This is a genomic window from Eikenella exigua, assembly GCF_008805035.1.
Classification (GTDB): domain Bacteria; phylum Pseudomonadota; class Gammaproteobacteria; order Burkholderiales; family Neisseriaceae; genus Eikenella; species Eikenella exigua.
The window spans coordinates 560919-617429 of record NZ_CP038018.1 but is presented as its reverse complement, the minus strand read 5'-3'; the positions used below and the strand labels follow the sequence as shown (position 1 = coordinate 617429).

Annotated in this window: 54 protein-coding genes and 7 pseudogenes (2 of these 61 running past the window's edge); 28 read left to right on the top strand and 33 right to left on the bottom strand. The window is 55.9% G+C overall.

Going from position 1 to position 56511, the window contains the following annotated elements; genetic code table 11:
• On the bottom strand, positions 1-388 hold the start of the coding sequence (locus tag EZJ17_RS03275) for an anhydro-N-acetylmuramic acid kinase (RefSeq protein WP_067439611.1). The gene continues 743 nt to the left of window position 1, outside the view; 388 of the gene's 1131 nt are visible here — the first part of the coding sequence; its start codon is at positions 386-388; its stop codon lies off the left edge, out of view.
• Between the two features lie 170 nt (positions 389-558).
• On the opposite strand from EZJ17_RS03275, the gene EZJ17_RS03270 reads away from it, so the two are divergent.
• The 7 genes and pseudogenes from EZJ17_RS03270 (at position 559) to EZJ17_RS03240 (ending at position 7172) form a co-directional block, all read left to right on the top strand.
• Positions 559-1341, top strand: coding sequence for a hypothetical protein (locus tag EZJ17_RS03270; protein WP_067439614.1), 783 nt, complete (start codon positions 559-561; stop codon positions 1339-1341).
• 31 nt (positions 1342-1372) lie between these two features.
• Positions 1373-2761: an argininosuccinate lyase gene (argH, locus tag EZJ17_RS03265; RefSeq protein WP_067444593.1), complete on the top strand. Its 1389-nt coding sequence runs from the start codon at positions 1373-1375 to the stop codon at positions 2759-2761.
• Positions 2762-2892: 131 nt separating this feature from the next.
• Positions 2893-3073: pseudogene (locus EZJ17_RS03260) on the top strand (DUF2788 domain-containing protein).
• A 273-nt stretch (positions 3074-3346) separates the two neighbouring features.
• A complete protein-coding gene (gene trxA, locus EZJ17_RS03255; RefSeq protein ID WP_003823052.1) occupies positions 3347-3673 on the top strand; it encodes a thioredoxin TrxA in 327 nt (108 codons plus the stop codon).
• Positions 3674-3925: 252 nt separating this feature from the next.
• Positions 3926-5185 carry a transcription termination factor Rho gene (gene rho, locus EZJ17_RS03250; RefSeq protein WP_067439618.1) on the top strand — a complete coding sequence of 420 codons (1260 nt, stop codon included), beginning with the start codon at positions 3926-3928 and terminating at the stop codon, positions 5183-5185.
• A gap of 168 nt (positions 5186-5353) precedes the next feature.
• Positions 5354-6148 carry a serine O-acetyltransferase gene (gene cysE / locus EZJ17_RS03245; RefSeq protein ID WP_151086108.1) on the top strand — a complete coding sequence of 265 codons (795 nt, stop codon included), beginning with the start codon at positions 5354-5356 and terminating at the stop codon, positions 6146-6148.
• 136 nt (positions 6149-6284) lie between these two features.
• Positions 6285-7172, top strand: coding sequence for a lipid A biosynthesis lauroyl acyltransferase (locus tag EZJ17_RS03240; protein WP_151086106.1), 888 nt, complete (start codon positions 6285-6287; stop codon positions 7170-7172).
• A gap of 112 nt (positions 7173-7284) precedes the next feature.
• On the opposite strand, the gene EZJ17_RS03235 is transcribed toward EZJ17_RS03240, so the two are convergent.
• The 4 genes from EZJ17_RS03235 to EZJ17_RS03220 all read right to left on the bottom strand — a co-directional run bounded on the left by EZJ17_RS03235 (position 7285) and on the right by EZJ17_RS03220 (position 10742).
• Positions 7285-7902, bottom strand: coding sequence for a DUF4189 domain-containing protein (locus EZJ17_RS03235; RefSeq protein ID WP_151086104.1), 618 nt, complete (start codon positions 7900-7902; stop codon positions 7285-7287).
• Positions 7903-8069: 167 nt separating this feature from the next.
• Positions 8070-8690 (bottom strand): phosphoribosylglycinamide formyltransferase, encoded by a 621-nt coding sequence (purN, locus tag EZJ17_RS03230; protein ID WP_151086101.1) that lies wholly within the window; start codon positions 8688-8690, stop codon positions 8070-8072.
• Between the two features lie 641 nt (positions 8691-9331).
• Positions 9332-10147, bottom strand: a complete 816-nt coding sequence (gene murI, locus EZJ17_RS03225) for a glutamate racemase (RefSeq protein WP_003821951.1) — start codon at positions 10145-10147, stop codon at positions 9332-9334.
• 115 nt (positions 10148-10262) lie between these two features.
• Entirely contained in the window at positions 10263-10742 is a 480-nt protein-coding gene (locus EZJ17_RS03220) for an FxsA family protein (RefSeq protein ID WP_067444576.1), read from the bottom strand.
• Positions 10743-10923: 181 nt separating this feature from the next.
• Between EZJ17_RS03220 and EZJ17_RS03215 the strand changes: the two genes are divergently transcribed.
• Positions 10924-11331 (top strand): nuclear transport factor 2 family protein, encoded by a 408-nt coding sequence (locus EZJ17_RS03215; protein ID WP_067444574.1) that lies wholly within the window; start codon positions 10924-10926, stop codon positions 11329-11331.
• Positions 11332-11632: 301 nt separating this feature from the next.
• Positions 11633-12295: a peptidoglycan DD-metalloendopeptidase family protein gene (locus EZJ17_RS03210; RefSeq protein WP_067442437.1), complete on the top strand. Its 663-nt coding sequence runs from the start codon at positions 11633-11635 to the stop codon at positions 12293-12295.
• A 66-nt stretch (positions 12296-12361) separates the two neighbouring features.
• Here the strand turns inward: EZJ17_RS03210 and EZJ17_RS03205 are convergent, their stop codons facing one another.
• Both EZJ17_RS03205 and EZJ17_RS03200 read right to left on the bottom strand, forming a co-directional pair.
• Positions 12362-12955: a glutathione S-transferase family protein gene (locus EZJ17_RS03205; protein ID WP_067444571.1), complete on the bottom strand. Its 594-nt coding sequence runs from the start codon at positions 12953-12955 to the stop codon at positions 12362-12364.
• Between the two features lie 119 nt (positions 12956-13074).
• A complete protein-coding gene (locus EZJ17_RS03200) occupies positions 13075-13785 on the bottom strand; it encodes a helix-turn-helix transcriptional regulator (RefSeq protein ID WP_151086097.1) in 711 nt (236 codons plus the stop codon).
• A gap of 210 nt (positions 13786-13995) precedes the next feature.
• Between EZJ17_RS03200 and gloA the strand changes: the two genes are divergently transcribed.
• Positions 13996-14391 (top strand): lactoylglutathione lyase, encoded by a 396-nt coding sequence (gloA, locus tag EZJ17_RS03195; protein ID WP_067445034.1) that lies wholly within the window; start codon positions 13996-13998, stop codon positions 14389-14391.
• A 243-nt stretch (positions 14392-14634) separates the two neighbouring features.
• On the opposite strand, the gene radA is transcribed toward gloA, so the two are convergent.
• Together radA and EZJ17_RS03185 are read right to left on the bottom strand one after the other, a co-directional pair.
• Positions 14635-16014: a DNA repair protein RadA gene (gene radA / locus EZJ17_RS03190; RefSeq protein ID WP_067444565.1), complete on the bottom strand. Its 1380-nt coding sequence runs from the start codon at positions 16012-16014 to the stop codon at positions 14635-14637.
• 69 nt (positions 16015-16083) lie between these two features.
• A complete protein-coding gene (locus tag EZJ17_RS03185) occupies positions 16084-16695 on the bottom strand; it encodes a class I SAM-dependent methyltransferase (protein ID WP_067442445.1) in 612 nt (203 codons plus the stop codon).
• Between the two features lie 341 nt (positions 16696-17036).
• Here EZJ17_RS03185 and EZJ17_RS03180 point away from each other — a divergent pair, with 341 nt between their 5' ends.
• Both EZJ17_RS03180 and EZJ17_RS03175 read left to right on the top strand, forming a co-directional pair.
• Positions 17037-18263 (top strand): aspartate kinase, encoded by a 1227-nt coding sequence (locus EZJ17_RS03180; RefSeq protein ID WP_067442448.1) that lies wholly within the window; start codon positions 17037-17039, stop codon positions 18261-18263.
• Between the two features lie 538 nt (positions 18264-18801).
• Positions 18802-19281: an FKBP-type peptidyl-prolyl cis-trans isomerase gene (locus EZJ17_RS03175; RefSeq protein WP_067442450.1), complete on the top strand. Its 480-nt coding sequence runs from the start codon at positions 18802-18804 to the stop codon at positions 19279-19281.
• Between the two features lie 275 nt (positions 19282-19556).
• On the opposite strand, the gene gap is transcribed toward EZJ17_RS03175, so the two are convergent.
• On the bottom strand, positions 19557-20585 hold the full coding sequence (gene gap, locus EZJ17_RS03170) for a type I glyceraldehyde-3-phosphate dehydrogenase (RefSeq protein WP_067442452.1): 1029 nt from the start codon (positions 20583-20585) through the stop codon (positions 19557-19559).
• A gap of 197 nt (positions 20586-20782) precedes the next feature.
• Here gap and asd point away from each other — a divergent pair, with 197 nt between their 5' ends.
• The gene (gene asd / locus EZJ17_RS03165; RefSeq protein ID WP_067442454.1) at positions 20783-21901 is read left to right on the top strand and encodes an aspartate-semialdehyde dehydrogenase; all 1119 of its coding nucleotides are present in this window, start codon (positions 20783-20785) and stop codon (positions 21899-21901) included.
• Between the two features lie 434 nt (positions 21902-22335).
• On the opposite strand, the gene glmS is transcribed toward asd, so the two are convergent.
• Entirely contained in the window at positions 22336-24177 is a 1842-nt protein-coding gene (gene glmS / locus EZJ17_RS03160) for a glutamine--fructose-6-phosphate transaminase (isomerizing) (RefSeq protein WP_067442456.1), read from the bottom strand.
• 112 nt (positions 24178-24289) lie between these two features.
• The gene (locus tag EZJ17_RS03155; protein ID WP_067442458.1) at positions 24290-24763 is read right to left on the bottom strand and encodes a NemA protein; all 474 of its coding nucleotides are present in this window, start codon (positions 24761-24763) and stop codon (positions 24290-24292) included.
• A gap of 103 nt (positions 24764-24866) precedes the next feature.
• Between EZJ17_RS03155 and ruvA the strand changes: the two genes are divergently transcribed.
• The 3 genes and pseudogenes from ruvA to EZJ17_RS03140 all read left to right on the top strand — a co-directional run bounded on the left by ruvA (position 24867) and on the right by EZJ17_RS03140 (position 27800).
• Positions 24867-25448, top strand: a complete 582-nt coding sequence (gene ruvA / locus EZJ17_RS03150; RefSeq protein ID WP_067442460.1) for a Holliday junction branch migration protein RuvA — start codon at positions 24867-24869, stop codon at positions 25446-25448.
• A 196-nt stretch (positions 25449-25644) separates the two neighbouring features.
• A pseudogene (nadD, locus tag EZJ17_RS03145) lies at positions 25645-26261 on the top strand (nicotinate (nicotinamide) nucleotide adenylyltransferase).
• Between the two features lie 129 nt (positions 26262-26390).
• On the top strand, positions 26391-27800 hold the full coding sequence (locus EZJ17_RS03140; RefSeq protein WP_067442464.1) for a leucyl aminopeptidase: 1410 nt from the start codon (positions 26391-26393) through the stop codon (positions 27798-27800).
• A gap of 200 nt (positions 27801-28000) precedes the next feature.
• Here the strand turns inward: EZJ17_RS03140 and EZJ17_RS03135 are convergent, their stop codons facing one another.
• A complete protein-coding gene (locus EZJ17_RS03135) occupies positions 28001-28375 on the bottom strand; it encodes a hypothetical protein (protein ID WP_151086092.1) in 375 nt (124 codons plus the stop codon).
• Between the two features lie 150 nt (positions 28376-28525).
• Here EZJ17_RS03135 and EZJ17_RS03130 point away from each other — a divergent pair, with 150 nt between their 5' ends.
• On the top strand, positions 28526-28891 hold the full coding sequence (locus tag EZJ17_RS03130; protein WP_067444562.1) for a hypothetical protein: 366 nt from the start codon (positions 28526-28528) through the stop codon (positions 28889-28891).
• A 386-nt stretch (positions 28892-29277) separates the two neighbouring features.
• On the opposite strand, the gene EZJ17_RS03125 is transcribed toward EZJ17_RS03130, so the two are convergent.
• From EZJ17_RS03125 to EZJ17_RS03095, 7 genes and pseudogenes are all read right to left on the bottom strand, one after another.
• Complete coding sequence (locus tag EZJ17_RS03125; protein ID WP_067442468.1) at positions 29278-30615, bottom strand: NCS2 family permease; 1338 nt, start codon at positions 30613-30615, stop codon at positions 29278-29280.
• 160 nt (positions 30616-30775) lie between these two features.
• Positions 30776-32266, bottom strand: coding sequence for a subtype B tannase (locus EZJ17_RS03120; RefSeq protein ID WP_067444559.1), 1491 nt, complete (start codon positions 32264-32266; stop codon positions 30776-30778).
• Between the two features lie 100 nt (positions 32267-32366).
• Positions 32367-33692, bottom strand: coding sequence for a tRNA (N6-isopentenyl adenosine(37)-C2)-methylthiotransferase MiaB (gene miaB, locus EZJ17_RS03115; RefSeq protein WP_151086090.1), 1326 nt, complete (start codon positions 33690-33692; stop codon positions 32367-32369).
• Between the two features lie 94 nt (positions 33693-33786).
• Positions 33787-33945 carry a hypothetical protein gene (locus EZJ17_RS10510; protein ID WP_231868066.1) on the bottom strand — a complete coding sequence of 53 codons (159 nt, stop codon included), beginning with the start codon at positions 33943-33945 and terminating at the stop codon, positions 33787-33789.
• A 57-nt stretch (positions 33946-34002) separates the two neighbouring features.
• Positions 34003-34122, bottom strand: a pseudogene (locus EZJ17_RS03105) (NADH-quinone oxidoreductase subunit C); the annotation flags it as partial.
• Positions 34116-34258, bottom strand: a pseudogene (locus EZJ17_RS03100) (NADH-quinone oxidoreductase subunit B); the annotation flags it as partial. The pseudogenes EZJ17_RS03100 and EZJ17_RS03105, both read right to left, overlap by 7 nt.
• Positions 34237-34608: pseudogene (locus EZJ17_RS03095) on the bottom strand (NADH-quinone oxidoreductase subunit A). The pseudogenes EZJ17_RS03100 and EZJ17_RS03095, both read right to left, overlap by 22 nt.
• Before the next feature lie 437 nt (positions 34609-35045).
• On the opposite strand from EZJ17_RS03095, the gene mgtE reads away from it, so the two are divergent.
• Positions 35046-36467 carry a magnesium transporter gene (mgtE, locus tag EZJ17_RS03090; RefSeq protein ID WP_067442472.1) on the top strand — a complete coding sequence of 474 codons (1422 nt, stop codon included), beginning with the start codon at positions 35046-35048 and terminating at the stop codon, positions 36465-36467.
• Between the two features lie 281 nt (positions 36468-36748).
• On the opposite strand, the pseudogene EZJ17_RS03085 reads toward mgtE, so the two are convergent.
• The 6 genes and pseudogenes from EZJ17_RS03085 to EZJ17_RS03060 form a co-directional block, all read right to left on the bottom strand.
• Positions 36749-37145 (bottom strand): annotated as a pseudogene (locus tag EZJ17_RS03085) (DUF1841 family protein).
• Between the two features lie 19 nt (positions 37146-37164).
• On the bottom strand, positions 37165-37737 hold the full coding sequence (locus EZJ17_RS03080; RefSeq protein WP_067442475.1) for an RDD family protein: 573 nt from the start codon (positions 37735-37737) through the stop codon (positions 37165-37167).
• 88 nt (positions 37738-37825) lie between these two features.
• Positions 37826-38350, bottom strand: a complete 525-nt coding sequence (locus EZJ17_RS03075; RefSeq protein WP_067442477.1) for a DUF3465 domain-containing protein — start codon at positions 38348-38350, stop codon at positions 37826-37828.
• A gap of 77 nt (positions 38351-38427) precedes the next feature.
• Entirely contained in the window at positions 38428-39645 is a 1218-nt protein-coding gene (locus EZJ17_RS03070) for a uracil-xanthine permease family protein (protein ID WP_067444556.1), read from the bottom strand.
• A gap of 329 nt (positions 39646-39974) precedes the next feature.
• Positions 39975-40472: a YbhB/YbcL family Raf kinase inhibitor-like protein gene (locus EZJ17_RS03065; protein ID WP_003822962.1), complete on the bottom strand. Its 498-nt coding sequence runs from the start codon at positions 40470-40472 to the stop codon at positions 39975-39977.
• Positions 40473-40752: 280 nt separating this feature from the next.
• A complete protein-coding gene (locus EZJ17_RS03060; RefSeq protein ID WP_067442479.1) occupies positions 40753-41712 on the bottom strand; it encodes a beta-ketoacyl-ACP synthase III in 960 nt (319 codons plus the stop codon).
• Between the two features lie 215 nt (positions 41713-41927).
• Here EZJ17_RS03060 and cysK point away from each other — a divergent pair, with 215 nt between their 5' ends.
• The 5 genes from cysK to aspA all read left to right on the top strand — a co-directional run bounded on the left by cysK (position 41928) and on the right by aspA (position 47506).
• Entirely contained in the window at positions 41928-42866 is a 939-nt protein-coding gene (cysK, locus tag EZJ17_RS03055; RefSeq protein WP_067444553.1) for a cysteine synthase A, read from the top strand.
• Positions 42867-43028: 162 nt separating this feature from the next.
• Positions 43029-43490, top strand: a complete 462-nt coding sequence (locus tag EZJ17_RS03050; RefSeq protein ID WP_067444550.1) for a prokaryotic membrane lipolipid attachment site family protein — start codon at positions 43029-43031, stop codon at positions 43488-43490.
• 214 nt (positions 43491-43704) lie between these two features.
• Entirely contained in the window at positions 43705-44058 is a 354-nt protein-coding gene (locus tag EZJ17_RS03045) for a hypothetical protein (protein WP_067444547.1), read from the top strand.
• A gap of 879 nt (positions 44059-44937) precedes the next feature.
• On the top strand, positions 44938-45876 hold the full coding sequence (gene pip, locus EZJ17_RS03040) for a prolyl aminopeptidase (RefSeq protein WP_151086085.1): 939 nt from the start codon (positions 44938-44940) through the stop codon (positions 45874-45876).
• Between the two features lie 232 nt (positions 45877-46108).
• The gene (gene aspA / locus EZJ17_RS03035) at positions 46109-47506 is read left to right on the top strand and encodes an aspartate ammonia-lyase (RefSeq protein ID WP_067444541.1); all 1398 of its coding nucleotides are present in this window, start codon (positions 46109-46111) and stop codon (positions 47504-47506) included.
• 254 nt (positions 47507-47760) lie between these two features.
• Here the strand turns inward: aspA and EZJ17_RS03030 are convergent, their stop codons facing one another.
• The 3 genes from EZJ17_RS03030 to EZJ17_RS03020 form a co-directional block, all read right to left on the bottom strand.
• Complete coding sequence (locus EZJ17_RS03030; protein ID WP_231868145.1) at positions 47761-48162, bottom strand: endonuclease/exonuclease/phosphatase family protein; 402 nt, start codon at positions 48160-48162, stop codon at positions 47761-47763.
• Positions 48163-48393: 231 nt separating this feature from the next.
• A complete protein-coding gene (gene rpmE, locus EZJ17_RS03025) occupies positions 48394-48609 on the bottom strand; it encodes a 50S ribosomal protein L31 (RefSeq protein ID WP_064090120.1) in 216 nt (71 codons plus the stop codon).
• Positions 48610-48740: 131 nt separating this feature from the next.
• Positions 48741-49340, bottom strand: a complete 600-nt coding sequence (locus EZJ17_RS03020; RefSeq protein WP_231105397.1) for a dual specificity protein phosphatase family protein — start codon at positions 49338-49340, stop codon at positions 48741-48743.
• A 209-nt stretch (positions 49341-49549) separates the two neighbouring features.
• Here EZJ17_RS03020 and dusB point away from each other — a divergent pair, with 209 nt between their 5' ends.
• The 5 genes from dusB to EZJ17_RS02995 all read left to right on the top strand — a co-directional run bounded on the left by dusB (position 49550) and on the right by EZJ17_RS02995 (position 52531).
• Positions 49550-50554 (top strand): tRNA dihydrouridine synthase DusB, encoded by a 1005-nt coding sequence (gene dusB / locus EZJ17_RS03015; RefSeq protein ID WP_067444539.1) that lies wholly within the window; start codon positions 49550-49552, stop codon positions 50552-50554.
• Positions 50555-50657: 103 nt separating this feature from the next.
• On the top strand, positions 50658-50897 hold the full coding sequence (locus EZJ17_RS03010) for a Fis family transcriptional regulator (RefSeq protein WP_067442493.1): 240 nt from the start codon (positions 50658-50660) through the stop codon (positions 50895-50897).
• Between the two features lie 64 nt (positions 50898-50961).
• Positions 50962-51450 carry a 5-(carboxyamino)imidazole ribonucleotide mutase gene (gene purE / locus EZJ17_RS03005; protein ID WP_067442495.1) on the top strand — a complete coding sequence of 163 codons (489 nt, stop codon included), beginning with the start codon at positions 50962-50964 and terminating at the stop codon, positions 51448-51450.
• 245 nt (positions 51451-51695) lie between these two features.
• Complete coding sequence (locus EZJ17_RS03000) at positions 51696-52178, top strand: ProQ/FINO family protein (RefSeq protein WP_067442497.1); 483 nt, start codon at positions 51696-51698, stop codon at positions 52176-52178.
• 164 nt (positions 52179-52342) lie between these two features.
• On the top strand, positions 52343-52531 hold the full coding sequence (locus tag EZJ17_RS02995) for a hypothetical protein (RefSeq protein WP_067442499.1): 189 nt from the start codon (positions 52343-52345) through the stop codon (positions 52529-52531).
• A 147-nt stretch (positions 52532-52678) separates the two neighbouring features.
• On the opposite strand, the gene EZJ17_RS02990 is transcribed toward EZJ17_RS02995, so the two are convergent.
• The 4 genes and pseudogenes from EZJ17_RS02990 to EZJ17_RS02975 all read right to left on the bottom strand — a co-directional run.
• Positions 52679-54019, bottom strand: a complete 1341-nt coding sequence (locus EZJ17_RS02990) for a hypothetical protein (protein WP_067444536.1) — start codon at positions 54017-54019, stop codon at positions 52679-52681.
• Between the two features lie 168 nt (positions 54020-54187).
• Positions 54188-55051, bottom strand: a complete 864-nt coding sequence (gene accD / locus EZJ17_RS02985) for an acetyl-CoA carboxylase, carboxyltransferase subunit beta (RefSeq protein WP_067442502.1) — start codon at positions 55049-55051, stop codon at positions 54188-54190.
• Positions 55052-55189: 138 nt separating this feature from the next.
• Positions 55190-55971, bottom strand: a pseudogene (trpA, locus tag EZJ17_RS02980) (tryptophan synthase subunit alpha).
• Positions 55972-56031: 60 nt separating this feature from the next.
• On the bottom strand, positions 56032-56511 hold the 3' end of the coding sequence (locus tag EZJ17_RS02975; RefSeq protein ID WP_067444533.1) for a PFL family protein. 876 nt of this gene lie beyond the right edge of the window; only the last 480 of its 1356 coding nucleotides appear in the window; its start codon lies off the right edge, out of view; it ends in the stop codon at positions 56032-56034.

Below are 56511 nucleotides of genomic sequence, written 5' to 3'. Positions count from 1 at the left end.
CGCCCACGGTGTCGATGCCGGTGAGCTCGGCCAAGAGTGGCAGATTGATGAGCTGCACGGTGTAGCCGTGTTCGGGGGCATGGCGCACGGTTTGGCCATGCGCGCCGATGGCGGCAATATTGCGCGGGGCAAGCTTTTGCTGTGCCAGCAGGCCGTTCACGGCTTGGGCATTAAGCTCGGCCAACTCTTGCGCGAGCACTTCGCTGCGGTGGATTTCGTTGCCGCAGGGGTTTTGCAAATCCAGCAGGCGGCGGCGCAAATCATCGCTGTAGGGCACGGCAAAATGGCCGAGCGCGCCCTGCCATTGGGTGCCGTCAAAAGCCGCCAGCACGGCATCTACGCCGTCCATGCTGGTGCCGGACATCAGGCCGATATAGTATTGGGTCATGGTGCGGATTATGTGGGAAAGACGGCGGCATTATATAGCGAACGGCAGCTGTTTTCAGGTAGCCCCATTGGCGGATTGGACTATAATGCCCGTACTGCTTTCAGGTAGCCTCCGCCGCGATAAGGCTACCTGAAACGCTATGTTTACGATTTGCCGTATTAAGGACACTCATGAGCCACTATTCCGCTATCGGCTTCCCTACTATCAACAGCAACGACGAGCTGAACGACCTCATCCGCCAGGCCCTGCGCACACTTGCCGAAAATGAGGACGACACGGAAGAGCACTCTTCCGAAGCCGAGCCTGCCGACAACTATATGGTGTATTCCGATCCCAGCGGCGCGGAATTATGGCTGGGCTTTTCAAACGACGACAGCCTGCTCTGCGCCGAACCCTATTTTTCAGGTAGCCTGCACACCGTAGGCATAGATGCTGTGTTCCCCAGCGGCTATGGCGACGGCACAGGCTCGGTGCAGGCCTGGATGAACGGCAGCGAATGGAAAGACGGCGAATGGCTGGGCGGCAGTTATCCTTTCGTGTTTGACACCCCCGATTTGGCCAGCTTCCCCGAGCAATCAGAAAGCACCAGCTGCCAAATCCGCCTGTGTGCCTTTGCCGAAGAGGCTGATATTTTTGCCGATGAAGCCGCATTTGAAGCGCAACAAGACCCTGAACTGCCATTAAGCAGCACATTCTTCACCCCGTTGGGTATGTTTCAATCTTCCGATAATGCGGAAAATCCAGCCAAAGCGAGTGCATGGTTTATCGGCACTGTGCGCGCAGCCGAAACGCGCCGCAACGAATTATCGGGCAATGATTTCTACTGCTGCCTGATCGAAACCCACGGCGGCACGCTGCAAGCGGTATTCCCAAGCGATATGTTGGAGCATGCGCCGCAAACTGGCAATGTCATTAGCGGCAAATACTGGCTAACCGGGCGCCTGGCAGCCTAAAAATTTACTTTACCCAATAGAAGGAAACTCCATGAGCAAGCAAAAAACCTGGTCCGGCCGTTTCAATGAGCCTGTGTCCGAACTCGTCAAACAATACACCGGCTCCATCCATTTCGACCAACGCCTTGCCCGCTGGGACATCCAAGGCTCGCTCGCACACGCGCAGATGCTGCACGAAGCCGGCGTGCTCTCCGCGCAGGATTTGGCCGATATTCAGCGCGGCATGGCCGAAATCCAAGCCGAAATCGAAGCAGGCAGCCTGCAATGGTCGCTCGATTTGGAAGACGTGCACATGAACATCGAACGCCGCCTCACCGACAAAATCGGCGACGCGGGCAAACGCCTGCACACCGGCCGCAGCCGCAACGACCAAGTCGCCACCGACATCCGCCTGTGGCTGCGCGACGAAATTTCCACCATCCGCCGCCTGATTAAAGACTTGCAGGCTGCCCTGCTTGAGTTGGCCGAACAAAACGCCGCCACCGTCATGCCCGGCTTCACGCATTTACAGGTCGCCCAGCCCGTCAGCTTCGGCCACCACCTGCTGGCCTATGTGGAAATGTTCGGCCGCGACGACGAACGCATGGCCGACTGCCGCCGCCGCACCAACCGCATGCCGCTGGGCGCTGCCGCGCTGGCCGGCACTACCTTCCCCGTCCGCCGCGAAACCACCGCCGCGCTGTTGGGCTTCGAACAAATCTGCCAAAACTCGCTTGATGCCGTATCCGACCGCGACTTCGCCATCGAATTCACCGCCGCCGCCTCGCTGGTGATGGTGCATTTGAGCCGCCTGTCCGAAGAACTGATTTTGTGGATGTCGCCCCGCTTCGGCTTCATCGACATCGCCGACCGCTTCTGCACCGGTTCCAGCATCATGCCGCAGAAGAAAAACCCCGACGTGCCCGAACTCGTGCGTGGCAAATCCGGCCGCGTCATCGGCCACCTCACCGGTTTGATTATGCTGATGAAATCCCAGCCGCTGGCGTATAACAAAGACAATCAGGAAGATAAAGAGCCACTCTTTGACACCGTGGACACGCTTATCGACACGCTGCGGATTTACGCCGACATGATGCGCGGCATCACCGTGAAACCCGAAGCCATGCGCGCCGCAGTGCTGCAAGGCTTCGCCACCGCCACCGATTTGGCGGACTACCTGGTCAAAAAAGGCCTGCCCTTCCGCGACAGCCACGAAGCCGTCGCCCAAGCCGTGCGCCACGCTGAACAAGCAGGCTGCGACCTTGCCGACCTGCCGCTCACCGTGCTGCAAGGCTTCAGCACATTGATTGAAAACGATGTTTATGAAGTGCTCACGCCCGAAGGCAGCCTGAACGCCCGCAACCACTTGGGCGGCACCGCGCCGGAGCAGGTGAAGTTTCAGGTAGCCCGCTGGCGCGAGATGTTGAAAGGAAACGCATGATGCGTATCTTTCAGGTATAGCCTGTTGCCGCCCCACTGCCTTGCACAAACTTTAGCGATATAATGCGCCCTTCACACCATTTTAATTAAAAAGGAAACATCATGACCAAAGCCCAACTTTCCGCCTGAGGTATGAAAATCGGCCTCAGCGTGCTGGTTATCTTCATCGGCTTCATCATTTGGGACTTGGGCAAAAAATCCGGTGCCAGCAAATTCAGCATGGCCATGCCGTTTTTTGTGCTCGGCTTGGGCGTGATGGGCTTTTTGATGTAAGGAAGTGTTGGTGAATCTGATTTTGAAGCACCCTGTTTGAAAGGCTACCTGAAAACGAGGTCTCTGAAGGAAGCCGAGTTTCTGCGAAGCTAAACGAAATTTCTGCCAGAAGCTGAGTTTTTACGAAGAGAAAACGAAACTTCAACGAAGTTAAAACCACGGCTGCACATTTTCAGGTAGCCTCAATAACGCCATCTGTCGGCCATTGTTGGAAACTATAACTGCCATTGCCGATGCACTGCCGGTCTTGTTATTTTGCGGCGAAACCCGTATCTTGCCTGCCATCCGAAATCCCTATCTGAAAGGAAAAAACATGAGCAACCAAATCATCCACACCTCCGATGCAGCCTTTGAAAAAGATGTATTGAAAGCCGAGCTGCCTGTATTGCTCGACTTCTGGGCTCCTTGGTGCGGCCCCTGCAAAATGATCGCCCCGATTCTGGACGACATCGCTGAAGAATTCCAAGGCAAGCTGCAAGTAGTGAAGATGAATATCGACGAAAACGAGCAAACCCCTGCCCAATTCGGCGTGCGTGGCATTCCCACCCTGATGGTGTTCAACGGCGGCCAGCGCGTGGCCACCAAAGTGGGCGCCCTGAGCAAAGGCCAGCTCACCGATTTCTTGAACGCTTCACTGTAATACTACTTCATTCCGCCACCGCCGCATCTTTCGGCGGTGGCTTTCCTTGACAAGCCGCACTCAAGCTCCTAGAATGCCACCGTTTTGCGCCTATCTCACTTTTGGCGCGCAGCCCTATTCTCCGGCTTATAACAGCCAAAACTCTTAAATCTTCCAAACCCATCCCCACACATATCCCCCATCCCTCCCCATTATCTGAACCGCGCGTTCATTTAATCAATTTATCCATTATTCAACACAAAACATAATCTTATGCACGTTTCCGAACTACAAACCCAGCACATTTCCAAACTATTGGAAATGGCCGAACAACACGGCATTGAAAACGCCAACCGCCTGCGCAAGCAAGATTTGGTGTTTTCCATCGTCCGCCACATGATGAAACAGGGCGAGAGCTTCAGCTGCTCCGGCACGCTCGAAATCCTGCCCGACGGCTTCGGCTTCTTGCGCAGCACCGATACTTCCTATTTGGCCAGCCCCGACGATATCTACGTTTCCCCCAACCAAATCCGCCGCTTCAACCTGCACACCGGCGACACCATCGAAGGTAGCGTGCGCGTGCCAAAAGATAACGAACGCTACTTCGCCCTCGTGCGCCTAGATAAAATCAACGGCGACGACCCCGAAGTGTGCAAACACAAAATCCTGTTTGAAAACCTCACCCCCCTCTTCCCCACCCGTCCGATCAAACTCGAACGCGATATTAAGGCTGAAGAAAACATCACCGCCCGCGCCATCGATTTGGTTTCCCCCATCGGCATGGGCCAGCGCGCCCTATTGGTGGCCCCGCCCAAAACCGGCAAAACCGTGATGCTGCAAAACATCGCCCACGCCATCACCGCCAACTATCCCGAAGTGGTACTGATTGTGCTGCTGATCGACGAGCGCCCCGAAGAAGTAACCGAAATGACCCGCTCCGTGCGCGGCGAAGTGGTGGCCTCCACCTTCGACGAGCCCGCCGCCCGCCACGTTCAGGTAGCCGAAATGGTGATTGAAAAAGCCAAGCGCATGGTGGAACACAAAAAAGACGTGGTCATCCTGCTCGATTCTATCACCCGCCTGGCGCGCGCCTACAACACCGTTGCCCCCACCTCCGGCAAAATCCTCACCGGCGGCATGGATGCCAACGCCCTGCACCGCCCCAAACGCTTCTTCGGCGCCGCCCGCAACATCGAAGAAGGCGGCTCGCTCACCATCATCGCCACCGCGCTGGTGGAAACCGGCAGCCGCATGGACGACGTGATTTTTGAAGAATTCAAGGGCACTGGCAACATGGAGCTGCACCTCGACCGCCGCATGGCCGAAAAACGCGTGTTCCCGGCCATCAACATCAACAAATCCGGCACCCGCCGCGAAGAAATGCTCGTTTCCAACGACCGCCTGCAACGCATGTGGCTGCTGCGCAAATTCCTCCACCCGATGGACGACCTCGAAGCCACCGAGTTCCTGGTGGGCAAACTCAAAGACAGCAAAACCAACGACGAGTTTTTCGAGCTGATGCGCGGTAAATAAGCCCGATGTATTTCAGGTAGCCTGTGAGGCTACCTGAAACCCATTCCGCATTCGCCTAAAAGCCAGTTATCGCCGCTTCAACCCATAAAGAATACGAGGTGGCGAACCGTAGGCAGGTACAGCAAGGCGAGCCAACGCAGTAGTATCCTTGTTTGAAGTGACGATAAAATGACCGCCCTCGACTACGCCGACAGCCGCACCCTGTGGCAAACCATCCTGGCCGAAACCGCCCAAGCCGCCCAAAGCGAGCCTATGCTCGCCAGCTTCCTACACCAAACCGTGCTGCGCCACAGCAGCATCGACCGCGTGCTCGCCTTCCACCTTTCCAGCAAGCTCGCCAGCCCCGTGATGGACAGCCGCGCGCTCAACGAAATCTTCTTCCAGGCGCTCGACAGCGACACCCGCATCTCCAAAGCCATGCAGGCCGACATCGTCGCCTACTACGAACGCGACCCCGCCTGCGATGCCTACTACCTGCCGCTGCTCTACTACAAAGGCTTCCACGCCGTGCAGGCACACCGCATCAACCACTGGTTGTGGCAGCACGGCCGCAAAACCCTTGCCTACTTCCTGCAAAACCGCGCCTCCGAAGTGTTCGGCATCGACATCCACCCCGCTGCCCGTTTCGGCCACGGCATCATGGTCGATCACGGCACCGGCCTCGTGGTGGGCGAAACCGCCGTTTTAGGCAACGACATCTCCATCCTGCACGGCGTAACCCTCGGCGGCTCTGGCAAAGAATGTGGCGACCGCCACCCCAAAATCAGCGACGGCGTGATGATCGGCGCCAATGCCTCCATCCTCGGCAACATCCGCGTGAACGAATGCGCCAAAGTCGGCGCCGGCAGCGTGGTGGTGCACGACGTGCCCGCCCACAGCACCGTCGTCGGCGTGCCCGCCCGCGTAATCGGCCAAGGCAATGTGCGCCCCTCCGCCGATATGGATCAAAGCTTGGATTCATGATGGCAGATAAAGGCTACCTGAAAACAAACAGAATAGCTTTCTGCCCCGGCTAACATGCCGGCAGATGATTTCAGGTAGCCCTTTCCGCCGGCCCGCCGCTGTATAATCCCCGCAACCTGCCCGATTGCACCCGCCCATGAAAGCCGCCTTTTTCTTTCTTTACCTCATCCAGCTGCTGCCCTTCGCCGCCATCCAAAAGCTGGCCGACGCCATCGGCAGCCTCGCCTATTACGCCGTCGCCCCCCGCCGCCGCATCGGCGAAATCAACCTGCGCCTGTGCTTCCCCGAATTAAGTGAAAAACAGCGCAAAACCCTGCTCAAAAGCCACTTCCGCCACATGGCCAAACTCATTCTCGAATACGGCCTCTATTGGTATGGCAGCGCCGGGCGGCTCAAATCCCTCGTCCGCTACCAAGACAAACACCATCTCGACAACGAACTCGCCGCCGGGAATAAAGTTATCCTGCTTTATCCCCACTTCACCGCCTTCGAGCTCGCCGTGTACGCGCTCAACCAAGACGTGCCGCTCACCAGCATGTATTCCCACCAGAAAAACCCCGTACTCGACCAACAAATCCTGCGCGGCCGCCACCGCTACAACAACGTCTTCCTCATCGGCCGCACCGAAGGCCTGCGCGCCATCATCAAACACCTGCGCGCCGACCCCGCCCCCTTCCTCTACCTGCCCGACCAAGACTTCGGCCCCAAAGATTCCATCTTCGCCGACTTCTTCGGCATCCCCACCGCCACCATCGCCGGCCTTTCCCGCATCGCCGCCCTTACCCGGGCCAAAGTCGTACCCGCCATCCCCACCCGCCAGCCCAACGGCCGCGTTACCCTGCGCTTCTACCCCGCCTGGGAAAACTTTCCCAGCGAAGACGTGCAAGCCGACGTACAGCGCATGAACCACTTCATCGAAGAACGCGTGCGCGAACAGCCCGAGCAATACTTCTGGCTGCACAAACGCTTCAAAACCCGCCCCGCAGGCAGCCCCGATTTCTACGCCAAATCCGGCCGCGCCTAACGATGCAGGCCGTTGGAAACCAATCTTCCAACGGCCTGTTTTCTGCCCATTCCAGCCAAAAGGCTACCTGAAAATACTTTTCAAGCAGCCTTTTCAGCCTCAAACAGCTGTTTTAGCGCTGATTGTAAAGACTGTGGTCGTAGCCCACGCAGAAAGCCGTGCCTTCTGCGCCCTTTCCGGTTTCGATTTCGGAATAAAAACAGCGGTCATCGCCTTCTCCGCGTGCCGCCGTACAGGCCTGTCTGGCTTTAACTGCGGCTCTCCTATCATCTCTGTCGATACCGACAAAGATATCCCGCCGGCTCTGCGGCCTGTCGGTGGCCGTAACCAGTACGGCACAACTATTGGCAAAGGTAGCCAAGATTTCACAACGGGATGAGCGGCAATTTTGCTGCACGGCCTCAATCGCCCGCTGTTCCGAACGGTAGCCGCCCGGCCAAAGCAGGCCTTTGTTTACCGGATCCCAGCCGATGGCCATCCAATACGGCGTGGCGCGGAAATGGGCGATACGTGCTTGCACTTCCGCCTCGCGCTGCTCCCAGGCGCGTATTTCGGCGGCGGTGGGGCCGTGGTAGGTTGGCTGTTGTTGTGCTTCGCGGTTCTGCTGGATTTGCTTGTTCAGCCCGTCTGCCAGCCACGGATCGAAACCATCCGCCCAAGCCAAGCCCGCGCCGCCCAATAGCACTGCCACCAACGCGCCCGCTGCCGTGTTCATCATGGTTTGCTTCATCTTGCCGCTCCTGTCTGGAAAGGGGGAAAAGGGTATTGCCGATGATCGGATTGTAACAAAATACAAGATATTGTAAACATCTGTCCCGCTGCTTGAAGGCTACCTGAAAAAGTTAAACAAAACATTTTTGATGTGGACAATATTAAGTTGCCCTGCTTGCCATACGCTCAATCTTGCCCGGCTTCGCCCGCAGTGCGCCGGTTGTGCACTCGTTTGCCGTGGATGCTGAGGTTGCCGGCGGCGAAGTCGGCCACGGCTTGCGGCAGCAGTTGGTGCTCGATTTTCAGTACGCGTGCGGCCAGGGTGTCGGCGGTGTCGGTATCGTACACGGGCACGGCGCCTTGGGCGATGATGGGGCCGCAATCGAGCTTATCGGTTACGAAGTGCACGGTGCAGCCGGCGAGGCAGCAGCCTTCGTCGATGGCGCGTTGGTGGGTGTGCAGGCCGGGAAAGGCGGGCAACAGGGAGGGATGGATGTTGATGGTTTGATTGGCAAAGCGGCTGCAAAACTCGGGCGGGAGAATGCGCATATAGCCGGCAAGCAGCACAAGGTCGGGCGCGTGGGCAGATACCATCTCGAGCATGGCTTGGTTGAAATCGGCGCAGCTGGGGTAGTCTTTGGGATTGAGGGCGGCGGTATGGATGCCCTGCGCTGCCGCCCAGGCAAGCCCGGAGGCTTGTGGGTTGTCGGAGAGCACGGCGGCGATGTGCAGATTGGGGATATCGGCCTGCACCACGGCCTGCATATTACTGCCGCGGCCGGAAATAAGGATGACGGTTTTGGTCATGGTGTAATCATTTGAAAAGTGGTGGGGAATATTTTTCAGGTAGCCTCTTGTGTATGCAAATATCGTATAACCAACTAATAAAAAATAAAAATAACCTCTTTTAAAGTCAGGAACGAAACATTTGATGCAATCGGCTGGGCTGTGCCGCTCCCTGCTGGCGCAGCCGAACGGAGCGCGGTTTTTCGGGGAGCAATGGCTTGCATGCTCGAAGCGGCCTAGCCGCAAGTTGCAGCTAATCCAGTTTCTCTTTGCGCCCAAAAAACCGCGCGGAGTGAGGGAAGTTTGCGCAGCAAACCTGCAACCGCAGTCACCTTTCTTTTGCTTCCTTTTCTTTGGCGAAGCAAAGAAAACGAGGTCTCCGAAGGAGGCCAAGTTTCAGCGGAGTAAAAACGAAACCTTGGTTAGAAGGGTTCGTTTTAACAAAGTTAAAACAAGACCTCTGCAAGAGAGCTTGTTTTTGCGCAGCTAAACGAGTGCCCCGCGCCGGCATGAGGCGCAAAGGGGAACAGGACACACATGGCAAAGGCTACCTAAAATCCAAAGCAGTTGCCTGAACCCAATTGATGCCGTATAAATAATAGCTTGCACTTTTTCAGGTAGCCTGTGGTGTTACTCAGGCTACCTAAAAATATTTGAATATCTCAGCCCAGCCGCATCATTTCAATCTGCTCGAGGCTGCGGCCGAGGAAGCGTTCGCCGATGGTTTGGAAGCGCAGGGGGATGTCGCTCACATAGAAATGGTAGTCGGCGGGAGTTTGGCTGGGGTTGAGCAGACCGGCTTCGGCCAAGGCGGCAGCAGTGGCTTCGGCGGTGGTGAGCGCGGAATCCACCAGCGCCAGATGTGGGGCTTCGCTTTGCAGCAGGGGTTTGAGCAGGGGGTAGTGGGTGCAGCCGAGCACGAGGGTGTCGATGTCTTCGGCGAGCAGCGGCTTGAGGTATTCGCGCACGGTAAGGCGGGTAACTTCGTGCTCGAGCCAGCCTTCTTCCACCAGCGGCACCAGCAGCGGGCAGGCTTGGGAGGGCACGCGCGCCTGCGGGTTTTGCGCGTGGATGGCGCGGGCGTAGGCGTTGGAATTGACGGTGGTGGAAGTGGCGATGATGCCGATGCGGCCGTTGCGGCTGGTGGCCAGCGCGGCTTGCGCGCCGGCGGCAATCACATCGAGCACGGGCATGCCGCCGGCGGTTTGCCGCACTTTGGCGCCAGCTACGGCGGCGATGGTGTTGCAGGCAATCACCAATGCTTTCACGTCGTGCTGCATTAAGAATTCAACGATTTGCGCGGTGTAGGTTTCGATGGTGCTGCGCGATTTCACGCCGTAAGGCACGCGGGCGGTGTCGCCGAAATAAACGATGTTTTCGTTGGGCAGCCGCTCCATCAGCGCGCGCACCACGGTGAGCCCGCCGACGCCGGAATCGAATACGCCGATGGGGCGCTGCGTGAGGCTGTTCGGTTTCATGTTGCTGGGTTTGCTGTTGCGGGAAAAGGCATATTGTACACGCGCGGCGGATAAGGGAAAGGCTACCTGAAATCTTTGTCTCGATTTTCAGGTAGCCTTTTGAGGTTAATCAGCCTTATTGCGGCGGCTTGTGATCGTGCTGCTCCAGCAGGCGGGTTGCTTCGCGCTCCTCTTGCGGGCGCACGGTTTCAAACTCGCCATCGATGATGTCGCCGTCTGCCTGATAACCCGAAGCACAGTAATCCTGCCCCGTTTGGTTTGGCCGCACCGCCGCCGAGCCACCCTTAATCGGCAACAGAAGCACCAAGGCCAAAACGGTGGACACAAAACCGGGCGACATCAACAGCAACGCCGCCACAATATAGCGCAGCGGCCATAGCAATTGGTAAAACGACACCTCGCCACGGTTATTAAACAGCGAGCCGGCCAGCATCACCGAAGAAAAACCGAGGTTGCGCAGCATCACCATGCCGGCCATAAACGACAACACCATCAGCAAAAGCGTAGGCATCCCGCCAAGCCGCTCGGCCACCATCACAATCGAGGCCGCTTCCGCCCCCGCCAACAGCAAGAGCCAAATTCCAAGGTAACGCATCGTTTTTTCCTTTTCAAACAAAGAAATGATTTTTAGCTTCGCAGAAACTCAACACTAAGGCATCGTTTTAACGAAATTCGTTCCGCTTATTTTAGCGAAATTCGCTCCACTCTTTTTCAGGTAGCCTACAAGCTTCAACAAGCGTAGCATTTGGTTTCCGCATCCAACACAAGAAAACATCATGACCGCCGAACAAATCTACCAGCAATGGCACGAAGCCGCCCAAAGCCGCAACACTGCCGCCCTGCTCGCCCTGTATCACGAAGCAGCCGAGCTCGAATCGCCCCTGGTGTCCATCATCCTTAATCAAAACAGCGGCGTGCTGCACGGCAAAGCCGAAATCGGCCGCCTCCTCGAAGAAGGCACCCGCCGCCGCCCCAACGAATTGGTGCGCTGGTATCGCAGCGGCCAATACCTTGCCAGCGGCGGCCTCCTTGTGTGGGAATACCCGCGCCAAACGCCCGATGGCGAGCAAATCGACATTTTAGAGCTGATGCAGCTCAAAGACGGCCTCATCTGGCGCCACCGCATCTACTGGGGCTGGTTCGGCACACAGATGCTGATTCAATCGGCGCTATCCAAAGCTTAAGCCTTAGGGCGCAACGGCCATCCCTATATCTGCCCGCCGGGTGCAAAATCAAGCGGGCAGCAGCAAAGTTTACCGCCGTTTGCAGTTTGAAATCCGGCTACCTGAACTGAAGAAGCTAAAACATTAGTTTCAACGCAGTTTAGATATTAATTCAAGCAATCCAAATGTCCGCACGCCAACCATTCATTTCCTCCGCCCCGCCGCCCCGGCCGTTTTTACAGCAAGCTGCATCCTATAGTATGATAAAGGCATCCCTTTCATTTTTCAGGTAGCCCAGCTGCCCCATCACACGGAGCGCTTCATGAAATTCTCCCCCGCCTGCACCGCCCTCTTATGCACTGCCTTCCTGGCCGCCTGCGCCGGTACATCCTCCGGCGATCGATACTACCGCGTGCAGCGCGGCGACACGCTCTACCGCATCAGCCGACGCTTCAACCAGCCCGTCTCCCGCCTGATGGCTTGGAACAACCTGAAAAACCCTTCCCAGCTCGAAGTGGGCCAACGATTACGCGTGGGCAGCGGCAACAACCGCAGCACATCCGCCAGCAATACCACCAACCGCACGGTAACGCGCACCCCGGCCGAACGCCCCAGCGCCGCGCCCAGCAGCCTGCAATGGCCGGCTCGCGGCGAAATCATCACCCAGTTTAACGGTTCTTCCAGCAAAGGCATCGACATCGCCGGCAACACCGGCACCCCCGTGAAAGCCGCCGCCCCCGGCCGCGTGAGCTATGTGGGCGAAGGCATCCGCGGCTACGGCAAGCTCATCCTCATCAACCACACCGGCGGCATGCTCACCGCCTATGCGCACAACAGCCAAATCAGTGTGCGCGAAGGCCAGCAAGTATCCGCCGGGCAGACCATCGCCACCATGGGCAGCAGCGGCACCGACCGTGTGAAACTGCACTTCGAAGTGCGCGTAAACAACCGAGCCGTCAATCCGATGGATTACCTGCCGAAATAAACGTTTGACACATGAAAGGCTACCTGAAAGTGTACGCTTTCAGGTAGCCTTTTTCACATCTGCGCCCTACTCCTGAGCCGCCCGCGCTGCCGGCCGTTGCAGATGACACTGCATATAGCTTGCAAACGGCTCAATATTTGGCACCACTTGGGTGCGGAACATGCCCCAGGCTAAGAGGCCGCTCAAGTATAAATCGAGTGCGCTAAAGTGCTGCCCCACGGCGTATTCGCGGCCGTCGGCCAGCAGGGTTTGCAGGGTATGCAGCGCAGTGTCGAAATCGCCATAGCCGATAGCGCGGCGCCGATCTTCGCTCTGCGGCACTTGCTGCCAGCGGTCGAGAATGGCGTATTCAAGCTGCGTGCCAAACCACAGCCAGCGGTAGTATTGCCCGCGCTCCGGCGTGCCCGCGGCGGGGATCAGCCTTTTTTCGGGGAAAAGCTCGGCCAAATAGGTGAGGATGGCGGGCAGCTCGGTAATCACTTGCCCGGCATGCGCGATGGCGGGCACTTTGCCCATCGGATTGATGGCCAAATAGTCTGTCTCTTTGAGCTGCGGGTAATCCAGCGCCACGGTGTCGTAATCTGCGCCGCATTCGACCAGCATCCAGCGCACATTGTTGCCGCGCGAAGGATGCACGGTATAAAGGGTGATTTTGCTCATGATGTTTCCTTTTAAAACAGTTGATTGTGTTTTCAGGTAGCCTGAAGTGCAATCATGATACGCCATGGCTGTGTCAGTTTTTGTCAGCAGCCAAGGCCATCGCTGAAACGAAATCAACACTAGCGGCTCAAATCAAATGCACTCAAATCCAGCCCTTCCTGCTGCCGCCAACATTGCAGCAGCAGGCGGTGCGGCATGGGATAGGCCGAGCCGATTTGGGCTTGCGTGATGCGGTCGCAGCGGAAATGGCGGAAGGCCTGCCGCAACGTGCACCAGGCCGCCAACGGCCGTACATCGTCCAAATAGCCCAGCGCCACCGGCCACACTGTGCGCCTGCTGGCCTGTCCGCGCAAATCCGTATAGCTGAAGCTGAGCGCCGTTTCCTGCCGCAAAGCCTGCCGCACCAGCGCCAACACCTGTTCTTCGCCGCTCCCATACGCCGTGCCGCCCATCGGATACACCGCATGCGCCGCCGCCTGCTCGGCCAGGCGTGCTGGCAACACCGCGTGCACCTTGCCCAACACCGAGCGCGCCGCCTCAGCCATTTCGCCGTCGGCATGTGCCACCGCCCAACGCATGCCCAACATCAGCGCTTCCAGTTCGTTTTCGCTAAACATCAGCGGCGGCAGATTGCAATCCTGCTGCAACACGAAGCCCAAGCCCGCTTCACCGCCAATCACCGCGCCCTGCCCGCGCAAAGTATCGATATCGCGATACACCGAGCGCACACTGATGCCCAACTCCTGCGCCAACAGCCGCGCACTTTTCGGATGGCGGCTGGCGCGCAGCAGCTGCAAAAGTTTGAGCAGGCGGTCGGTACGGCTGGGCATGATGAGTCTCCGGATGATTTTTCAGGTAACCTGACGACTTGAATTGGAGGCTACCTGAAAATAATAGAGATGATACCGCGTTTGCAAACAATCGCGGCAAGAGGCTATATGAAATCAGGCTCCGTCATTTTCAGGCAGCCCCAAGCTCCGCAGCCCGCCGTGAACCTGCTACAATCCGCTTCCCTAGCCAACACCTACCAAGGACAAACCATGCGACTCCTCCACACCATGCTACGCGTCGGCAACCTCGAAGCCTCCCTCGCCTTCTACCAAGAAGTGCTTGGCATGAAACTTCTGCGCCGCAAAGACTACCCCGAAGGCCGCTTCACTCTTGCCTTCGTCGGCTACGGCAGCGAAGACGAGACTGCCGTGCTTGAACTTACCCACAACTGGGATGCCGCAAGCTATGACCTCGGCAATGCCTACGGCCACATCGCCATCGAAGTGGAAGACGCCTACGCCGCCTGTGATGCCGTGCGCGCCAAAGGCGGCAAAGTGGTGCGCGAAGCCGGCCCGATGAAACACGGCAACACCGTTATCGCCTTCGTGGAAGACCCGGACGGCTACAAAATCGAATTCATCCAAAAACACGGCCGTGAAGATTAAGGCAATAGGAAAACAATAAAGGCTACCTGAATTTTTCAGGTAGCCTTTTCAATGATCGGTTTCAGACGGCCGTAAAAACACCAAACACGCAGGCAACAATTGCCCATCCCATAGTAGATTCAATTAAATTTCAATACAAAGCAGCGAGCCGCAGACAGTACAGAAAGGAGGCAAGGCAAGACAACGCCGTATCGGAAGTTAAGTGAATCTGCTATATCTCTATTTCTTAGGCAGCCTGCACCCTCACTCCGCCAAATCCCTGCACAGCCGCACCGCCTCGTCCAGCCGTTCCACACCGAAAATTTCCAGTCCGGCAAATTCTTTTTTGCTGCGCGGCAGGTTGGCTTTGGGCACGATGGCGCGTTTGAAGCCGAGTTTTTCCGCTTCTTTCAGCCGCTCTTGCCCGCGTGCCACGGGGCGCACTTCGCCGCTCAGGCCGACTTCGCCGAAGGCCACCATTTTTTCGGGCAGCGGCTTGTTGCGGAAGCTGGACACCATCGCCAGAATCACCGCCAAATCCGCCGCCGGCTCGCTGATTTTCACGCCGCCCACGGCGTTGATGAACACGTCTTGGTCGAAGCAGGCGATGCCGGCGTGGCGGTTGAGCACGGCCAAGAGCATGGCGAGGCGGTTTTGCTCCAAGCCAACGGTGAGCCGTTTGGGCGTGAAGCCGTGCGCGTCGTCCACCAGCGCTTGGATTTCCACCAGCAGCGGGCGGCTGCCTTCCTGCGTGACCAGCACGCACGAGCCGGCCACGTCGTCGCGGTAGCTGGCGAGGAAGATGGCGGAGGGGTTGGACACGCCTTTGAGGCCGTTTTCCAGCATGGCGAACACGCCCAGCTCATTGGCCGCGCCGAAGCGGTTTTTGATGGCGCGAATCATGCGGTAGTTGGAATGCTGGTCGCCTTCAAAATACAGCACGGTATCGACCATGTGCTCGAGCACGCGCGGGCCGGCAATCGCGCCGTCCTTGGTCACATGGCCGACAAAAATCATGGCGATGCCCATCTGCTTGGCCATGCGCGTGAACTGGGCGGCGCACTCGCGCACCTGCGACACGGAACCGGGCGCGGAAGTAATTTGGTCGGAATACATGGTTTGAATTGAGTCGATGACCACCACGGCGGGCTGGTGCTGTTTCAAAGCAGCCTGCACTGCTTCCAAGCGGATTTCCGCCAGCAAATGCACGCCGTCCGCATCCAGCCCCAACCGCTGTGCACGCAGGGCGACCTGTTGCGCCGATTCCTCGCCCGACACATACAGCACTTTGCGTTTTTTCGCCATCAGGGCAACGGTTTGCAGCAGCAGCGTGGATTTGCCGATGCCAGGGTCGCCGCCCAACAAAATCACCGCGCCATCCACCAATCCCCCGCCGAGCACGCGGTCGAGTTCGCCCATGCCGGTGGGCTCGCGCGGCACTTCGGCGGCGGTAACTTTGGAGAGTTCCTGCACTTGCGTGGTGTCCGCCGCCCACGATTGGAAGCGGGCATTTTTCGGCTCAGGCGCGGCGATGCCTTCCTGCAAGGTGTTCCACTCGCCGCAGTGCGGGCATTTGCCCTGCCACTTGGGCACGGTGCCGCCACATTCGGTGCAGGTGTAGAGGGTTTTGGGGGCTTTGGCCATAGTATTGTTTTCCTTGTATCTTTTATTTTCAGGTAGCCTTTTAGCTATTGGTTGGGGCTACCTGAAAGCTTAGCAGGTTTCTACCAAGCTCAAATCTGTTTTGCTGAAATTCAGCGTGTAGTTGCGCTCGTTGCCGAACTGTTGCACAGGGGTGAAGCCGTATTGCTCGAGCAATTGGATAAGCTCGGTACAGCTGAGTTTATCCGCATCTCCGGCGGCTTCAGAAATGGACAGCAGCCTGTCTGGAGCGAGCAGGCGGTGGAATTCGGCGAGGTAGGCCGCTTGGTCGGCCACCTCTCCTAAAACGGTTACCAGCACGATACGGTGAAATGAGCTGCTGGCAAAGGGGAAGCTGCTGCCGCTGCACAGGTGGTATTCGGCATTGGCGATATGGCGTTTTTCCAACCGACGCCGGGCTTTGGCCAGCATTTCGGGCTGAATGTCGGCCAACACCAAGCTGCCCTGCGGCACGGCACGAGCGAGTGCGGGGCTGAAATAGCCCGGCCCGCAGCCTACTTCGAGAATGCGCTGTTGCGGCTGCAACTCGAGCCGGCGCACCAGCTCAGCGGGGGAAAGCGCCCAGTTGCGCAGGGGGATGAGCAGGGTGAAGGCGAGCTGGTGGGGGAAGAGTGCGCCTTTGGTGGTGAGGCCGTGCCAGATGGTTTTTAGGGTACGGAACATGGTGGAATTTTTCAGGTAGCCTTGATGTGGGTTGGGGCTACCTGAAAATAGGGGACAGATAATTTGTTTTCAGATAGCCTTTGCGTATTCGGGCAGGCGGATTGTAGCAAACCCTTTGTGCGGCGGTTGGCCCGACAAGGGAAAAGTTCTGCCGCGAATACTGCTGCGACCCTAGGTAATGGCACGGCTGCGGCGATGTAAGGCTTGTTTTTTTATGCCGAACTGGCAATAATGCCGCTCTGCCTGATAGATCGGCAAACTATCCACTTTCCAATTTTCGGCCAATCCATTGCCATATGTGATACGGGTTGGTTTCAAAAGTAAAGAGAGTATTCAAGCAAATGGCTTTATTGGTACAGAAATATGGCGGGACTTCGGTGGGAAGCCCCGATCGCATTAAGAATGTGGCCAAACGCATTGCCCGTGCCCGTGCCGAAGGGCACGACGTGGTGGTGGTGGTGTCCGCCATGAGCGGCGAAACCAACCGCCTGGTGGCGTTGGCGCACGAAATCCAAGAGTTTCCCGACCCGCGCGAAATGGATGTGGTGCTGGCCACCGGTGAACAGGTAACCATCGGCCTTTTGGCCATGGCGCTGATGGATATCGGCATTCCGGCCAAGAGCTATACCGGCTGGCAGGTGTTGGTGCAAACCGATAATTCCCACACCAAAGCCCGCATCGAATACATCGACGACAGCAAAATGCGTGCCGATTTAGCGGCAGGCAAAGTAGTGATTGTGGCCGGTTTCCAAGGCGTAGACGCCGAAGGCAACATCACCACGCTGGGGCGCGGCGGCTCCGATACTTCCGCCGTGGCGCTGGCCGCCGCACTCCAAGCAGACGAATGCCAAATCTACACCGATGTGGACGGCGTTTACACTACTGACCCGCGCGTGGTGCCCGAAGCGCGGCGCATGAACACCGTATCGTTTGAAGAAATGCTCGAACTGGCGAGCCTGGGCAGCAAAGTGCTGCAAATCCGCTCGGTAGAATTTGCCGGCAAATACAAAGTGCGCCTGCGCGTATTGAGCAGCCTCACCGATGGCGGCGAAGGCACCCTGATTACTTACGAGGAAGACCCCAACATGGAAAAAGCCATTGTATCCGGTATCGCATTCGACAAAAACCAAGCCCGCATCAACGTGCGCGGCGTTCCCGACAAGCCTGGTATCGCCTATCAGATTTTGGACACAATTTCCGCCGCCAATATTGAAGTGGACATGATTATCCAAAACGCCGGTGAAGAAGGCACCACCGATTTTTCCTTCACCATATCGCGCGGTGACTACCGCCACACGCTCGAGCTTTTGCAAAGTGTGCGGGAAAGTGTTGGCGCATCCGATATCCACGGCGACGACACCGTGTGCAAAGTTTCCATCGTCGGCATCGGCATGCGCTCGCACAGCGATGTGGCCACCACAATATTCCGCACCCTGGCCGAGGAAAACATCAATATCCAACTGATTTCCACTTCCGAAATCAAAGTTTCCGTGTTGATCGACGAAAAATACCTCGAACTCGCCACCCGCGTGCTGCACAAAGCCTTCGGCCTCGACCGCCAGCAATAACCGCCCTACCCCGCAGCCCCCTCCGGCACGGGGTGTTTTTTACCTTGTAAAAACCAAATTTTCATTTTCAGGTAGCCTTTAGGAGGAGAGGCTACCTGAAAACACAACTAAAACGTGGCAAGAGTAAGTTGGCGTTGCTATGCCGACCTTTTATTTATCCGACCTAGCCCGTATTCCGAGTAAAAAAATTTTATCTTTTTGTAAACTATCCATATTCACAAACCACTCTATCCCCGTCGCCACAAAGGCTACCTGAAAACCCTTCCGTTGTTTCCACACACCACCAGCCAACCTACCTAAACACAACAAAACCTAAAATAAATCAACAGAAAACAACACCCCCAACCAAACCGCAATCCTCCACACCTAGGCCACCTCCGCCATTTAACCTCAACCGTTCCACCACTGCGTATACAAACAAACACAGAGTGTCGGCAAATTTCCTCCTACCACGCCCAAGCTACTGCCACATTGCCTAAACCTTGCAATGCAGTAAAATAGTATTTTCCTAACCGTCCCCAAGCAGGAAAGACTTGCCATGAACATCGAAAAAGACACCGTAGTAACTCTGCATTACGAAATGTTTGATGCCAACAACCAGCTAATCGACAAAACAGAAGAGCCCATCGCCTACCTGCATGGCGGTTACGACGGCATTTTCCCGCTGGTGGAAGAAGCGTTGCACGGCAAGACCGTGGGTGAAGAAGTGGACGTAACCCTTTCCCCCGATGATGCATTCGGCGAGCAAGACCCCGAATTGGTGCGCCTTGAGCCGCTCAACGTCTTCCCCGTGGAAGTGGAAGTGGGCATGATGTTTGAAGCAGACGACCCCGAAACCGGCGACACCCTAGTTTACCGCGTAACCGACATTGCCGACGGCAAAGCCGTGGTGGATGGCAACCACTCGCTGGCCGGCATGAAACTGCGTTTTAAAGGCAAAGTAGCCGAAATCCGCCCCGCTACCGCCGAAGAACTCGCCCACGGCCATGCCCATGATACACACGGCCATCACCACTAACTACCGTATTCGTACAAACAGGCGGGTTGCCACAATAGGCAGCCCGCCTGTTTTTTCTTTCAAAGTTGGAGGCCGTAAACTTTAGCTTCGCAGAAACTCCGCTGTACTTCGTTTTAACTTCGTTGAAACCGCACTTTCAGGTAACCTGAAATCTTTTGGGCTACCTGAAGCAAGCCAAACAAAATATCGGCATAGCAAAGCCGACCGATAACCAACACACCACACAAAAGGCTACCTGAAACCTTTCAGGTAGCCTTTCACATCACAAACAAGCATTACTCAAACGGGCGCACCAGCATCCCGAACATCGCGCGGGCGGTGTTCAACATCTGGCAAGAGAAGCCCCATTCGTTGTCATACCAAGACAACACTTTCACCATATTGCCGTTGGAAACTTTAGTCAGCGTGCTGTCAAATACAGAAGCCTGGGTGGTGTGGTTGAAGTCGGAAGATACCAGCGGCAGGGTGTTGTAGCCCAGCACGCCTTTCAGATCGCCCTCACTGGCGGCTTTCACTAGTGCGTTGATTTCTTCCACGCTGGTATCGCGGCCGGCTTCAAAGGTTAAATCCACCAGCGAAACATTGATGGTGGGCACGCGCACGGCGAAGCCGTCGAGCTTGCCTTTGAGCTCGGGCAGCACCAAGCCCACGGCTTTGGCAGCGCCGGTTTTGGTAGGAATCATGTTTTCCACTGCGCTGCGGGCGCGACGCAGGTCTTTGTGGCACACGTCGGTGAGCACTTGGTCGTTGGTAAAAGCGTGGATGGTGGTCATCAAGCCTTTGGCAATGCCCATGCCATCGGCCAGCACTTTGGCCACGGGTGCCAGGCAGTTGGTAGTGCAGGAAGCATTGGATACAACGGTCATCCCGGGTGTGAGTACTTGGTGGTTCACACCGTATACGATGGTGGCGTCTACATCATCACCGCCAGGCGCAGAAATCAGCACTTTTTTCGCACCAGCTTTGATGTGTGCCGAGCTTTTCTCTTTGCTGGTAAAGGCACCGGTACACTCCAACACCAAATCCACACCCAACTCTTTCCACGGCAGATCGGCCGGATCACGCTGAGACAAGAAGCGGATTTTGTCGCCGTTCACAATCAAATGGGTTTCGTTGTGCGACACCTCGGCGGCAAAGCGGCCGTACACTGTATCGAATTTGGTCAGGTGAACGTTGGTTTGTAAATCGCCACCGGTATTGATGGCGACGACTTCAAACTGGTCGCGCAAGCCGTATTCGTAAATAGCGCGCAACACTTGGCGGCCGATGCGGCCATAGCCGTTGATGGCAATCTTCAAACTCATATTTACACCTTTCGTAGGTTCTAAGAAAACCCCGCGCCAAACAGCCCGGGCAGACACAAAATAACGGATCGTATTATAGCGGCTTTGCTGGTGAAAACCCACCCCTCGCTGTTCTACTCCCCCTTTACTTTTCCCCGCCGCAGGGTTAAAAAGGCAGTATCATTTCATTCACACTTCTTTACCGTCAAGGAGCAGTTATGCAAAAAGTAGGATTTGTCGGCTGGCGCGGCATGGTCGGCTCGGTTTTGATGCAGCGTATACGTGAAGAAAACGATTTCGCCCACATCCCCGAAGCCTATTTCTTCACCACCTCCAACGTAGGCGGCAATGCCCCCGATTTCGGCCAGGCCACCAAAACCCTGCTTGATGCCAACAACCCCGCCGAACTGGCCAAAATGGACATCATCGTTACCTGCCAAGGCGGTGACTACACCAAATCCGTGTATCCCCAACTGCGCGAATCCGGCTGGAACGGCTACTGGATCGATGCCGCCTCCGCCCTGCGCATGAACGACGATGCTGTAATCGTACTCGACCCGGTAAACCGCAACGTAATCGATGCTGCCCTGAAAAACGGCGTGAAAAACTACATCGGCGGCAACTGCACCGTTTCCCTGATGCTGATGGCTCTGGGTGGCTTGTTCCAAAACGGCCTGGTGGAATGGGCTTCCAGCATGACCTACCAAGCCGCCTCCGGCGCAGGTGCCAAAAATATGCGTGAACTCATCAGCGGCATGGGCGCCATCCACAGCAAAGTGGCCGCCGAACTGGCCGACCCCGCCAGCGCCATCCTCGATATCGACCGCAAAGTATCCAACTTCCTGCGCTCGCCCGACTACCCCAAAGCCAACTTCGGCGTGCCGCTGGCCGGCAGTCTGATTCCGTGGATCGACGTAGACCTGGGCAACGGCCAATCCAAAGAAGAATGGAAAGGCGACGTTGAAACCAACAAAATCCTCGGCGGCAGCCGCTCCACCATCGTGGAAGGCCTGTGCGTACGCATCGGCGCCATGCGCTGCCACAGCCAGGCCATCACCCTGAAGCTGAAACAAGATCTGCCCGTATCCGAAATCGAAAGCCTGCTCGCCAACGCCAACGATTGGGCGAAAGTTGTGCCCAACACCAAAGAAGCCAGCATGCACGAGCTCACCCCTGCCGCCGTTACCGGCACGCTCTCCGTGCCCGTAGGCCGCATCCGCAAGCTCGCCATGGGCGGCGAATACATCAGCGCATTCACCGTGGGAGACCAGCTGCTCTGGGGCGCGGCCGAACCGATCCGCCGCATCCTGCGCATCGTATTGGGCAATTTAGATTGATGGTGTATTAGCCTCAATCCGACAAACACAGGCTACCTGAAAATTTTCAGGTAGCCTGTTTCGTTACTGCCAGCCATTTCGATCACAACAAATCGATCCTCCTCCGATTTGCCAGTCTAACACTCTCCATATTCCGCCTCACGAAACCTAAATTTCCAGCCTGGTCAGCCGCTGTTCGTCATTTCACTACGCACTAACACAAACATTTTGCTGCAGCATCAGCCTGCTACCCAACGAACTACCCGGCCTCACACCTCCATGCAACACGGCCTGTTAGATACATTGGCTCACCTTACCGTATTAGCTGTATTACCTGCGGCTCACCGCCTTATCCGGATTTAACCTTAATCCGCGATACCCCGTATCTACCCCTCAAACCAAAGGCTACCTGAAAGCCTAAAACTTTCAGGTAGCCTTTTATCATTCCAGCGGCACTATTCCACCGTTACCGATTTAGCCAGATTACGCGGTTTGTCCACATCCGTGCCGCGCACCAAGGCGGCGTGGTAGGCCAGAAGCTGTACGGGGATGGTGTGCACAATCGGCGAGAGCACGCCCACGTGGCGCGGGGTGCGGATGATGTGCACATTGGGGCTGGGCTGGAAGTTGCTGTCCAAATCGGTAAACACAAACAGCTCGCCGCCGCGCGCGCCCACTTCCTGCATATTGGCTTTTACTTTATCCAGCAGGCTGTCGTTCGGCGCAATCACCACCACGGGCATATTCGCATCCACCAGCGCCAAGGGGCCGTGTTTGAGCTCACCGGCGGGGTAGGCTTCGGCATGGATATAAGTGATTTCTTTGAGTTTCAGCGCGCCTTCCAAGGCCACGGGGTAGTGGATGCCGCGCCCTAAAAACAGGGCACTGTTTTTCTCAGCAAATTTGTGCGCCCAGGCGGCAATCTGCGGCTCGAGGTTGAGCGCGTGCTGGATACTGCCGGGCAGCTGGCGCAACTCTTCCATATAAGACTGCGCCTGCTGCTCGGAAACATAGCCGCGCATTTTGCCCAAGGTAACCGCCAGTCCGAACAATACCACCAGCTGGGTGGTAAAGGCCTTGGTGGAGGCCACGCCGATTTCTACGCCGGCGCGGGTGTAGAGCACCAGTTCGCTCTCGCGCGGCAGGGCAGATTCCATCACGTTGCACACGGAAAGGCTGTGCTTCTGCCCCAGCAATTGCGCGTATTTCAAGGCTTCCATGGTATCCAGCGTTTCGCCGGATTGGGATACGGTAATCACCAGTTGATCGGAGCTGGCAATCACGTCGCGGTAGCGGTATTCGCTGGCAATTTCCACATCGGTCGGCACTCTGCCGATGGCTTCCAGCCAGTATTTGGCGGTGAGCGCGGCGTAGTAGGAGGTGCCGCAGGCCAAGATTTTGATGCTGCGGATGTGTTCAAACACTTCTCGCGCTTTGGCACCAAAGTTTTCCGGCTCAAAGCCGCCACCGAGGAATACTTCGGCGGTGTCGGCAATTGCCTTGGGCTGTTCGTGAATTTCCTTCTGCATAAAGTGGCTGTAAGGGCCCAGCTCCAACGAGGTGAGCGACAGCTCGGACACACGCACTTCGCGTTTGGCTTCCTGCCCGCTGCAGTCGACGAGGCGGCGGATGCCTTCGCTGCCCAATTCGGCAATATCGCCGTCTTGCAGATACACGATACGGCGCGTGAAAGCCACCACGGCAGAAACATCTGATGCGGCAAAGGTTTCACCCTCGCCCAAGGCCACCAAGAGCGGGCAGCCCATGCGTGCCACCACCAATTCTACCGGTTTATCCTGCGCCATCACGGCAATCGCATACGCGCCGTGAAAACGCGCACAGGCAGCTTGCACGGCAGCAAACAGCTGGTGCCCGTTGGCGGTGTATTCGTGGTGTACGCTGTGTGCAATCACTTCCGTATCGGTTTGCGATTCAAACACATAGCCCAAGCCTTGCAAGCGGGCGCGTTCTTCCTCGAAATTTTCGATGATGCCGTTGTGCACCACCGCAATCAGGCTACCTGAAATATGCGGATGCGCATTGGGCTCGGTTACACCGCCGTGCGTAGCCCAGCGGGTGTGGCCGATGCCGATGTGGCCGCACAGGCCGGCTGCCTTGGCGGCGTCTTCCATCTGCTGCACGCGGCCCACGCGGCGCACGCGCTCGATAACGCCCTGCTCCGTGCCCACTGCAATACCGGAAGAATCATAGCCCCGATACTCCAGCCGCTTCAGGCCGTCGGTGAGAAAATCCACCACATTTTGCTTGGCGCGCACCGCGCCCACAATACCGCACATTGCAAAGCCCTTCTATTATTTGGTTGCCAGCCGCCGAAGCGGCAAAAAATCGGGCAGATTATAGCAAACCAGGCCGCCATCCAGGCAGCCCGATTCGCCAATATTGCTTGTTTTAATACGAAGCCGACACCATCTTACCGTCTCTAAAATTCTGCTGATACAGAATATTGCCATTGATGGCATAAGTAGTGAGCACCCCGTTTTGCGGATGGGCGCGGAAATCATACAGGCTCTCGCGGGTGAGCAGCATGGCATCGCTGCGCTTCTGCCCGCTCTCGTAAAAATCCTGCACCAAATAACCCCTGCCCTGGCGGCTCAGCAGCTGGCGGTAGTAGCCGCCCTTCACTTCGTTTGGCACGGCCTTGCCCTGCGCATCGAAATACGTGACCACCTGCTCCTCAATGATGCGCAAACCGCCCAAATCCTGCACATTGCTACCGTTATTCCGGCTGCCCACCGGGATACTCAAGCCTGTGCCCACGCCCAGATGGCGGCCGGCAAAACCCAAACCCAGCAGCACATTGCTGCCCGAACAGCCGGCCAACAGTACAAAACAGACGGCAGCCGCAAAATTCCGTTTTTTCATAATAATTCCCCCTTGAGCCCAATCAAAATCAATGTCCGAATTATAACCCGTTTGAATAAACCGATATAATGCCCCTCTTCCCATTTTTCAGGTAGCCTCTCCTATGATCAGCAAGCTCACCGGCAAACTCATCGAAGCCATCCCCCCCCAAGTTGTAATCGACGTAAACGGCGTCGCCTACGAAGCCGACGTTTCCATGCAAACCTTCTACACCCTGCCCCCCGTTGGCGAAACCGTCTCGCTCTACACCCAGCTTATCGTGCGCGAAGATGCCCACCTTCTCTTCGGCTTCGGCAGCCACAGCGAACGCGACACCTTCCGCCAGCTCATCAAAGTGAGCGGCATCGGCGCCAAAACCGCGCTCGGCATCCTCTCCGCCATGAATGCCGACGAACTCGCCGCCGCCATTGCCGCCGAAGACATCAAACGCCTCTCCTCCGCCCCCGGCATCGGCAAGAAAACCGCCGAACGCATGGTGCTCGAACTGCGCGGCAAACTCACCGCCTCCGGCGGCACCCAAGCCCAACCTGCCGCCCAAGCAGGCGACAGCAGCGAAGACATCGTCAGCACCCTGCTCGCCTTAGGCTACAACGAAAAAGAAGCCCGCGCCGCCACCAAAGGCATCCCAGCCGGCACCGAAGTGGGCGAAGGCGTGCGCCTAGCCTTGAAAAACCTGCTGAAATAAACAGATAAAGGCTACCTGAAACTGAACCAACCATTTTCAGGTAGCCTCTTGATCGCCAAACACCACAGTCAATACAAGGCGGTGAGCCGCAAATCATGCACACATACGGCAAGCGAGCCAACGCCGTAGCAAAAGTTTAACTTATTGCCATACCCACCTAAAGGCTACCTGACACCCCAAGCAAAGGAACCCCACCATGCCCCGCATCGGCCTCTTCGGCGGCACCTTCGACCCCATCCACAACGGCCACCTGCACATCGCCCGCCGCTTTGCCGACGAGCTGGAATTAGAAAGCGTCATCCTCCTGCCCGCCGGCGACCCCTACCACAAAACTGCGCCCCGTACTCCCGCCCACCACCGCCTCGCCATGGCCGAAATCGCCGCCCAAGCCGATTCCCGCCTGGCCGTGAGCGACTGCGACATCGTCCGCCAAGGCGCCACCTACACCCACGACACCGTGCAAATCTTCCGCCAACACTTCCCCGCCGCCGAGCTCTGGCTGCTCCTCGGCATGGACAGCCTGTTGCAACTGCACACCTGGCACCGCTGGCCAAACCTCGTGCGCCAATGCCGCATCGCTGCCGCCCCCGCCCCCCGGCAGCAGCCTCGCTCAAGCCCCCCGCCCCACTGCAAACCTGGTTGGCCGAAGCCCCTGCCCAAGGCTGCCTGCACATCCTGCAAGCCGAGCCGCTGCCCATCAGCTCCAGCCAAATCCGCCAACAGCTCGCCACCGAACACACCAGCCCCGACATCCCCCCCGCCGTGCTCGGCTATATCCAGCAACACCAACTGTATAGCCATACCTGCGTATAACTTCAGGTAGCCTCTTTCGAAAGCAAAGGCTACCTGAAATTTTCTCCACACCGTTTTCAGGTAGCCTTTTCCCCGCGTCAAGCGATAAAATGCCACCCGTTTTCCACCCCAATCAAGCCAAGGATCAACATGCAATTCCACCTCCACTCTACCTCCCTGCCCGCCGGCCAAGACGCTCGCCTGTATTTGTGTACTGCCGCTCCAGCCGATGAAACCGCCGCCCTGCTCTACGGCACGCTCACCGAGAGCGAACCTTTCGCTGCTGCCCGCACTCCCGCTAACGGCAGCTTTGCCAACATTGCCGTGCTCAAGCTCGACAACACGGGGCGCGATACACTGGCTAAAGCCTTTCGTCACGCCGCCGGCTGGGTGCAGAAACAGCCCGCGCTCACCATTGACTTGAACGCCTTCTCCGCCGCTGAATTGGGCGATGCCCTCAACGTGCTCACCACTTCGCTGGGTGAAGCCGTGTACCGTTTCGACCGCTTCAAAAAAACCGCCAAACCCGCCGCCCTGCAGCAAGCCGATTTCTACACTCCCGCGGCCGATGAATCCGCCCAAAATGCGCTTAACCGCGCCCAAGCCCTGCTCCATGGCATCAATCTGTGCAAAGACCTCGGCAACACCGCCGGCAACATCTGCACGCCCGCCTATTTGGCCGACACTGCCCGCGCCGAAGCCCAAGCCGCAGGCGCATCCGCCAAAATCATCGGGGCAGACTACATCCGCGAACACATGGGATCATTTTGGTCGGTAGCCAAAGGCAGCGCTCAAGAGCCGCGCCTAATAGAGCTTTCCTACTTCGGCGCGCCCGATAAAAACGCCGCGTCCGTCGTGCTCGTGGGCAAAGGCGTAACCTTCGATAGCGGCGGCATCTCCCTCAAGCCCGGTGCCGAAATGGACGAAATGAAATTCGACATGTGCGGCGCTGCCAGCGTAATCGGCACCTTCATTGCCGCCGCCCGCGCCAAACTGCCCATCAACCTCATCGCCATCGCCCCCGCCTGCGAAAACATGCCTGATGCCGCCGCCAACAAGCCCGGCGATATTGTAACCGCCATGGACGGCACCACTATCGAAGTCCTCAACACTGATGCCGAAGGCCGTCTGATCCTGTGCGACGCCCTCACCTACGCCGCCCAATTCAAGCCTACCGCCCTCATCGACGTGGCCACCCTTACCGGCGCCTGCGTCATCGCGCTGGGCAGCGCCGCCAGCGGCCTGGTGGCCAACAATCAAGAATTGGCCGACAGCCTGCTCGCAGCCGCCCGCCAAAGCGGCGACAAAGCCTGGCAGCTGCCCCTGTTTGAAGAATACAGCGAGCAGCTCAAATCCAACTTTGCCGACCTGCAAAATATCGGCGGCCGCCCCGCCGGCACCCTCACCGCCGCCGCCTTCCTCGCCCACTTCACCAAAGAACAAACCTGGGCGCACCTCGACATCGCCGGCACTGCCTGGAAATCCGGCAAAGAAAAAGGCGCCACCGGCCGCCCCGTACCGCTTTTATGGCAATACCTCTGCAACCTAGCCGGCGTATAAAGCAGCATCCATCAGTTTTAGGTAGCCTGTGGTAAGAAGCAGGCTACCTGAAACCTAACTCCCACCAAACCAACCTTATCCTCACTGCCACCCTCAGTGCCGCCCATGCTGCATCTATCAGCGAAGCCCAACTCGGCGGCCACTGGCGCTGCATCACTGAATACCCCGACATCTACGCCACCGTTACCGACAGTCTCACCCTACGCCTCAACCACCACGCTGGCTGCATCGGCGACTATACCTTCTGCCGCTAAGGCCTCAACTTCGGTTCCCAGCAAAGCGACAACGGCACCTAACTGTCCAACGACACCCCAACCTTCATCTGGAATAGCAGCCATGCCCGCCCGCAGCACGATGCTGCCATCCGCCAAGCCATCGGCAACGATCCTGAGCTCCGCAACATAGAGCACCGCATCGCCATCATCCTCGATAGTGATCACCAGGCCAAAACCATCACTCCGCACATCGACAGCCTTGACACCAACACCATGCTTCAAACCCAAATCGACGACCAAACCGGCAAAGAAATGACACAATGCCCCTGCCGCCGCCTGCCAAACTGAAGCGTTGCCCAAACCGGTAGGGTGGCTTCAATTCTCCCATGCCAGGAAAACACTAAACTCATTTATTTACACCCACTCTGTTTTATTTTCCATTTTTCAGGTAGTATCCCATCCCCGAAAGGCTACCTGAAATATAACTTCCTTCACAACTCAAGGATTTTCATGAAAAACCTACTTCCCCTCCTACTTGCCCTCTCCACCCTGCCCACTGTGCTCTATGCTGCACCGGCCGATGATGCCGCGCGTATTAGCACGCTAGAGCGGCGCATTGCCAGTTTGGAAGCGCGTATTGCCGTGCTGGAGCGCAATCAGTCTTCCCGCAACAGCGGCGTGCGCGAAGTCATCATTGAACACCGGGCAGGCCGCAATACTGCTTATGTGTGTAGCGTTACCCCGTTCCGCAAAACCTATGAGGCCACCAGCCACAATGAAGGCCTTGCCCGCGCCCAAGTCCGCCGCGCCTGCCAAGCTGAGCAAAATGCGATTTTCTGCACGGATTCGGATATTCAGTGCCGCCGTTATGATTGATTCAGACAGATGTAGCTATAGCCAATTAAATGACAATCGATACAAGGCGGCGAGCTGCAGGCAGTACAGCTAGTACGGCAAGGTGAGCCAACGCGGTATTGGAAGTTAAGTTGATTGGCTATACAAGGCTATAAAAACAGGCTACCTGAAAGCATAGCTTCAACCAAGCTAGATCTTTCAGGTAGCTTCTTGACTATTGGCAAAATGTTTTCAGGTAGTCTTTCTATCCTGAACCGCAAACTTTTCATCAGCCATTTCAAGCCAACGCACCCCAAACGGGCGCAAACCCACCAGCAGCGCCCCTGCATTCTCATTTCTGCCACACATACAAAAAGGCTACCTGAAATTTTTCAAGTAGCCTTTTCTCTCCAATATTCAAACCTGCCTTATGCGCCCAAGAACCAGAATTTCAATGCCCACAATACGGCCACGCCCCACACCATCGGCGGCACGTCGTGGGATCGGCCGCAGCACAGTTTCACCAAGGCATAGCTGATGAAGCCCATGGCGATGCCGTCGGCAATCGAATAGGAAAACGGCATAAACACCATGGTAAGGAAAGCGGGGGCGGCTTCAGTCATGTCGTGCCAGTCGATTTCGGTGGCCGAGCGCATCATGTGGATGCCGATATACAACAGCGCCGGCGCGGTGGCGAAGGCAGGCACGGCTTCGGCCAGCGGCGAAAACCACAAGCAGGCAAGCATCAGCACGCCCACAGTAACGGCAGTGAGCCCGGTGCGGCCACCCGCAGCCACGCCAGAGGCGCTTTCCACATAAGGCGTGGTAGAGGAAGTACCCAACACTGCACCGGCCACAATGGCCACAGAATCGGCAAACAGGGCTTTTTTCAGGCGCGGCAGCTTGCCGTTTTCCAACAGGCCGGCACGGTGCGCTACGCCTACCAGCGTGCCGGTGCTGTCAAACAAATCCACCAGGAAAAATACGAAAATTACCGCAATCAGGCTACCTGAAAACAGATGATTAAAATCCATTTGCATAAAGGTAGGCGCCACGCTGGGAATGGCCGACACCACACGCTCGAAGCGGGTAAGCCCCAGCGGCATAGCCAGCAGGGTAACGCCCAAAATGCCGATGATGATGGCACCGCGCACACGGAAATAATCCAGCACCACGATGATGAAAAAGCCCAGCAACGCCAAGAGCATCGGCCAATTCGGCGTATATACACCCGGCTGCCCTTCCACCGGCAGGCGGAATTCGCCCATGTGCACCAGCGTGGCCTCATTGCCCACCACCACGCCCGAGCCTTTGAGTGCAATCAGCGCCAAAAACAGGCCGATGCCGGCGGCAATCGCCATTTTCAGGCTCATCGGCAGCGCGTTCACCAGCATTTCGCGCACTTTCAAAAAGCTGAACAAAATAAAGATGATGCCAGACACAAACACCGCCGCCAGCGCCACCTGCCACGGCACGCCCATGCCTTTGACCACGCTGAAGGTGAAATAGGCATTCAGCCCCATGCCGGGCGCCAGCGCAATCGGATAATTGGCCAACGCGCCCATAATCAGGCAGCCGATGGCGGCAGAAATACAAGTGGCCACAAACACCGCGCCAAAATCCATCCCCGCCTGCGACAGGGTGTGCGGATTCACCACGACGATGTAGCACATGGTGAGGAAGGTGGTGAGCCCCGCCATCAGCTCGGTGCGGATGGTGGTTTTGTTTTCGGAAAGTTTGAAATAACGGTCTAGAAAGGATTGCATGATGTTTTGGGTTGGGTTGGGAAAAGGGTTGAAAGGTTTCTGACGGGATCTGGCTCTGGTTTAATTTTCAGCTAGCCTCTATCTCTTTTGTTTTGTGTTTGACGCGTTATAAAGGCTACCTGAAAACGTCTGTCGAACATTTTTCAGGTAGCCTAAGGGATTAGCCGCGCGGCCGGCGTACGGTTTTATCCATCCAATCAAACAGTTCGTCTAAGTCGTAATCACCGCTGTGCGGTACGTCCCACGGCAGGGCGAAGTCCACCCGTTTGCCGCTGTTTTGCAGCTTGGCGGTGAGGATAGCAGCTATGGCCAGCGAGGTATCGCTATCGGCAGTGCCAACGCGGATGCGCCAATGCTGTGGCACGGTGTGCCGGCTAATGTAGTGCATCGGGTTCATCAGCTTCACAGTATGCGGGTCAGCCAGGGTGGCTTGCGCATTGGTACGGTGTTGGTAGGAGAAGGCAGTGAAGTGCTGTTTGTCGGTGGTAGCGGTGCCGAACAGTTGATTTTCGCCGCTGCTCAAATCCAACGCATCGAAAGCGGGCGGTGTTTTCTGGCGGCCGGCGGCGCGGGCATAGGCGGCAAAGTCCACTGCGCTCACTTTGCCGTTGCGGATAGTGAGCCAGTTGCGGCTGCTCAAGTCTTTGCCTGCATCCAGCTGGCTTTGGGCTGAACAGCGCAGGAAGGAGGCAACATAGTTTTTGAAGCTGCCGTTGCCCTGCGCGTCTAACCGCAGTGCCCGGCCTTGCGAATCACGCAGGTGCAGACTGTTCACATAGGCTGGGAATTGGGCTTTAAGGCTACCTGAAATTTGGATTTGCTCGTTGGTGAGCGTGCCGTTTACCAATTTGCGTTCAACATGGTAATCGATCATGGAAATATCCATTTTTTGGTAGTCATTCACACCATTAAACTGCCATTCATAGGCAGCATCAGCATGATCTAAAATGGAAATCGGGCAATAGGCGGAAACGGCGAAAATATGGTCTTTGGCCGGAGCGGCACCAAGCTGTTGCAGATAGGGCTCGTAGTCGGCCTGATTGCCGCTGGCACCGAGCAACACAGATAAAGCACCGCCAGCGCTGGTGCCGTTGGAGATAATTTTTTCGGCATCTCCGGCCATCACCGCATCGTTGAAACGCAGGTAACGTACGGCTGCTTTCAAATCAATAATCGCGGCAGGCGCTTTGCCGGTGGCGGCGGTGCGGCCGCGCGTACCAGGCGAGGCCACCACATATCCTCTGGCCAAAGCAGCCTGCATGGCGTCAACCTGCCCTTCTTTGCTTGGGCCGAAACCACCCTTCCCCGGCACACCGGCTTTGGCCGGCATATAGCCGCCGATTTGGTTGGGCAGGAAGATGGGCGCGGTTTGCGCGGTGTAGCCATTGATGCTGCCGCCGTTGAAATAGGCTTCGGGGATGTAGATATTGATAGTTTGATAAGCACTGTCGGCCGGATTAGCCACATACACGATATTTTCATAGGCACGATAGGCTACGGTTTGGCCGTTTACTACGGTGCTTTGGCGGGTGTAGTTTTGAGTGCGGAAATCGAGGCCGTACCCTTGGCTGACTTCGATGGTTTTTGCCGCACCGCTGCCGCAAGCCAGCGCCAAGATACCGGCCAACAGGGCGGGTTTGAATTTCATCATGTCATCCCTTTCTACATGCTCGAAAAGCGTGATTGTACGCCTAAAATGCTGACAGGCTATCTGAAAACGTTCGCCAAACATTTTTCAGGTAGCCTGTTATTTACTCTACCAGTTCGCCGCGCAGCGAGAAGGTAAAGGCTTCGGTGATTTCGATCTCTACCATTTGGTTGATGAGCGACACGTCGCCGGTAAAATTCACCACGCGGTTGTTCGCCGTGCGGGCTTGGATCTGGTCGGGGTCTTTTTTGGACACGCCTTCCACCAAGCAGCGCTGCACCGTGCCGAGCATGGTTTGGTTGATGCGGGCGGTTTCCGCTTCGATGACTTCGTTCAGGGCTTCGAGGCGGCGCACTTTTTCTTCGTGAGGCGTATCGTCCGGCAGGTTGGCGGCGGGCGTGCCGGGGCGCGGGCTGTAAATGAAGACGAAGCTCAAATCGAAGGCGATGTCTTTCACTAGTTTCAAGGTTTGCTCGAACTCGCGCTCGGTTTCGCTGGGGAAGCCGACGATGAAGTCGCTGCTCAGACACAAGTCGGGGCGGATGGCGCGCAGTTTGCGGATGATGGATTTGTATTCCAAGGCGGTGTAGCCGCGTTTCATCGCGCTCAATACGCGGTCGGAACCGCTCTGAATCGGCAGGTGCAGGTGCGACACCAGCTTAGGCAGGTCGCGGTAGCATTCGATGATGGCATCGGAAAACTCGCGCGGGTGGCTGGTGGTAAAACGCAGCCGTTCGATGCCGGGAATTTCGTGGACGATGCGCAGCAGGGCGGCAAAGTCGCAGATTTCGCCGTTGTCCATTTCGCCGCGATAGGCGTTCACGTTCTGCCCCAACAGGTTAATTTCTTTCACACCTTGCTGTGCCAGGCCGGCGATTTCGGTGAGCACGTCGTTGAGCGGGCGGGAGAATTCTTCGCCGCGTGTGTAGGGCACCACGCAGAAGCTGCAATATTTGGAGCAGCCTTCCATGATGGAGATAAACGCGCTGCCGCCGTCCACACGGGCGGGGGGCAGGTGATCGAATTTTTCGATTTCGGGGAAGGAAATATCCACCTGCGAATGGCCGGTGGTTTCTTTATCCACAATCATTTTGGGCAGGCGGTGTAGGGTTTGCGGGCCAAATACCACGTCCACATAAGGCGCGCGCTCAATAATTGCTGCGCCTTCCTGCGAGGCGACGCAGCCTGACACACCGATGATCACATTGGGATTTTTCTGTTTGATGGGTTTGATGCGGCCGAGGTCGGAAAACACTTTTTCCTGCGCTTTTTCGCGCACGGAGCAGGTGTTAAACAGGATGATGTCGGCGTTGTCCGGCTCGGCAACCTGCTCGATGCCGCCGTGTTCTTCAGCGAGGACGGCGAGCATTTTGTCGCTGTCGTATTCGTTCATTTGGCAGCCGAAGGTGCGAATATAAACTTTTTTCATGGTTTGTTCTTCTTTCAGGTGTCCCGTAATTGCGGGGCTGATGGTTTGCGGAGGCGGCATTATACGCAGTGCGCCGTGGGATGAAAAGGCGGAATTAAAACAAAATGATGTAGCATGATTTAAGGCTACCTGAACTCCTGCCAAATCGAAGGAGTTCAGGTAGCCTTTTGAGGCCAAACCAGCGCTGCATAACAAACAGCAGGTTGGCACACACCAAGGCCACCAGCAACAGCAGATACATGGCCGCAGTCATCGCCCTGCCTAATGTCGGTTTAGAATGTTTTTAGTGCATAACGCGTCTTTCGATTTAATCGTAACGCATTTTGACATAACCGGAAATAGAGAAGCCTTTGCAGAAGTAGTGGCCAACGAAGCCGTAGTTGGCAAGAATGTGGCACAAGTCGGGATGATTTTCGAAGACGATGCTGTACCGGCGTGTGTCATCTCCACCGCAGCAAGCCAAGCCGAAGGTTACGGGCCACAGCGAACCAATGCACACATAGTTGAGCACAGTATCCCCACTGGGGATGATGAACCCTTTAATTCAGAATGCATTCTGCTCCCATTCCAGTGCTTCTTTTTTTCCATTCATACACAAAGCCTACGCCGAGCACGACGATGAAGACAAACATCGACCAGAAGGCAAACTTCCTCAACTGCGCCAACAAATCTTTGAACACCTCTGCCCATGGAATCATAAATTCTGCTTCCAAATCGAACAGGATGAACAAAATCACCATCAAGCAACAACGCACATCAAACTTCATGCGCACATTTTCAAACTCCTCAAAGCCGCATTCAAACGGCTGGTCTTTTTCAGGCATGGTGGCGCCTGGTGCCCAGCAGGATACACGGCACGCCAGCAATCAGACCAACTAAAATTAAAGATAAGTACGGAAAAATAGTTAGCCAACATAGATTGTACTCTGAAATATACATAAAAATGCAGGTAAAACCATCTCATATTAGAACTAAATTCTTACCACATTCAAAGTAAGTAGGATAAAAAGTATAATGTTACTAATATAGTATATGATGATAATGATTTTCTATATTAGAATAACGCAAGCAAAAACCCTTTGCCCTCCATACAGTTTTGATTTAAATCAATGTCATAAGTTTGGCCATATAAAATGTATGGATATAGCGCATGATTTCCCTGCCGCAGGCTACCTGAAAGCAGTTTGTCGCCTCAGTGCAAAAACGTGTAGAATACGCCGGTTTGCTATTGATGCCAGATTGGGGCGCCAAACTTATGGATCCTTCCGGTTCCCATCCGATTTTGTTTTCCCTTATTTATTCTTCCTGATTTCTCCCGTGCGCCATTACCGTGATGCACGGTAAGGAGTGCGCATGCCTACCCTACTGCCCTCTTCCGAACAACCGCAGATCGACATCAGCCGTATTCACGAACTGGCCGATGCCCTGCTGCCGGTGTCCAACACCATCCGGCCCGAAAGCGTGCTGGATAATCCCTATCTCAACAGCTGCCTGGCCGAGCTCATCGAAATTCTGCACGAGCTGCATCCAGCCGATATTGCCGCCGTGCTTGAATCGCTGCCGCTGCAATCGCGCCTGTTGGTGTGGAAACTGGTTGAGCCGGAGAGCGATGGCACCATTCTTTTGGAAGTATCTGATGTCGTTCGCGAATCTTTGATTGAAACCATGGAACGGCAGGAAATCCTGGCCGCCGTGGAAGACATGGACGTGGACGACTTAGCCGAGCTGGCCGACGACCTGCCGCGCCAAGTAGTGGCCGAAGCCCTGCAATCATTGGATGAAGACGAACGCGCCAAAGTACAGGCCTCCATGTCGTTTGCCGACAACCAAGTGGGCGCCATCATGGACTTCGAACTGGTGAGCATCCGCGCTGATGTTACCTGCGAAGTGGTGATGCGCTACCTACGCCGCTTCGAGAGCCTACCCGACCACACCGACAAAATCTTCGTAGTCGACGAAAACGACGTCTTGCAAGGCGTGCTGCCCATCCGCAAGCTCCTCGTGGCCGACCCCGACGAAATCGTCGAGCACATCATGGCGCGCGATATTGTGCGCTTCCGCCCCGAAGACAACACCGAAGAAGCCGCGCAAGCGTTTGAGCGTTACGACTTGGTAACCGCGCCCGTGACCGATGCCGATGGCAAACTCATCGGCCGCCTGACCGTGGACGAAATGGTGGACGTGATTCGTGAAGAAACCGAAGCCGATATGTTGAACATGGCTGGTTTGCAGGAAGACGAAGACCTGTTCGCCCCCGTGCTTGATTCCGTGAAAAACCGCTGGATGTGGCTGGCCATCAACCTCTGCACCGCCTTTCTCGCCAGCCGTGTGATTGGCGCATTCGAAGGCAGCATTGCTCAAATTGTCGCCCTAGCTGCACTAATGCCGATTGTGGCCGGCATCGGCGGTAACTCCGGCAACCAAACCATCACCATGATCGTGCGTGCCATGGCCATGGGACAGCTTTCAGGTAGCCAGGCGCTGCACCTGTTGCGCAAAGAAGTGGGCGTGGCGCTGATCAACGGCGTGATTTGGGGCGGCGTGATGGGCGTGGTGGCCTGGCTGCTGTATAAAAACATCGGTATCGGCCTAGTGATGGTAGCCGCCATGACGCTAAACCTGCTGCTCGCCGCCACCGTGGGTGTGCTGATTCCGGTAATCATGGATAAACTCGGCCGCGATCCGGCACTGGGCAGCTCGGTGCTGATTACCGCCGTTACCGACTCCGGCGGCTTCCTGATTTTCCTCGGGCTGGCTACAATCTTTTTGCTTTGACACCAAGTTCAAATTTTCAGGTAGCCTTTTCCTACCACACAAAGGCTACCTGAAAAATTTAGCGACAGAAAACTTATAGCTGCAACAATTATGTTTCATGCAAGGCGGTGGTCCATAGGTAGTACTAAGTAGTACGGCTAGACGAGCCAACAACGCATGAAGAAGTAAGTATTTTAGTTATCCTCAACCATACGGCGATAGCCACTTCAATTTAAAAAAAGGCTACCTGAAAACCCCTCGGCACTTTCAGGTAGCCTTTCTCTTTAACTCAATACAGTTGGCTAATGCCCCGTTTCCATCTTTGCCACCTCATGCGGATTAAGGCGGGCATGGTCTTCCTGCCCCAAGCCAACCAGTTGGCGCAGGCGGGTCATATAGAGGTTCACATCCAGCCCTTGCCCGTTGCGCTGCGCGCTCCAGATGGTTTTTCGGCCAGCGCGTCCATCATATCGTGTCCGGCACGCATCCAGTCGCCGGCATAACGGCCTTGCAGCTCGTGGTGTATGGCGCGGATGCCGAGCGGCTGGTCGATATCGCTCTACTATTGTATCGAAAGGTGCAAGGAGTAGAAATGGGCTGGGTTCACCCTGCTCCAACGTCCAGTTGCAGCGAGGCAAGGCATTGCCGCCATACGTCGGCAAAAAAGCGGCGTACGTCGTGTGTGTTTACATCATACATTTCAGCTAGCCTTTGGCGCCTAATCGCGGATAACCAAGGTTTTTGCCAACATATCCTGCCCAGTGCGGCGGTTGCCGTCTTCCATAAACATCATGAGGATGCAGGCAGCAGCCACCACCAAGGATAGCATGCCACCGATAAGCGGGATGAATTTCAGCAAGATGGCCAACGGCAGCAGAATGACGGCTTCGCGCAATAGAAGGTATTGCACCAAGCTGGGCTCGCTGCCGTCTTCGCTAATCACGCGAATGCCCATAATGCGTTTGCCCAGGCTCTGCCCGCTATTGGCCATCAACATGGCCTGCCCAATCACATAGGTAAGCATCGTGCCATAGCCGATGAGGGCAGGGTTGCCGAAATTGCTGCCAAATAGGCTGCCGACTAGGCCAACAATAAAGCCGACACCGATGGTAAACAGCAGCAGTATCAACAGGTTCAATGCTGCTGCAGCTATCCGCCGCCACGGCGCCGCCAGCTCTACATTGATGCCGTCTTCGTCAAACGGTTCGTCTTCCAAAACGGCGGAACGGAAAACTTGTTTGATCTCTTCGCCTATCTGACTATTGAAGTTTGGTTTACGAAAATCCCGCATAATTTTTCCTTTCTGATTAGTCTGACGGTTTGCTTACGGGGCTACCTGAAAACCTGTCTCCTGCTGTTTTCAGGTAGCCTGAATGCTGCTACTGATACCGTTGACCATTATGCTCCAACCAGCCATCCGCATGACGGCCGGCCGGGTCGTGGTGCGTCCAGTGGATCACGCCGCCTTGGGCGTTGTATTCATATTCGCCGGAAAAGCCCACCGTATCGCCGCGCTGCAAACGCGGAATGCGCGGCGCGAGGTCGATATTGTGTGCCACCAATACGGTTTGGCCGTTGGAGAGTTTCATGATGAAACGCTGGTGGCGCGAGCCTTGGGTATCGTCGGGCAGAGTGCGGTGCACTTTGCCGCTGCCGCTCACCTGCACATCGCTGCGCTGCTCGGCAAAGGCTTGGACAATCAGTTCAGCGCCGTCTGTAGCACCCGGTTCGGCAGCAGGTTGGGCAGCATTTCGGTGTGGTACACGCGCCTGCTCGACTACGGCGGTTTGCGGCTGTGCCGCACCCTGCTCCGGCTTGGATTTTGGCTGTTCGGCAAAGTGGAAATAGGCGACGATGCCGAGCAACACCAAGAGCCACAGCCATTTGTTTTGTTTCTTATTCATTGTTGTTTGGATTGGTTGGCAGGCTACCTGAAAGTTTGAGCTTATGGAAGCGGCGTTTTCAGGTAGCCTCAAACAGATTAATCGTCATGCCGCACATCGGGCAACAGCAGGCTCAGGAGAATCGCCAGCAGCGCGCACAAGCCCACGCCGGCGAAGCTGAAACTGCCCAGCTTCATTTCCATGCCACCCACGCCCACGGTGAGCACCGAGCTCACAATCACCAGGTTTTTCGGCTGCATCAGGTTTACTTGCGCATCGATCAGCGTTTTCAGCCCCAGCGAAGCAATCGTGCCGAACAGCAGAATCATCACCCCGCCCATCACCGGCAGCGGAATCGAAGCCAGGAAAGCATTGAATTTACCGAAAAATGCCATGCAGATGGCGAAGATGGCCGCCCAAGTCATGATGGCCGGATTGCTGTTTTTGGTGAGCATCACCGCGCCCGTTACCTCGCCGTAAGTGGTTACCGGCGGGCCGCCGATCAGGCCGGCCACGCACACGCCCAGGCCGTCGCCGGCCAGCGTTCTGTGCAGCCCTGGCTCGGCGGCATAATCCTTGCCGGTTACCTTGCCGATAGCCATGATGCCGCCGATGTGCTCAATCGCCGGCGCAATCGCCACCGGCAGCATAAACAGCGCGGCTTGCCAATTCACCTGCGGAGAATGGAAATGCGGCACGGCAAACCACGGCGCGGCCGCAATCGGCGCGGTATCCACCATGCCCATGGCCAAGGCCATCAAATAGCCGGCCGACACCCCGATTAAAATCGGCACCAGCTTCATCATCTTGCTGCCGAACACCGCCACCATCACGGTTACTGCAAACGTGAAGCCAGAAAGCAGCAGCGAATGGGTGTAATCCAGCACCTGATTGCCGCCAGCCTGCCCCATCGCCATGCTGCTGGCCACCACCGCCACCGAAAGCCCGATCACCATAATCACCGGCCCGATCACCACCGGCGGTAGCAATCGACTAACCATCGGCAGCCCGAAATACTTAATCAGCGCGGCAAACACAAAATACATAAAGCCCGCCGCAAACAGCCCGAACATCGTGCCGCCCATGCCCCATTCCTGCATGGCATAAATAATCGGCGCGATAAACGCAAACGACGAACCCAGAAAAATCGGCACCTTGCGGCCGGTCAGCGCCTGAAACAGCAGCGTACCGATGCCCGCGCCCAACAGCGCCATCGCCGGGTTCAACCCTGTGAGCAGCGGCACCAGCACCATTGCGCCGAAGGCCACAAACAAAATCTGCGCCCCCGCCACTGCGGTTTTAAAAGATTGGAACATGTCTCCTCCTCGAAAAATTCAGTCGGCAAAACGGACTGGATTATACCCGAGAGCCTGTGCGTCCGCATCGCTTGGGCTACCTGAAAATATGAAAATCCTGCTGGCTCAAAACCACTCCAGCAAAAGAAAAGGCAAGACAATGCTGCAACCCAAGCCAAGTCAATCCGCCATATAATTTTCAGGTAGCCTGCCATGCTATTTGGAGGCTACCTGAAACCGGTAGGAACACACTGTGTCCCCACACGTAGGCATACAAAAGGCTACCTGAAACTTTTAGCTGCGCAGCAACGGCGTTGCGTTTTCAGGTAGCCTTTGTTTACCGCTTCATTTCACACATCATAAGTGCCCACCGCATAGGCCTCGGCCAAGATATGCCCGCGCATGGCGAAGTGCAGGTCGTTGTAGCGGAAACCTTGCGGCAGGTTGAGCTTGGTGTCGAGCGCATACACAAACAATTCATAGCGGTGGCGGCAGTTGGGCGGTGCCATGCCGCCATAAGCGGAGGCTTCTTCCAAATCGAGCTGCCCCAACACGCTGGCCCAGCTGTTGGCACCCTGCACATAATCTTGAGCCGTTTGGCTGTCGTTTTCCGGCACGGAAGTGCGGGTGAGGTCGGCAATCAGCCAGTGCACCCATACGAAGCCGCTGGCGGTAATGGCATCTTTATCTTCCAACACCACGGCGAAAGATTGGGTTTCGGGCGGGGCATCGCTGATTTCAAACGGGATGGAATACGTAGGCATGCCGTTGGGGCTGAATTGGCTGCCGCGTTTGCCGAAGCGGTCGGCGAATGCGCCGTTTTGGATGGCGGAAGTGCTGACTTTCATGGTGTTCTCCTGTGGTTGGATAAGCTAATTATAACCGCAAATTAAAGCACATATCACAGACTCACCAGCCAGCAAGGATTTTAGCCAGCCTTAATTGTACCGGAGGCTAGCTGCAAACCAGTAGCAGTAGGTTTTATCTCCGTTTCAATCGCTTGTGCTGATCAAATAATAATGTCGATATTGGGCATGAATGCCCTGCTTATGCTTGCCGATACCCACGCAAAAGGCTACCTGAAACTTTCAGGTAGCCTTTCTTGGTGTCTAATAGGCAGCTGCAAGCCTAATATTTTACCAGTACCGCGCCCCAGGCGAAGCCACCGCCGATGCCCTCCAAAAGCAGGGTGTGGCCGCGTTGGATGCTGCCGTGGCGCACGCCCCAGTCGAGGGCGAGGGGAATAGAGGCAGCGGAGGTGTTGCCGTGATCCTGCACGGTGAGCACTACTTTTTCCATGCCGAGTTTGAGATGTTTGGCAGTACTTTCCAGAATGCGGTAGTTGGCCTGGTGCGGCACCAGCCAATCGATTTGCTCGGGGATGAGGCCGGCTTCGGCAATCACGTCTTCGGCCACTTTGGCCAGCGCTTTCACGGCAAATTTAAACACGCCGGGGCCGTCCATCTGCAAAAACGGTGTGCCGCAAACGGCGCCGTTGGCAATCTGGCCGGGGGTTTGCAGCAGATGGCCGTAACTGCCGTCGGCCAAGAGTTTGCTGTGCAGAATGCCAGGTTTGTCCGATGCGCTGAGCACCACGGCGCCGGCGCCGTCGCCGAACAGCACGCAGGTGCGCCGATCGGTCCAGTCCATGATGCGGCTGAACACGTCGGCACCGATTACCAAGGCTTTTTTGGCCATGCCGCTTTTGATGTAGGCGTTGGCGGTGGTGATGGCATACATAAAGCCGGCACACACGGCCTGCACGTCGAACGCAGGACAGCCGCTGATGCCGAGCTTCTGCTGCACGATGGTGGCGGTGGCGGGGAACTGCATATCGGGTGTGGAGGTGGCCACGATGATTAGGTCAACTTCGGCGGATTCCGCACCTGCGGCTTCCAGCGCTTTGCGGGCTGCGGCCACGGCCAGGTCGCTGCATTTTTCGTTGTCGGCGGCGATGTGGCGGGTTTTGATGCCGGTGCGGGTGGTAATCCACTCGTCCGAGGTGTCCACGATTTTGGCGAGGTCGTCGTTGCTGAGCGTTTTGGCCGGCAGGTAGCTGCCGGTGCCGAGGATTTTGGCGTAGGTCATGAGTGTGTCGCTTTAAGGTTAATCTACTGCTGGGAAACGGCGTATTTTAAAGATTTCCGACGGGTTTGTCTCATGATTTATCCAAACTTCATGCGAAATACCGCCATTGCATATGCCTTTTTAATATAAAGATACAAAAACAAATTATTTGTTTGCCTGCGGCTTTACCATTATCATGCGCACCGTATCCAATTCACACTTCACAGGAGCCCCTAATGAGCAATATCGCCAACAACATCGTTGATTTAATCGGCAACACCCCGCTGGTTTACCTCAACCGCCTCACCGAAGGCCTGCCCGGCAAAGTGGCCGCCAAGCTGGAATACTTCAACCCCGGCAGCAGCGTGAAAGACCGCATCGCCATCTCCATGATCCGCGCCGCCGAAGCAGCAGGCCAAATCAAACCCGACACCATTATTGTGGAAGCCACCAGCGGCAACACCGGTATCGGCCTAGCTATGGTTTGCGCCGCTTTGGGCTATAAATTGGTCATCACCATGCCGGAAACCATGAGCAAGGAGCGCAAAATACTGCTACGCGCCTACGGCGCCGAGCTCATCCTTACCCCCGGCGCAGAAGGTATGCCCGGCGCCATCGCCCGAGCCCAAGCACTGGTGAACGCCCACCCCGGCCAGTACTTTATGCCGCGCCAGTTCGACAACCCCGCCAACCCCGAAATCCACCGCCGTACCACTGCCGAAGAAGTGTGGCGCGACACCGACGGCCAAGTTGATATTTTCGTTTCTGGTGTGGGTACCGGCGGCACGCTCACCGGTGTGAGCGAAGTGCTGAAAAAACACAAACCCTCACTGCGGGCCTATGCAGTTGAGCCTGCCGCTTCCCCCGTATTGAGCGGTGGTGAAAAAGGCTCGCACCCGATTCAGGGCTTAGGCGCAGGTTTCGTGCCGCAAACCCTGAACACCGAAATCTACGATGGTGTGATTACCGTGACCAACCAAGCTGCCTTCGATACCGCCCGCGATACCGCCGCTAAAGAAGGCCTCTTGGTGGGCATCTCTTCCGGCGCCGCCATCTGGGCTGCCTTGGAGCTGGCGAAAAGCCCAGAAAACAAAGACAAACTCATCGTAGTGGTTCTGCCTTCCAACGGCGAACGCTATCTTTCCACCCCGCTGTTTGAAGACCTCGCCTCCTAAGGCAAGCCTACTGTGAAAAGCCGCATTGCTGCGGCTTTTCTCGTATTTCACACCTGCCGGCATGTTGCAAATTTGTCTGCAAAATAGCCAAAAACTTGCCGTACCGCCAGATTTTCCCTATAGTTAGCTGCATCAATGGAACTGTTACCTTTAAGTCAAAAAATGAAAAGATATATCCCAATCCTCCTCGTTGTCGGCCTGCTCAGCAGCTGCAACCTTCTCTCCTCCCCAAACAGCACACGCCAAAACACACAGGCCTCACCACACTACACCCTAGCCGCCAATCATTGGGGCGATGTGGCTAAAATCCGTAACGAAGCCACCCGTTTGGGCTACGAAGTAAACAAAGGCCGTATAACCAAAACCCAGGCCGCGCAACAACTCAACCGCTTCCGCATCAACTTAGTCGGCCGCAACAGCGTGGACGACAGCATGTATGAAATCTACCTGCGCTCCGCCGTGCAGAGCCAGCAAGGCCGCATCACACCCGAACAATCTAAAATCTTCGTGCGCAACGCCCTGCAAGGCTGGCAACAACGTTGGCCCAACATGCAAAACCGCCCAACCAACCCCGCGTTCACCAACTTCCTGATGGAAGTGATGAATATGCAGCCGCTGAAATAAACAAGCTGCACGAATCGGCAAAGGTTATCTGAAAGTTTTAGTTCTGCAGAAACTCTGCTGCGCTGCGTTTTCAGGTAGCCTTATATTACGCCCCGACAACAGGGGCGAGCAGTAAAACCCAATCTGAACAGTATCTTAGGCGGTTGCTTGATAGCCAGCCTGCATTCGAGTAAGCAAAGATTGCCCTTGTGTCATAGACCAAGGGCGATTTTTTATGAAACTCAAGCAACAGATGATGGAGCAGGGCAAGGCAAGCGAAGCGAGCCGCAGCCTTCCTTGTCTAAATAGAAACAACTCAATCGAGCCGAAAACAGCCCCCGCGAAATGGGGCAGTCAGGCCGATAATGCCGAAACTGCACAGGTTCGGCTGAATGAGTTCACAACTGCCCACCGCAAATCAGCCTATGTGCTGCAACTCAACGTCAAATCTTTTATTGACCGCCACGGAATAGAACGCGTTGGATTTTTAACGTTGACTTTTGCCGATGACGTCAAATGTCCGAAAGAAGCACAGCGCCGCTTCAACAGCCTGCGCAGTAACTTCTTGAAACACCATTGGCGAATATGATTGAAGCCGTTGAGCAGTTAGCACATGTAACGGCAAATGCAAAGTTTGAAGTGTTTGAGTAGTTTTGTAGTACCCCCGCCCAATGGATGCCGTGAAAGGTAGCTGGTCGTAGGAGGCCGAATAAAAGATAGGCAGGGCGGGTTTGCCGGAATGGCAGCCGTTTGTTAATCGGTTGAAATCCGCCGGAAAGACGGGCAAGCAGATTGTTTGCGCCATTATGCGCAAGTTGTTGGTGTACTGTTTTACCGTCTTAAAGAGTGGCAGACCCTACGACCCGCAAATACAAGCAGCCTGAATGCCTTTAGCTCCGTAGGAGGTAAAGGCAGGCAGGTTGCCGCCAAGCGAAGCGCGGCAGCTAAATGGTTGCCGCTTTGCAAGGGACAAAATACGCCGAAAAATCAATAAAGATGCGGCTATTTAACCAACATTTACACAGTGAAAATTTGACAAGATATGTAACAGTATCTTTTATTTTGTTTCTTCAATATTGCCGAAACACATTTCTCATATAGTTATAGAGTCCCTAATTAACTGACACAAGGCAGTGAGTCGCAGACAGTACAAGAGTACAACAAAGCGAATTAACCCCGTAGCAGTTGGTTAAGGGTTTCACTATACATAAATAAAGCTGCTTAAGCCACACACAGCGCACAACCCTCGTCTCTATTTGATTTTCCAGCACAATTATCAGTCTATTAAACCACCTTGATACAACAAATCTTTACTAAATTTTAAAGGTGAACGAAATGGTGTATCATTCTCCCTATGATATACCTAAAACCATTTATAACAAATGGCGCATAGATATCGATGAGCATCTGTTAGGCAATACCGATATCTGTCCAAATTCTGAATTAAGGAGAAGTTAAGGAGAAGTTTATGTATCCGATTCAAGAACCACTCCGCAGCGGCATGCTGCCTGTATCTGAGCTCCACACAATCTACTGGGAAGAAAGCGGCAATCCCGCAGGCATCCCTGTTATCTTCCTGCACGGTGGCCCTGGCGCTGGATCTAGTCCGGCTTGCCGGGGTTTTTTTAATCCGGAAAAATACCGTGTCATCATTATCGACCAACGCGGCAGCGGCAAATCCACCCCTTATGCCGAAACTCGTGAAAATACCACCTGGGATTTGGTTGAAGACATTGAAAAAGTAAGAAAAATGCTTGGCATCGAGAGCTGGCTGGTATTCGGCGGCTCATGGGGTAGCACCCTTTCTCTCGCCTATGCCGAAACCTATCCCGACCGTGTACGTGGCTTGATTTTGCGTGGTATTTTCCTCTGCCGCCAAATTGAAATTAATTGGCTGAGCGAAGAAGGCGGCGTAAGCATGATTTACCCCGAACAGTGGCAACGCTATTTAGCCGCCGTGCCGCCGGAGCAACGTGCCGGCTCGTTGGTAGAGGCTTATTATTGGATGCTTAATTCGCCCGACCCCGCCGTGCATCTGCCTGCCGCCAAAGCCTGGGCAGATTGGGAAAGCTGGCTGATTTGGTTCGACCCCAAACCGGTAGACGAAGACCCGCAAGCCTCTTTGTCTATCACACGACTTGAAAACCACTATTTCATGCACCAAGGCTGGTTGCAGGGCGACAAATCCATCTTGGCCAACGCCCACAAAATCCAGCATATCCCCACCATCATCGTGCAAGGACGCTACGACCTCTGCACCCCCACCCGCAGTGCATGGGATTTGAAGCAGGCACTGCCGCAGGCTGATTTGCGTATTATCCAAAGCGGCCACTACGCCCAAAACCCTGCCATCGCCGATGCCCTAGTGCAGGTCACCGATGAATTTGCCGAACGGCTCGGCGCTTGATTTACACTACTGAGCACACGCGATGAGGCTACCTGAAAACCGTTTTACTGTTTCAGGTAGCCTCTTTGATTTAACGCCAATCATGTCTAGCAACGAACTGCTATCATTTTGCTGGCAATGAATGCTAACCAACACGCTCCCAACATAGTGCAGCAAGCTATCAGCAATCTTTAGGCTAACGCTGCCGCTAGCCTGCATTAACCACCCTACCCCACTCAAAGGATATCCAAACATGACAACCCGCACCGAACACGACCTCCTAGGCGAACGCGAAATTCCCGCAGCCGCCTATTGGGGCATCCACACTCTGCGCGCAGTGGAAAACTTCCAAATCTCCGGGCAAAAAATTTCCGACGTGCCCCAGTTTGTACGCAGCATGGTGATGGTGAAAAAAGCCGCAGCCCAGGCCAACGGCGAGCTGGGCGCACTCAAGCCCGAAATCGCCGCCGCCATTGCCCAAGCCTGCGATGAGGTGCTGATTAAAGGCCGCTGCCTCGACCAGTTCCCATCCGACGTATTCCAAGGCGGCGCCGGCACTTCGGTGAACATGAACACCAATGAAGTGATCGCCAACCTCGCCTTGGAAGCATTAGGCCACGCCAAAGGCCGCTACGACATCGTCAACCCCATGGATCATGTGAATGCCAGCCAATCCACCAACGACGCCTATCCCACCGGCTTCCGGCTGGCCGTGTACACCAGCATCGGCGATCTACTGGGCAAACTGGCACACCTGAAAGACACCTTTGCTGCCAAAGCTGATGAATTCAAAGACATCCTAAAAATGGGCCGCACCCAGCTACAAGATGCCGTGCCCATGACTGCCGGCCAAGAATTCCAATCCTTCCAAGTGCTGCTGGCAGAAGAAGAAACCAACCTCGAACGCACCCGCCAACTGCTACTGGAAGTAAACCTCGGCGCCACCGCCATCGGTACAGGCATCAATACGCCGCAAGGCTACGCGCCGCTGGCCGTGCAAAAACTCTCCGAAATCAGCGGCCTGCCCTGCAAGCTCACCGAAAACCTGATCGAAGCCACCTCCGACTGCGGCGCCTATGTGATGGTGCATGGCGCCCTGAAGCGCACCGCAGTGAAGCTCTCCAAAATCTGCAACGACCTGCGCCTGCTCTCTTCCGGCCCGCGTGCCGGCCTGAAAGAAATCAACCTGCCGGAAATGCAGGCCGGCTCATCGATTATGCCCGCCAAGGTGAATCCCGTGATTCCCGAAGTGGTGAACCAAGTTTGTTTCAAAGTAATCGGCAACGACACCGCCATCACCTTCGCCGCCGAAGCCGGCCAGCTCCAGCTCAACGTGATGGAGCCGGTTATCGCGCAATCCATGTTTGAAAGCATCTCGCTTTTAGGCAACGCCGCCGTTACACTGGCCGACAAATGCGTGCGCGGTATCACGGTAAACCGCGAAATCTGCGAACGCCACGTCTTCAACTCCATCGGCCTGGTAACCTATCTCAACCCCTATATCGGCCACGAAAACGGTGACTTGGTAGGCAAAATCTGCGCCCAAACCGGCAAAACCGTGCGCGAAGTGGTGCTGGAGCGCCAGCTCTTGAGCGAAGCGGAGCTCGACCGGATTCTGTCACCACAGAATTTGGCCAATCCGCGTTTGTGAGCTTAAATTGAAAAAGAGAAAGGCTACCTGAAAACCGATTATCGGTTTTCAGGTAGCCTTTCTAGTTGAAGCACATTTTTTCATACAAGGCGGCGAACCGCAAACAGTACAAATAGTACGGCAAGGCAAGTAACCCTGTAGGAAGTAGAGTGCTTTTGCTACTACTCACCACTACTATTTCGGTACGACTACAGCAAAGAGGGGCAGGTGGTCGGAGAGTTGTTGCCAGAGCAACCCCTGGTGGCTTACTGCGTTTAATACGGTAACATCCTATCCCTGCCGGGTGGCTGAATTTCGCAATGCAGCACGCCGCGTTGTTCGAGCCGGTTTACCGATACGTTTAGATTAGTGCGCATCTGCAACGGCAGGCGACTGAGGATGGCGTTGCCGTGGTGGCGGCCGGCATAGGTGGCGTTTTGGCCGTAGCTGCAGGCAAAAGCGAGCTGCCGGCCAATCACTTCGCCGTGCGGTTCGGCAGGAAATTCGGGCACATTCTGCTGCCGTTTGTGGTGCACGCCCTGCACTTCCTGCAAAAACAGGATGTCGGTATCGAGATGTTGCAGGGCATCGACCATTTGCGGCAGTTGTAGCCGCCGATTTAACGGCGACATGCCTTTGTGGATATTGTAGGTGGTGATGGAAACGGCGCGGCTCATGGTGTGGCGTGGCAAAGAAATTTAATGCTGTTTTTCAGGTAGCATCTTATGTGCCAACCTGCAATACTCTGCCAAATATGGCCTGTCTATGCCATTTTCCAACTGCTTCAGTCAAAACTTTTCATTTCTGTTGTATGCAGCCTGCTTGGCATCCGCTTCCTGCCATCCCTCCCTATTCCGGGCAAAACAAAAGGCTGCCTTTTGGCAGCCTCGGGGAAACACGGCAGCAAATTAGCGTTTGAACATATTGCCGTATTTCTGATTGAATTTGTCCACACGGCCGGCGCTATCCACGATCTTCTGTTTACCAGTGTAGAACGGGTGGCACTCGGAGCAAACTTCAATGTTGAATTCGGTTTTGCTCATGGCAGATTTAGTAGTGAATTTGTTGCCGCAAGAGCAGGTAACATTGACTTCATGGTAGTCAGGATGAATTTCGGGTTTCATGGTTTTTCCTTTAATAAAGCGGGTATAGGGGATTTGCCTATACTACAGACAAGCGGCGAATTATACTTAAAAACGTCCATTAAGGCAATAGGCTGCGCGCATATTAGGCTACCTGAAAACTTATTTTTCGGCTATTTAGGCTGCGAACGCAACTGCTGCAAATGCGTCCGCACTTGGCGCACGTTCTCTTCGGTAAACAAATCCTCGATATTGCGCCAGATGCTGTGGAAGCCGTAGGGGCCGTGGCGCATTTCATTTTTGGCTTGCTCCACCGTCCAGCCCTGGTAGATGATGCGGTACATGCCGGCAATCAGGCCTGTGCGGTCGGCGCCGTGGTAGCAATGGATCAACACCGGCCCTTCAGCCTGCTGCTGTTCAATCAAATATAGCGTTTCGGCCACCTGTTTCGGCGTAATCCGCCAAGTGAGCAGTGGGCGGTTGAACAGCGCGATGCCCCGGTCGGCCAATACTTTGCGGTCGCCGCTACGATTGAAGTAGCGCAGATTCACCACGCTTTTCACATTCAAAGATTGCAACAGCGCCACATCTTCTGCCACCGGCTGCTCGCTGCGGTAGAGTTTGTCGTCCACCCGATACAGATTGGCCGCCTTGCTCACCTGCTCCGCCCAAGCCGGCTGCCCGGCCGGCGGCGTTTGCACCTGTGCCTGCGGCTGCGCACAGGCGCTCAGCATAAGTGCCAGCAACAGCCCGCCCAAACAGGTTTTATTCATTTTTGTTCCCATTGCGTAATCTCTTTATTTAATTCTGTAACACGCTATTCAAATGAAACTTTCAGGTAGCCTTCTTCGCAATCGCAGGCTACCTGAAAAACAATAACGGCACGCATTGTAAATAAGCATGCCCGTTCCGACAACCGCCGCCACACTTGGAGGCTTTGTCTAAAAAATGTACAATTCCCAATTTACAGCAGTTCAGCTTTATGCAAATCGGCCCCTACACTGTTTCCCCCGCCGTGGCGCTCGCGCCGATGGCCGGCATCACCGATAAACCGTTCCGAATGCTGGCGCGGCAATTCGGCGCCGGTTGGACGGTGGGCGAAATGATCAGCAGTAACCCCGATCTGCAAAACACGCGCAAAACCCTCAGCCGCATCGACCGCAGCGGCGAAAGCGGTGTGATTACCGTGCAGATTGCCGGCAGCAACCCGGCCCAAATGGCTGAAGCCGCCCGCTACAACGTGGCGCAGGGCGCGCAGCTTATCGACATCAACATGGGCTGCCCGGCTAAGAAAGTATGCCAGGTGCAGGCCGGCAGCGCCCTGCTGCAAAACGAGCCCTTGGTTGCCGAAATTTTAAATGCCGTGGTGCGTGCAGTGGATGTGCCGGTTACGCTCAAAACAAGGCTGGGCTGGCACGACGAGCACAAAAATATCCTCACCATTGTCCGCATGGCCGAAGACGCCGGCATTGCCGCCATCGCCATCCACGGCCGCGCCCGCACTCAAATGTATCGCGGCCAGGCCGAATATGGCCTGATTGCCGAGGCCAAACGCCGCCTGAGCATTCCCGTGTGGGTAAACGGCGATATCGACAGCCCGCAAAAAGCCGCGCGCGTATTGGCCGAAACCGGCGCCGACGGCGTGATGATCGGCCGTGCCGCCCAGGGGCGGCCGTGGCTGTTCCGCGATGTGGCACACTACCTCGCGCACGGCAGCCTGCCGCCGCCGCTGCCTTTTCAGGTAGCCTCTGAAGCCCTGCTTGGCCATATCCGTGCCATGCACGGCTTCTACGGCGAAGTAGCCGGCATGCGCATTGCCCGCAAACACATCGGCTGGTATCTGGTCGACCTGCCGGAAGGCGAGGCCGAACGCCGTCGCCTAAACACGCTGGAGAGTGCCGAAGCGCAATACAACGGGCTAGCCGCCTTTTTGGTCGCACAGTCCGAACAACACGAATACTGGCCCTGTCCCTGGCGGCAGGCCTGAAACACCGCAAACCGCACGAAGGGAAGCTGGCAATACCCGCTGCTGCATAATGTGCCGGTTTGCCACCCCCGTTTTTACACCACAATAATAAAAGGAGGACAAAATGCTCCGTCAGAACAGCCATATCACTACTTGCATCGAAAACAGCCTGCAGCAATACTTTACCGATCTCGACGGCCAACCGGCGCACGACGTGTATCAAATGGTGTTGCAGCAAGTAGAACTGCCACTTTTGCGCTGCGTGATGGCGCATTGCGAAGGCAACCAATCCAAAGCCGCCCAAGTGCTCGGCCTAAACCGCAACACCCTGCGTAAAAAGCTCACCGCCCACGGCCTGATTTAGCCGCCGCGCCATGACCAATATTTTTCAGGTAGCCTCATTACTCCAAACCATAAGGAACACCTAAATGACCAAAATCGGCATCATCATGGGCAGCAACAGCGATTGGGCCGTGATGCAGCACGCCGCCGCCGTGCTCAAACAATTCGGCATCGCCTACGAAACCCGCGTGGTTTCCGCCCACCGCACGCCCGACTTGATGTTTGAATACGCCGAAACCGCCCGCGAACGCGGCCTGCAGGCCATTATTGCCGGTGCCGGCGGTGCCGCCCACCTGCCCGGCATGGTAGCCGCCAAAACTACCCTGCCCGTGCTCGGCGTGCCCGTGCCCAGCAAATATTTGCGCGGCGAAGACTCCCTGCTCTCCATCGTGCAGATGCCCAAAGGCATTCCCGTGGCCACCTTCGCCATCGGCGAGGCCGGTGCCGCCAATGCCGCCCTCTTTGCCGCCGCCCTGCTTGCCAACCACGATGCCGCCATCGCGCAAAAACTGGCCGAGTTCCGCGAAACCCAGCGCCAAACCGTACTGGCCATGGAGCTGCCCGAAGCCGAATAGCTAAAACCCTGCTTTCTTGCCTCGTGCTAACTGTGCCCCTGCAGCTCGCTGCCCGGTATGAAAGAAATAGCTGCAACTACCAAATCCATGCCATTCAGGCTACCTGAAAGTAATCCAGCCTCCTGGCTAAAATAGCAATTATTGCCAGACAAAGCCGTACAAACCCGCAAAAACATAAGGATTGTTCGCCAAAACTGCCAAGCTGTGCCACAATCCACCCACTACCCTACTAACGAGAACCCACCATGACACAAGAAACCGCCTTGGGAGCCGCCCTCAAATCTGCCGTGCAGACTATGAGCAAGAAAAAGCAAACCGATCTGATTGCCGATCACATCTACGGCAAATACGACGTATTCAAACGCTTCAAGCCCCTGGCCTTGGGCATCGACAAAGACCTCGTTGCCGCCCTGCCCCAATACGATCCCGCCCTAATCGCCCGCGTGCTTTCCAACCACTGCCGCCGCCCGCGCTACCTCAAATCGCTGGCACGCGGCGGTAAGCGCTTCGATTTGAACAACCGCTTCAAAGGCGAAGTCAGCTCCGAAGAGCAGGCCATCGCCCAACAACACCCCGCCGTGCAGGAAATGCTTGCCCGCCAAGCCGCCAAACAGGCCGAACAACAAGCGGCCGAAGCTGAAGCCGCCGTTGCCGAACAGCCTGCCGAAGCCGCAGCGGAAACTGCTGCCCCCGCCGCAGAAGTTCCTGCCACCCCTGCAGCCGAATAAATCTGCTGTCAATAAGGGCTACCTGAAATTTCAGCTTCGCTTTCAGGTAGCCTTCTTCCTGCTCAAACAACTACCCAGCCTTACCTGCCTCTGCCTCCACTTTTTCAGGTAACCTCAAATTCCAATCCCCCCATAAGGAAAAAGGCCTGCGTGAAATCAACGGCATGCCCAGCTATGAAAAAATCAGCCGCTGGGACAATAATCACTACCGGCTCGCTTGGGAGTGCGAAAGCGACCACCTCCTCGTGATGATGCCCTTCAGCACCAAAACCTTCTCCGGCACCAAACGCAGCCAAGAAGAAATCCTCGCTATCTGGGACACTGTCCTGCCCACCCTCAAACCGGTGGAATAAACCGACAACCCAAGCAAAAGGCTACCTGAAACGGTTTTTCTGTTTCAGGTAGCCTTAATTTGTCCAGTGTACCACAGCTATTGCGCCTTCCTTAGCGCAGGCAAATTTATCTGATAGCAGCTTATCTTTTTTCAGACCAGCTGAATTCTATCTTCCGGCATCAAGGTTAAACGGAATCGGATCTGGAGCCTTGCTTGGGCTGTATGCATCGAAATAAATTATCCGCTCCTGCTCATTCCACCTCAATTTGCGTGATGGGGAGGAATGTTCGGCCAATATACTCTCCAAGGCAGCACGGCGGTTGTCAACCGGCAGGCAGTATAAGGCCAAAGTTGCCTGGAAGGCGCGCTGCTGCATGGCGGCGCCTTGCAGGCGGTAGATGTATTCGCCAAACGAAGGTATCGCGATATCAGAAGTCAAACAACCAACGCTATTCCTCACACACGCCCATTTTTCGATCAGTGTTTTTCCCAACGACGGCTGCCATGGCGCTTTCTGGTCGGCCTGCAAAATAGTAGCGGCTTCCGGCTTGCAGCAGACAGCATAATACGGTGCCATCATGGCGAGGTTGTGTGCCGTATCCAATACTCTGGGGCCATACGATTGGCCTGTCGGTGTCATCTGCTGCACTTCGTTTTCCAATTTGTGCTGTAGGTTGGCAGATAGGCGGAATTCGTCTTGCACCGCCAGGCAGATGCTTTGTTCTTGTTCGGTCAGCACATCAAACATGCCGCCACATTCGTCAGGCAGGCGGTTTGCCCATTCAGGTTTTTCATACAGCATCTGTGCTGCCAAGTCAGTATTACGGAGGATGATGGCGTTACCGATCATGGGGTAAATCAGGCCTGGGCGGCTGTGCAGCAGGCTGCGGCCGGTTTTGATGTTGCGGCAGACGCGCCTCCAAGCTTCATGCTCCCTGCCCTGCACCCAATCCAACGCAGCTACGACATGGCTGATGGCGACAAACTGAAAGCGAGGCAGACGTATTCCAGTTAAATCCTCTTCATCATTCGGCCAGTCGCGTGGGGCGAAGGTGTCGTAATCGGCCAGTTTGTCCACATTGGCAAACAGTTCGGCGTGTTTTTCCGACTCGGTGCGGTATTGCGGCAGGTCGGCACGAATTTCTGCCAGGTATTCCGTCGCCGTGCCATTGAACTTCAAAATGTCATCGGGTGGTGACAGGTATTTGGCCGCCAATTCCGGATATTTCACCGAAGCATCATTATCGTATTGGATTACCTTATCGAAGCAGCGCGTCAAATCAGCACGCTCGGCATCGTCGGCGGTGCGGTATTCCAGCAGCCACAGCGCATCTATGCCGTTTTTCACGGATGACGGTGGCGCAGGCGGAGTGGCCAGCAAGGCCAAATCGGCTTCGGCAGCGCGAATTTCGCGCTGTTTCAGCCATTCAGGGAACAGATACAGAGTAGAAACAACAGACAGAATCAGGATGGCAATTACACCAAACAAATATTTCAGGTGGTTCATGCGGTTCTTTCATAGCCAGGCTGTTAAGAATTATAGCGAAAACAGGCAGCCTAGCGTGAGGCTACCTGAAACAATTTATCCCTTTCAGGTAGCCTCATACCATTCTGGAACAGCAAACAAGAAACAGGCCGTATTACTCCGGCCTGTTTCTATTCGTATCTCTTCCAACTAAGCCGCCACCGGCTGGTTGCGCAGCAGGCGAATAAGTTTGGCGATACGCGCTTTCATTTCGCGGCGGTCCACAATCTGGTCGATGGCGCCTTTTTCCAGTAAGAATTCGGCGCGCTGGAAGCCTTCTGGCAGCTTTTCGCGCACAGTCTGCTCGATCACGCGCGGGCCGGCAAAGCCCACTAGCGCATTCGGCTCGGCCAGCACCACGTCGCCCAAAAAGGCAAAGCTGGCGGAAACGCCGCCCATGGTCGGGTCGGTGAGCACGGAAATAAAGGGCAGCTGCTTATCGCTCAACAGGTGCAGCACGGCGCTGGTTTTAGTCATCTGCATCAACGAGCTCAGACCTTCCTGCATCCTCGCCCCGCCGGAAGCGGCCACGCAGATAAAGGCACAGCCGTTTTCCGCAGCCTCGCGCACACCGCGCACGAAACGTTCGCCCACCACCGAGCCCATCGAGCCGCCGATAAAACGGAATTCAAAGGCAGCCACCACCACGGGCAGCCCGTCCATTTCTCCTGTCATCACCACCAGCGCATCGTTTTCACCGGTGGCTTTGCGCGCCGTGCTGAGGCGGTCGGGGTATTTTTTGCTGTCTTTGAATTTCAGAATATCGGTGGGCTTCACCTCGGCGCCGATTTCTTCGCGGCCTGTTTCGTCTAACAGCAGATCCAGCCGCTCGCGGGCGCTGAGCGGATTATGGTGGTTGCACTTGGGGCAAACTTGGTAGTTTTGTTCCAAATCGGAGGCATACAGCACTTCAGAGCAAGCCGGGCATTTGCGCCACAGGCCTTCCGGCACGCCGGATTTACCGCTGTCTTCGCGTTTGATTTTCGGGGGGAGGATTTTATCGAGCCAACTCATGGCTTGCTCCTTTGTTAATAATTGCCTGGGCAGAAGGCTACCTAGAAACGGACAACCGCCATCATAGCCTTTGCCGGCCACCGGCTCAAGTTCTAACTTTGCCAAAGTTTACGTTTGGTTTCGCGCTTTCAGGTAGCCTCAAATGGCTTCTTTCAGGCTTTTCACCAACTTGCCTGCGGCTTCGACTTCGCGGCCAGGGTTGGCTTCGATTTCTTTCACAATGCGGCTGCCGATCACCACACCATCGGCCACGGCAGCGATCTGCCGCGCACTCTCGGCATCAGAAATGCCGAAGCCCACACAAATCGGCAGCGGTACATGGCGGCGCAGCACAGCCACTTTTTCGGCTACTTCAGCAGTGTTCAGGCTAACCGAGCCGGTAACGCCTTTGAGCGATACGTAATACACGAAGCCAGAAGCCAGCTTGGCAATTTCAGTCATCCGCGCCTCGCCGGTGGTGGGGGCGATCAGAAAAATGGTGTCGAGCCCTACGGCTTTAAGCGCGTTATGCAGCGGAACCACGGTTTCAATCGGGCTATCCACTGTGAGCACGCCGTCTACGCCAGCTTCTTTGGCGGCACGTACGAATGGCGCATAGCCCATTTTGTGAATCGGGTTCAGGTAGCCCATCAGCACCACGGACGTGCTTTGGTTGCTTTGGCGGAAACGGCACACGGTTTCCAATACATCTTTCAGGGCGACTCCGTTTACCAAGGCACGCTCGGCGGCACGCTGGATGGTGGGGCCGTCCAACACCGCGTCAGGAAACGGCACGCCAGCTCGATAATATCCGCGCCATTGGCGGCCAGGCCGCGCATCAGCTCCAGTGTGGTTTCAAAGTTTGGGTCGCTGGCGGTGATGTAGGCAACCAAGGCTTTATGTGTATCGTTTTTTTGAAAGACTTGTTTGATTCTACCAATGATTTCATCCATATCTAAGGCTGCCTGAAAACCAAATAAAGGTTTCAGGTAGCCTTTGGTTTAATTCTTCAACGACTGCACCGGTGCGGGGATGCGGCCGCCGCGCGCGATGAAGTTCGCACACGAGCCCGTCTTGACCGGCATGATTGGCGCGTAGCCGAGCAGGCCGCCGAATTCGACGCGTTCGCCCACGCCTTTGCCCGGTACGGGGATGATGCGCACGGCGGTGGTTTTGCTGTTGATCATGCCGATGGCGGCTTCGTCGGCGATGATGCCCGCAATGGTCGCCGCCGGGGTGTCGCCCGGCACGGCGACCATGTCGAGACCGACGGAGCACACTGCCGTCATCGCTTCGAGTTTGTCCAGGGTGAGGACGCCGCTGGCAGCGGCGGCAATCATGCCTTCGTCTTCGGAGACGGGGATGAAGGCGCCGCTCAGGCCGCCGACGGCGGATGAGGCCATCATCCCGCCTTTTTTCACCGCATCGTTCAGCAGGGCAAGGGCGGCGGTGGTGCCGTGCGTGCCGCAGACGCTGAGACC

Coding starts and splice junctions, on each gene's coding strand:
- mgtE (WP_067442472.1), top strand. CDS start 35,046: ATGCCTACCCTACTGCCCTCTTCCGAACAACCGCAGATCGACATCAGC.
- aspA (WP_067444541.1), top strand. CDS start 46,109: ATGACAACCCGCACCGAACACGACCTCCTAGGCGAACGCGAAATTCCC.
- dusB (WP_067444539.1), top strand. CDS start 49,550: ATGCAAATCGGCCCCTACACTGTTTCCCCCGCCGTGGCGCTCGCGCCG.
- EZJ17_RS03000 (WP_067442497.1), top strand. CDS start 51,696: ATGACACAAGAAACCGCCTTGGGAGCCGCCCTCAAATCTGCCGTGCAG.
- miaB (WP_151086090.1), bottom strand. CDS start 33,692: ATGAAAAAAGTTTATATTCGCACCTTCGGCTGCCAAATGAACGAATAC.
- EZJ17_RS03270 (WP_067439614.1), top strand. CDS start 559: ATGAGCCACTATTCCGCTATCGGCTTCCCTACTATCAACAGCAACGAC.
- EZJ17_RS03205 (WP_067444571.1), bottom strand. CDS start 12,955: ATGAGCAAAATCACCCTTTATACCGTGCATCCTTCGCGCGGCAACAAT.
- glmS (WP_067442456.1), bottom strand. CDS start 24,177: ATGTGCGGTATTGTGGGCGCGGTGCGCGCCAAGCAAAATGTGGTGGAT.
- murI (WP_003821951.1), bottom strand. CDS start 10,147: ATGAAACCGAACAGCCTCACGCAGCGCCCCATCGGCGTATTCGATTCC.
- EZJ17_RS03010 (WP_067442493.1), top strand. CDS start 50,658: ATGCTCCGTCAGAACAGCCATATCACTACTTGCATCGAAAACAGCCTG.
- EZJ17_RS03240 (WP_151086106.1), top strand. CDS start 6,285: ATGAAAGCCGCCTTTTTCTTTCTTTACCTCATCCAGCTGCTGCCCTTC.
- EZJ17_RS03175 (WP_067442450.1), top strand. CDS start 18,802: ATGAACATCGAAAAAGACACCGTAGTAACTCTGCATTACGAAATGTTT.
- EZJ17_RS03180 (WP_067442448.1), top strand. CDS start 17,037: ATGGCTTTATTGGTACAGAAATATGGCGGGACTTCGGTGGGAAGCCCC.
- rpmE (WP_064090120.1), bottom strand. CDS start 48,609: ATGAAACCCGAAATTCATCCTGACTACCATGAAGTCAATGTTACCTGC.
- EZJ17_RS03030 (WP_231868145.1), bottom strand. CDS start 48,162: ATGAGCCGCGCCGTTTCCATCACCACCTACAATATCCACAAAGGCATG.
- EZJ17_RS03220 (WP_067444576.1), bottom strand. CDS start 10,742: ATGCGTTACCTTGGAATTTGGCTCTTGCTGTTGGCGGGGGCGGAAGCG.
- EZJ17_RS03120 (WP_067444559.1), bottom strand. CDS start 32,266: ATGATGAAATTCAAACCCGCCCTGTTGGCCGGTATCTTGGCGCTGGCT.
- asd (WP_067442454.1), top strand. CDS start 20,783: ATGCAAAAAGTAGGATTTGTCGGCTGGCGCGGCATGGTCGGCTCGGTT.
- radA (WP_067444565.1), bottom strand. CDS start 16,014: ATGGCCAAAGCCCCCAAAACCCTCTACACCTGCACCGAATGTGGCGGC.
- EZJ17_RS03125 (WP_067442468.1), bottom strand. CDS start 30,615: ATGCAATCCTTTCTAGACCGTTATTTCAAACTTTCCGAAAACAAAACC.
- EZJ17_RS10510 (WP_231868066.1), bottom strand. CDS start 33,945: ATGACTGCGGCCATGTATCTGCTGTTGCTGGTGGCCTTGGTGTGTGCC.
- EZJ17_RS03020 (WP_231105397.1), bottom strand. CDS start 49,340: ATGAATAAAACCTGTTTGGGCGGGCTGTTGCTGGCACTTATGCTGAGC.
- purE (WP_067442495.1), top strand. CDS start 50,962: ATGACCAAAATCGGCATCATCATGGGCAGCAACAGCGATTGGGCCGTG.
- EZJ17_RS03185 (WP_067442445.1), bottom strand. CDS start 16,695: ATGTTCCGTACCCTAAAAACCATCTGGCACGGCCTCACCACCAAAGGC.
- pip (WP_151086085.1), top strand. CDS start 44,938: ATGTATCCGATTCAAGAACCACTCCGCAGCGGCATGCTGCCTGTATCT.
- argH (WP_067444593.1), top strand. CDS start 1,373: ATGAGCAAGCAAAAAACCTGGTCCGGCCGTTTCAATGAGCCTGTGTCC.
- EZJ17_RS02990 (WP_067444536.1), bottom strand. CDS start 54,019: ATGAACCACCTGAAATATTTGTTTGGTGTAATTGCCATCCTGATTCTG.
- EZJ17_RS03130 (WP_067444562.1), top strand. CDS start 28,526: ATGAAAAACCTACTTCCCCTCCTACTTGCCCTCTCCACCCTGCCCACT.
- EZJ17_RS03065 (WP_003822962.1), bottom strand. CDS start 40,472: ATGAAAGTCAGCACTTCCGCCATCCAAAACGGCGCATTCGCCGACCGC.
- trxA (WP_003823052.1), top strand. CDS start 3,347: ATGAGCAACCAAATCATCCACACCTCCGATGCAGCCTTTGAAAAAGAT.
- EZJ17_RS03045 (WP_067444547.1), top strand. CDS start 43,705: ATGAAACTCAAGCAACAGATGATGGAGCAGGGCAAGGCAAGCGAAGCG.
- cysE (WP_151086108.1), top strand. CDS start 5,354: ATGACCGCCCTCGACTACGCCGACAGCCGCACCCTGTGGCAAACCATC.
- ruvA (WP_067442460.1), top strand. CDS start 24,867: ATGATCAGCAAGCTCACCGGCAAACTCATCGAAGCCATCCCCCCCCAA.
- EZJ17_RS03060 (WP_067442479.1), bottom strand. CDS start 41,712: ATGACCTACGCCAAAATCCTCGGCACCGGCAGCTACCTGCCGGCCAAA.
- EZJ17_RS03215 (WP_067444574.1), top strand. CDS start 10,924: ATGACCGCCGAACAAATCTACCAGCAATGGCACGAAGCCGCCCAAAGC.
- gloA (WP_067445034.1), top strand. CDS start 13,996: ATGCGACTCCTCCACACCATGCTACGCGTCGGCAACCTCGAAGCCTCC.
- EZJ17_RS03235 (WP_151086104.1), bottom strand. CDS start 7,902: ATGAAGCAAACCATGATGAACACGGCAGCGGGCGCGTTGGTGGCAGTG.
- EZJ17_RS02995 (WP_067442499.1), top strand. CDS start 52,343: ATGCCCAGCTATGAAAAAATCAGCCGCTGGGACAATAATCACTACCGG.
- accD (WP_067442502.1), bottom strand. CDS start 55,051: ATGAGTTGGCTCGATAAAATCCTCCCCCCGAAAATCAAACGCGAAGAC.
- cysK (WP_067444553.1), top strand. CDS start 41,928: ATGAGCAATATCGCCAACAACATCGTTGATTTAATCGGCAACACCCCG.
- EZJ17_RS03210 (WP_067442437.1), top strand. CDS start 11,633: ATGAAATTCTCCCCCGCCTGCACCGCCCTCTTATGCACTGCCTTCCTG.
- EZJ17_RS03050 (WP_067444550.1), top strand. CDS start 43,029: ATGAAAAGATATATCCCAATCCTCCTCGTTGTCGGCCTGCTCAGCAGC.
- EZJ17_RS03155 (WP_067442458.1), bottom strand. CDS start 24,763: ATGAAAAAACGGAATTTTGCGGCTGCCGTCTGTTTTGTACTGTTGGCC.
- purN (WP_151086101.1), bottom strand. CDS start 8,690: ATGACCAAAACCGTCATCCTTATTTCCGGCCGCGGCAGTAATATGCAG.
- EZJ17_RS03075 (WP_067442477.1), bottom strand. CDS start 38,350: ATGAATAAGAAACAAAACAAATGGCTGTGGCTCTTGGTGTTGCTCGGC.
- EZJ17_RS03080 (WP_067442475.1), bottom strand. CDS start 37,737: ATGCGGGATTTTCGTAAACCAAACTTCAATAGTCAGATAGGCGAAGAG.
- rho (WP_067439618.1), top strand. CDS start 3,926: ATGCACGTTTCCGAACTACAAACCCAGCACATTTCCAAACTATTGGAA.
- gap (WP_067442452.1), bottom strand. CDS start 20,585: ATGAGTTTGAAGATTGCCATCAACGGCTATGGCCGCATCGGCCGCCAA.
- EZJ17_RS03200 (WP_151086097.1), bottom strand. CDS start 13,785: ATGCCCAGCCGTACCGACCGCCTGCTCAAACTTTTGCAGCTGCTGCGC.
- EZJ17_RS03140 (WP_067442464.1), top strand. CDS start 26,391: ATGCAATTCCACCTCCACTCTACCTCCCTGCCCGCCGGCCAAGACGCT.
- EZJ17_RS03070 (WP_067444556.1), bottom strand. CDS start 39,645: ATGTTCCAATCTTTTAAAACCGCAGTGGCGGGGGCGCAGATTTTGTTT.